Annotated in this window: 44 protein-coding genes, 1 tRNA gene and 2 pseudogenes (1 of these 47 cut by a window edge); 14 read left to right on the top strand and 33 right to left on the bottom strand. The window is 71.4% G+C overall.

What is annotated here, in order from left to right; all coding sequences use genetic code 11:
• A protein-coding gene (locus C6Y14_RS13875) for a creatininase family protein (RefSeq protein ID WP_107016902.1) crosses the window boundary here: on the top strand, positions 1-389 show its 3' portion. The gene continues 430 nt to the left of window position 1, outside the view; the window shows 389 of its 819 coding nt (coding positions 431-819); its start codon lies beyond the left edge, outside the window; the stop codon is at positions 387-389.
• Between the two features lie 176 nt (positions 390-565).
• Here C6Y14_RS13875 and C6Y14_RS44975 read toward each other — a convergent pair.
• From C6Y14_RS44975 to C6Y14_RS13850, 5 genes and pseudogenes are all read right to left on the bottom strand, one after another.
• A pseudogene (locus tag C6Y14_RS44975) lies at positions 566-1561 on the bottom strand (lysylphosphatidylglycerol synthase transmembrane domain-containing protein); the annotation flags it as partial.
• Positions 1561-2508 carry a class I SAM-dependent methyltransferase gene (locus C6Y14_RS13865; protein ID WP_107016978.1) on the bottom strand — a complete coding sequence of 316 codons (948 nt, stop codon included), beginning with the start codon at positions 2506-2508 and terminating at the stop codon, positions 1561-1563. The gene C6Y14_RS13865 and the pseudogene C6Y14_RS44975, both read right to left, overlap by 1 nt.
• A 41-nt stretch (positions 2509-2549) precedes the next feature.
• Positions 2550-3650 (bottom strand): glycosyltransferase family 4 protein, encoded by a 1101-nt coding sequence (locus C6Y14_RS13860; protein WP_107016977.1) that lies wholly within the window; start codon positions 3648-3650, stop codon positions 2550-2552.
• Positions 3651-3673: 23 nt separating this feature from the next.
• A complete protein-coding gene (locus tag C6Y14_RS13855) occupies positions 3674-4072 on the bottom strand; it encodes a 6-pyruvoyl trahydropterin synthase family protein (protein ID WP_107016900.1) in 399 nt (132 codons plus the stop codon).
• Between the two features lie 246 nt (positions 4073-4318).
• Positions 4319-5311, bottom strand: a complete 993-nt coding sequence (locus C6Y14_RS13850) for a zinc-dependent alcohol dehydrogenase (RefSeq protein ID WP_107016899.1) — start codon at positions 5309-5311, stop codon at positions 4319-4321.
• Positions 5312-5455: 144 nt separating this feature from the next.
• Here C6Y14_RS13850 and C6Y14_RS13845 point away from each other — a divergent pair, with 144 nt between their 5' ends.
• Positions 5456-6238 carry a CDP-alcohol phosphatidyltransferase family protein gene (locus tag C6Y14_RS13845; protein ID WP_107016898.1) on the top strand — a complete coding sequence of 261 codons (783 nt, stop codon included), beginning with the start codon at positions 5456-5458 and terminating at the stop codon, positions 6236-6238.
• A gap of 266 nt (positions 6239-6504) precedes the next feature.
• Here C6Y14_RS13845 and C6Y14_RS13840 read toward each other — a convergent pair whose 3' ends face one another.
• Positions 6505-7377, bottom strand: a complete 873-nt coding sequence (locus tag C6Y14_RS13840) for an oxidoreductase (RefSeq protein ID WP_159074237.1) — start codon at positions 7375-7377, stop codon at positions 6505-6507.
• A gap of 175 nt (positions 7378-7552) precedes the next feature.
• Between C6Y14_RS13840 and C6Y14_RS13835 the strand changes: the two genes are divergently transcribed.
• Positions 7553-8470: a helix-turn-helix domain-containing protein gene (locus tag C6Y14_RS13835; protein ID WP_107016897.1), complete on the top strand. Its 918-nt coding sequence runs from the start codon at positions 7553-7555 to the stop codon at positions 8468-8470.
• A gap of 34 nt (positions 8471-8504) precedes the next feature.
• Here C6Y14_RS13835 and C6Y14_RS13830 read toward each other — a convergent pair whose 3' ends face one another.
• On the bottom strand, positions 8505-9992 hold the full coding sequence (locus tag C6Y14_RS13830; RefSeq protein WP_107016896.1) for an MFS transporter: 1488 nt from the start codon (positions 9990-9992) through the stop codon (positions 8505-8507).
• 367 nt (positions 9993-10359) lie between these two features.
• Between C6Y14_RS13830 and C6Y14_RS13825 the strand changes: the two genes are divergently transcribed.
• From C6Y14_RS13825 to C6Y14_RS13815, 3 genes are all read left to right on the top strand, one after another.
• Positions 10360-10938 carry a TetR/AcrR family transcriptional regulator gene (locus C6Y14_RS13825; RefSeq protein WP_107016895.1) on the top strand — a complete coding sequence of 193 codons (579 nt, stop codon included), beginning with the start codon at positions 10360-10362 and terminating at the stop codon, positions 10936-10938.
• A 144-nt stretch (positions 10939-11082) separates the two neighbouring features.
• The gene (locus tag C6Y14_RS13820; RefSeq protein WP_107016894.1) at positions 11083-12462 is read left to right on the top strand and encodes a sensor histidine kinase; all 1380 of its coding nucleotides are present in this window, start codon (positions 11083-11085) and stop codon (positions 12460-12462) included.
• Positions 12431-13102: a response regulator gene (locus C6Y14_RS13815; protein ID WP_107016893.1), complete on the top strand. Its 672-nt coding sequence runs from the start codon at positions 12431-12433 to the stop codon at positions 13100-13102. Before C6Y14_RS13820 ends, C6Y14_RS13815 begins: the two co-directional genes overlap by 32 nt.
• Before the next feature lie 38 nt (positions 13103-13140).
• Here C6Y14_RS13815 and C6Y14_RS13810 read toward each other — a convergent pair whose 3' ends face one another.
• Together C6Y14_RS13810 and C6Y14_RS13805 are read right to left on the bottom strand one after the other, a co-directional pair.
• The gene (locus tag C6Y14_RS13810; protein WP_107016975.1) at positions 13141-14187 is read right to left on the bottom strand and encodes a fatty acid desaturase family protein; all 1047 of its coding nucleotides are present in this window, start codon (positions 14185-14187) and stop codon (positions 13141-13143) included.
• Between the two features lie 191 nt (positions 14188-14378).
• Positions 14379-14582 (bottom strand): cold-shock protein, encoded by a 204-nt coding sequence (locus tag C6Y14_RS13805; protein WP_107016892.1) that lies wholly within the window; start codon positions 14580-14582, stop codon positions 14379-14381.
• 545 nt (positions 14583-15127) lie between these two features.
• Between C6Y14_RS13805 and C6Y14_RS13800 the strand changes: the two genes are divergently transcribed.
• Positions 15128-16390, top strand: coding sequence for a N(5)-(carboxyethyl)ornithine synthase (locus C6Y14_RS13800; RefSeq protein WP_107016891.1), 1263 nt, complete (start codon positions 15128-15130; stop codon positions 16388-16390).
• Here C6Y14_RS13800 and C6Y14_RS13795 read toward each other — a convergent pair.
• The 8 genes from C6Y14_RS13795 to C6Y14_RS13760 form a co-directional block, all read right to left on the bottom strand.
• Positions 16341-17558 carry an LCP family protein gene (locus C6Y14_RS13795; protein WP_107016890.1) on the bottom strand — a complete coding sequence of 406 codons (1218 nt, stop codon included), beginning with the start codon at positions 17556-17558 and terminating at the stop codon, positions 16341-16343. The two genes, C6Y14_RS13800 and C6Y14_RS13795, sit on opposite strands and share 50 nt — an antisense overlap.
• A 45-nt stretch (positions 17559-17603) precedes the next feature.
• Positions 17604-19610 (bottom strand): bifunctional polysaccharide deacetylase/glycosyltransferase family 2 protein, encoded by a 2007-nt coding sequence (locus C6Y14_RS13790; RefSeq protein WP_107016974.1) that lies wholly within the window; start codon positions 19608-19610, stop codon positions 17604-17606.
• A 261-nt stretch (positions 19611-19871) separates the two neighbouring features.
• Complete coding sequence (locus C6Y14_RS13785; protein ID WP_107016889.1) at positions 19872-20672, bottom strand: ABC transporter ATP-binding protein; 801 nt, start codon at positions 20670-20672, stop codon at positions 19872-19874.
• A complete protein-coding gene (locus tag C6Y14_RS13780) occupies positions 20669-21493 on the bottom strand; it encodes an ATP-binding cassette domain-containing protein (RefSeq protein ID WP_107016888.1) in 825 nt (274 codons plus the stop codon). Before C6Y14_RS13780 ends, C6Y14_RS13785 begins: the two co-directional genes overlap by 4 nt.
• Positions 21490-22371, bottom strand: a complete 882-nt coding sequence (locus C6Y14_RS13775) for an ABC transporter permease (RefSeq protein ID WP_107016887.1) — start codon at positions 22369-22371, stop codon at positions 21490-21492. Before C6Y14_RS13775 ends, C6Y14_RS13780 begins: the two co-directional genes overlap by 4 nt.
• Entirely contained in the window at positions 22368-23333 is a 966-nt protein-coding gene (locus C6Y14_RS13770; protein WP_107016886.1) for an ABC transporter permease, read from the bottom strand. The genes C6Y14_RS13775 and C6Y14_RS13770 overlap by 4 nt, the downstream gene beginning before the upstream one ends.
• Positions 23333-24862: an ABC transporter substrate-binding protein gene (locus C6Y14_RS13765; protein ID WP_107016885.1), complete on the bottom strand. Its 1530-nt coding sequence runs from the start codon at positions 24860-24862 to the stop codon at positions 23333-23335. The genes C6Y14_RS13770 and C6Y14_RS13765 overlap by 1 nt, the downstream gene beginning before the upstream one ends.
• A gap of 83 nt (positions 24863-24945) precedes the next feature.
• Positions 24946-25674, bottom strand: coding sequence for a DUF1684 domain-containing protein (locus C6Y14_RS13760; protein WP_107016884.1), 729 nt, complete (start codon positions 25672-25674; stop codon positions 24946-24948).
• Positions 25675-26044: 370 nt separating this feature from the next.
• Between C6Y14_RS13760 and C6Y14_RS13755 the strand changes: the two genes are divergently transcribed.
• Positions 26045-28930 carry a hypothetical protein gene (locus tag C6Y14_RS13755; RefSeq protein WP_107016883.1) on the top strand — a complete coding sequence of 962 codons (2886 nt, stop codon included), beginning with the start codon at positions 26045-26047 and terminating at the stop codon, positions 28928-28930.
• A gap of 520 nt (positions 28931-29450) precedes the next feature.
• On the opposite strand, the pseudogene fusA reads toward C6Y14_RS13755, so the two are convergent.
• The 4 genes and pseudogenes from fusA to C6Y14_RS13735 form a co-directional block, all read right to left on the bottom strand.
• Positions 29451-31602 (bottom strand): annotated as a pseudogene (gene fusA, locus C6Y14_RS13750) (elongation factor G).
• A gap of 363 nt (positions 31603-31965) precedes the next feature.
• The gene (locus C6Y14_RS13745) at positions 31966-32796 is read right to left on the bottom strand and encodes a DUF429 domain-containing protein (RefSeq protein ID WP_107016882.1); all 831 of its coding nucleotides are present in this window, start codon (positions 32794-32796) and stop codon (positions 31966-31968) included.
• 1 nt (position 32797) lies between these two features.
• On the bottom strand, positions 32798-33655 hold the full coding sequence (locus tag C6Y14_RS13740; RefSeq protein WP_107016881.1) for an N-formylglutamate amidohydrolase: 858 nt from the start codon (positions 33653-33655) through the stop codon (positions 32798-32800).
• Positions 33656-35305 (bottom strand): serine/threonine-protein kinase, encoded by a 1650-nt coding sequence (locus C6Y14_RS13735; protein ID WP_159074236.1) that lies wholly within the window; start codon positions 35303-35305, stop codon positions 33656-33658. It abuts the gene before it with no gap.
• 315 nt (positions 35306-35620) lie between these two features.
• On the opposite strand from C6Y14_RS13735, the gene C6Y14_RS45500 reads away from it, so the two are divergent.
• Both C6Y14_RS45500 and C6Y14_RS13730 read left to right on the top strand, forming a co-directional pair.
• Positions 35621-35755, top strand: a complete 135-nt coding sequence (locus tag C6Y14_RS45500; protein ID WP_263973071.1) for a hypothetical protein — start codon at positions 35621-35623, stop codon at positions 35753-35755.
• 42 nt (positions 35756-35797) lie between these two features.
• Positions 35798-37501: an aKG-HExxH-type peptide beta-hydroxylase gene (locus tag C6Y14_RS13730; protein ID WP_107016879.1), complete on the top strand. Its 1704-nt coding sequence runs from the start codon at positions 35798-35800 to the stop codon at positions 37499-37501.
• A gap of 48 nt (positions 37502-37549) precedes the next feature.
• Here C6Y14_RS13730 and C6Y14_RS44505 read toward each other — a convergent pair whose 3' ends face one another.
• The 5 genes from C6Y14_RS44505 to sucC form a co-directional block, all read right to left on the bottom strand.
• Positions 37550-38248, bottom strand: a complete 699-nt coding sequence (locus C6Y14_RS44505; protein ID WP_107016878.1) for a LuxR C-terminal-related transcriptional regulator — start codon at positions 38246-38248, stop codon at positions 37550-37552.
• A gap of 239 nt (positions 38249-38487) precedes the next feature.
• Positions 38488-38572, bottom strand: a tRNA-Leu gene (locus tag C6Y14_RS13720).
• Positions 38573-38789: 217 nt separating this feature from the next.
• On the bottom strand, positions 38790-40367 hold the full coding sequence (locus C6Y14_RS13715; RefSeq protein ID WP_107016877.1) for an aldehyde dehydrogenase family protein: 1578 nt from the start codon (positions 40365-40367) through the stop codon (positions 38790-38792).
• A gap of 262 nt (positions 40368-40629) precedes the next feature.
• Positions 40630-41523: a succinate--CoA ligase subunit alpha gene (sucD, locus tag C6Y14_RS13710; RefSeq protein ID WP_107016876.1), complete on the bottom strand. Its 894-nt coding sequence runs from the start codon at positions 41521-41523 to the stop codon at positions 40630-40632.
• Positions 41524-41534: 11 nt separating this feature from the next.
• Positions 41535-42665, bottom strand: a complete 1131-nt coding sequence (gene sucC, locus C6Y14_RS13705) for an ADP-forming succinate--CoA ligase subunit beta (protein WP_107016875.1) — start codon at positions 42663-42665, stop codon at positions 41535-41537.
• 200 nt (positions 42666-42865) lie between these two features.
• Between sucC and C6Y14_RS13700 the strand changes: the two genes are divergently transcribed.
• The 4 genes from C6Y14_RS13700 (at position 42866) to C6Y14_RS13685 (ending at position 49538) form a co-directional block, all read left to right on the top strand.
• A complete protein-coding gene (locus C6Y14_RS13700; protein ID WP_107016874.1) occupies positions 42866-44551 on the top strand; it encodes a thiamine pyrophosphate-binding protein in 1686 nt (561 codons plus the stop codon).
• Between the two features lies 1 nt (position 44552).
• Complete coding sequence (frc, locus tag C6Y14_RS13695; RefSeq protein WP_404828783.1) at positions 44553-45836, top strand: formyl-CoA transferase; 1284 nt, start codon at positions 44553-44555, stop codon at positions 45834-45836.
• Between the two features lie 3 nt (positions 45837-45839).
• Complete coding sequence (locus C6Y14_RS13690) at positions 45840-47972, top strand: acetate--CoA ligase family protein (RefSeq protein ID WP_107016873.1); 2133 nt, start codon at positions 45840-45842, stop codon at positions 47970-47972.
• 177 nt (positions 47973-48149) lie between these two features.
• Positions 48150-49538: an OFA family MFS transporter gene (locus C6Y14_RS13685; RefSeq protein ID WP_107016872.1), complete on the top strand. Its 1389-nt coding sequence runs from the start codon at positions 48150-48152 to the stop codon at positions 49536-49538.
• A gap of 208 nt (positions 49539-49746) precedes the next feature.
• On the opposite strand, the gene C6Y14_RS13680 is transcribed toward C6Y14_RS13685, so the two are convergent.
• The 7 genes from C6Y14_RS13680 to C6Y14_RS13650 form a co-directional block, all read right to left on the bottom strand.
• A complete protein-coding gene (locus C6Y14_RS13680; protein ID WP_107016871.1) occupies positions 49747-50928 on the bottom strand; it encodes a sugar phosphate isomerase/epimerase family protein in 1182 nt (393 codons plus the stop codon).
• Between the two features lie 187 nt (positions 50929-51115).
• The gene (locus C6Y14_RS13675; protein WP_225891063.1) at positions 51116-52582 is read right to left on the bottom strand and encodes a nucleotide pyrophosphatase/phosphodiesterase family protein; all 1467 of its coding nucleotides are present in this window, start codon (positions 52580-52582) and stop codon (positions 51116-51118) included.
• A 56-nt stretch (positions 52583-52638) separates the two neighbouring features.
• Positions 52639-53808, bottom strand: coding sequence for a metabolite traffic protein EboE (eboE, locus tag C6Y14_RS13670; protein ID WP_107016870.1), 1170 nt, complete (start codon positions 53806-53808; stop codon positions 52639-52641).
• A 3-nt stretch (positions 53809-53811) separates the two neighbouring features.
• Positions 53812-54759 (bottom strand): TatD family hydrolase, encoded by a 948-nt coding sequence (locus C6Y14_RS13665; RefSeq protein ID WP_107016869.1) that lies wholly within the window; start codon positions 54757-54759, stop codon positions 53812-53814.
• Positions 54759-55514, bottom strand: a complete 756-nt coding sequence (locus tag C6Y14_RS13660; protein WP_199854723.1) for an EboA domain-containing protein — start codon at positions 55512-55514, stop codon at positions 54759-54761. The genes C6Y14_RS13665 and C6Y14_RS13660 overlap by 1 nt, the downstream gene beginning before the upstream one ends.
• On the bottom strand, positions 55511-56503 hold the full coding sequence (locus C6Y14_RS13655) for a sugar phosphate isomerase/epimerase family protein (protein ID WP_107016868.1): 993 nt from the start codon (positions 56501-56503) through the stop codon (positions 55511-55513). The genes C6Y14_RS13660 and C6Y14_RS13655 overlap by 4 nt, the downstream gene beginning before the upstream one ends.
• Positions 56500-57639 (bottom strand): SCO3242 family prenyltransferase, encoded by a 1140-nt coding sequence (locus tag C6Y14_RS13650; protein ID WP_450152391.1) that lies wholly within the window; start codon positions 57637-57639, stop codon positions 56500-56502. The genes C6Y14_RS13655 and C6Y14_RS13650 overlap by 4 nt, the downstream gene beginning before the upstream one ends.
• Positions 57640-57671 lie beyond the last annotated feature (32 nt).

The following is a 57671-nucleotide window of genomic DNA, read 5'->3' as shown; positions in this document are numbered from 1 at the left end:
GTCGAATGGCTCTGTTCCCGGCGGTCGAGGACTGGGAAACGGCGCGGGAGGCGGCCGGGGTGGAAACCTCGCTGCTCACGGATATGCATGCGGGGGAAATCGAGACCTCCATTCTGCTGCACACCGATCCCGAATACCTCAGGCCTGGTTACGAGACCTCCGACTTCGTCGCCGACGACCGTCGGCATCTGCTCTCCCTCGGTATGTCGGCCTATACCAAGTCCGGTGTCATCGGGCGTCCTTCGAGGGCGTCCGCCGAGAAGGGGAAGGAACTTCTCGCTTCGCTCGCCGACTCCTTCGGAGCGTACTTCTCGCTACTGACATCCGACTCCGACGTACCGCTGGTGCCGCTCGCACCGCAGGTACCGCCGGCCGTCGATCCGCGCTGAGCGTCGCCTTCCGACCGCGGCCGCGCGTCCGGGGCCGCGCCGGGCGCCGCCTCGCCGCTGTCCCGCGGGCCGCGCAGTCCCACGTACCAGCGCCCCACCAGGACGGCGATGCCGGGCAGGCTCGCGGCGAAGCTGAGGACGCCGTAGACGACGGCGACGGTCAGGCCCTGGGTGGCGCCCAGGCCCGCGGCGCCGAACGCCCAGGCGGTGACGCCCTCCCGGGGGCCCCAGCCGCCGACGTTCAGCGGCAGTCCCATGGCGATCAGGGCCAGCAGTGCCAGGGGCACCAGCTCGGCGGCGGGCGCGTCCGATCCGGCGGCCCGGGCCGCGAGCAGGAACATCAGGACGTGTCCCGCGAGGACCACGACGGACGAGAGCACCACGCCCGGCCAGCTCCCGCGGGCCAGCAGCGCCCCGCGGGCCTCGGTGAGCGCGCCCCGCACGGCCCGGTAGCGGCGGGAGGTGCGCGGCGCCCGGCCCCTGCCGCGGACGGCGCCCACGGTGACGACCCCGCACACCGAGACGACGGCCAGCAGCGCGACGAGGTGCCGGGTCTCCGACAGGACCGGCGAGGGCTGGGTGAGCAGGACGGCCATGCCGACCGCGGCCAGGACGGCCTGTCCCGCGACGCGTTCGAGGACGACCGCGCGCACTCCGCGCCCGACGTCCCCGGCGCTCTGCCCGTGCCGCACCGCCCGGTGCACGTCCCCGAGGACACCGCCGGGCAGTGCCGCGTTGAGGAACAGCGCGCGGTAGTAGTCGGCGACGGCCGCGCCCAGCGGCAGTTCGAGGCGCATGCCCCGGGCCACCACGCACCAGCGCCAGGCGCTGAACACGGTGGTGAGCAGGCCGATGCCGAGGGCCGCGAGGAGGGTGACCCCGTCGATGCGGCGCAGGCCGTCCAGGAAGACTCCGGTGCCCAGCCGCCAGGTCAGCACCGTGAGGATGACGACGCCGGCGATCGTGCCGAAGTGGGTGCGCAGGAACCGGACGCCGGAGCGGGCGCCGCCCGTCCGGCCGCCGCGCGGATCCTCGGCGGGTGCGCCGGAGTCCGCGTCGGCGTGGGTCCGCCGCGTCGCCCGGTCCGGGTCGCCGGCGCGGACCGCCGCCGACAGCTCTTCGTCCAGGGCGGCCAGTGACCGCTCCTCGTGCGCCACGGTTCCCGCGCCCATCACACGCCCCCGGCCGGCCGGGCCAGCGCGAGCAGATCGCTGTGGTGGACCACCACGGTCAGTTCCCCCGCCTCGCAGGCCGCGAGCCGCTCACGCAGATACGTCTCTGCGCGGGCCGCCAGTTCGGGTCGCTGCTCGACGGCCGCGCCGACCCAGCCGCGCAGCCACTCCGCCGTCAGCGCGGACTCGTCCCGGCCGAGGTGCCAGGCGCTGGGGTGCACCCGTACCGTCGCGCCGTGCCCGGAGAAGGCGTCGCAGGCCGCGCTGACCGCGTCGGGGCCGAGGAGGCTCCCGCGCCGCTGGTGGTCGTTGAACGCGTCGGCGATCTCGGTGTCCAGCGGGTCGGCCGGGGTGAGTTCGACCCGGCCCGCCACCGAGAGGGTGAGGAGGGCGGGGCAGCCGGCTCCGGCGCAGGCCGCGGCCAGGGCCTCGATCTCCTCGGCGTCGAGGACGTCGAGGAGTGCGGAGGCCGTCACCAGCGAGGCGCCGGCCAGGGCGTCGGCGGTCAGCCGGCCGACGTCGCCGCGCTGGGTCTCCACCGTCACCCGGCTGCCGTCGGCGGCCGAACGGGGCGAGCCGACGGCCGCGAAGTGCAGCAGATACGGGTCCCGGTCGTGCAGCACCCAGTGCTGGGGGCCGTCGAGCCGGGGCGCGAGCCAGCGTCCCATGGAGCCGGTGCCGCAGCCGAGGTCGTGGATGACGAACCCGCCCGCCCGTCCCGGCAGGTTCGCGAGCCGGATCCGCAGCGGATCGAGCAGCTCGGACGCGCGGGCCGCGGCGTCGACGCCCTCCCGCAGCTGCAGCCACTCGGGCGCGTAGCGGGTGGTGTCGTCGGTGGCCTCACCGCGGGTGCGGTCGCCCAGCCGAATCGTTCCTGTGTCCCGTACGCGCTCCCCCGCCCCCGGGCCCTCCGCCGACGCCGTGCCCGTACCGACGTCCGAACCCATGCTCGTACTGGTACTGGTACTTGTACTCGTGCTGATGCCGCTCATGCCGCCCCCCTCCTTGCCTCGCTCTTCAGTCGCCCCATGACACCCGACAGACTCCGGGCCGTCGCGGCCCAGCCTCCGAGCGATGCCCGGCGGGCCCGCGCGGCGGCCTTGAGGCGCCGGCGGACGTCGGCCTCGCCGAACCAGCCGCGCAGTTCCGCGGCGAGCGCCGCGGGGTTCTCCGGCGGGACGAGCAGACCGGGCACCCCGCCGTCGGGCGCGCGCCCGACCGCTTCGGGAAGACCGCCGACGTCCGTGGCCAGTACGGGGATTCCGCGGGCCAGCGCCTCGGTGACGGCCATGCCGTACGTCTCGGCGTACGAGGTGAGGACCATCAGGTCGGCGGAGGCGTAGCTGGCGTCGAGTGCGGCACCGGACCTGGGTCCGGCGAGCTCCAGCCGGTCGCCGAGTCCGTGCTCCTCGATCAGGGCCCGCAGTCCGGCCACGTACTCGGGGTCGTGGTCGAGGCCGCCGACGAGGGCGCACGTCCAGGGCAGGTCGGTGACGGTGGCGAGGGCCTCGATGAGCCGGTGCTGGCCCTTGCGCGGGGTGACCGAGGCGACGCACAGCAGCCGTGAGACGCCGTCGGTACCGGCGGCGAGGGGCGCGATGTCGGCGCCGGGGGTGGCGACATGGACACGGTCGGGCGCAAGTCCGTGGTGGGCGACGAGCCTGCGGGCCGCCCACTCGCTGGTGGCCACGACGGCCGGTACGGCACGCAGGGTGTGGCGCTCCCGGGCGTCCAGGTCGGCGGCCACCTCGGGCGTGAGCCCGGTCTCGTCGCCGAGCGGCAGATGCACGAGGACGACAAGACGCAGCCGTTCGGCCTCCGGGACGATGATCTCGGGGACCGCGCAGGCCACGATCCCGTCGAGCAGGACGACCGTGCCGTCGGCCAGCTCCGCGAGGGTGCGGGCCAGTTCGTCGCGGGCCGGGGCCGCGGGCCGGGGCCAGCTGCCGTCGATGGCGTGCTTGTGCACCTGCCAGCCGAAGCCGGGCAGATCGAGGCTGACGCGGGCGTCGTAGACGTTGCCGCCGCTCGGCATGGTCGTGTCGTTGACTCCGCCGGGCATCACGAAGTGCATGGCGCGCAGGGACATGGGGATGATGTCGGCGTATGAGCTCACAGGGCACGCTCGTAACTCGCCCAGGCGATGTGCGACTCGTGCAGGGTGACCGTGATGCCGGCCAGTCCGCGGGCTCCTTCGCCCAGTGCTCCCTTTTCCACTCGCTCGGCGAGGCGGTCGGCGACGACCTTCGCCAGGAACTCGGTGGAGGTGTTGGTGTCGGCGAACACCGGCTCGTCGTCGAGGTTCCGGTAGTTCATCTCGGCCACCACCTCCCCGAGTTCCCTGGTGGCCAGTCCGATGTCGACGACGATGTTGTCGTCGTCCAGCTCGGCGCGGCGGAACGTGGCGTCCACGAGGAACGTCGCTCCGTGCAGTCGCTGCGCGGGTCCGAAGACCTCTCCGCGGAAGCTGTGGGCGATCATCAGGTGATCGCGGACGGTGATGCTGAACAACGGACGACCCTCCAGGTGCGGTGCGTCTGACCCCTCTGCCGGGGCGTGCCGTGTAGTACGGCCGGTCCGTTCTCCGTGTTCAGAGGGTTCGGGTCGGAGTTTCGGACACGTTCACCGGGACAGGGGCGTCAGTGGGGCGCATGGTGCGAACTTGATTACCGGCGTTGGATTTTGGCTACTCGGTGTGCGGACGTGACCGCTTGCGAGCGGAGTTGCTGCGAACTGATGGGTGGTCCCGGTCCGGGCCTACGTCGTCCTCGGGTCAGCGTCGTAGCGCACGAGATGACACATCGCGGTCGTCTCGCCCGTACTGAGCCCCGCCATCGCCTCGGGCAGGTCCTCGAAGGCGCACTCACCCGTGATCAGGGTGTCGAACGCGGGATCGGCGAGGAGTTCGAGGGAGAGGGCGAGCCGGTCGGCGTAGGTGCGGCGGGCGCTCCTGGCGGGTGAGACGGAGCCGACCTGGCTGCTGCGGATGGTGAGACGCCGGGAGTGGAACGCCTCGCCGAGCGGCAGGGTGACCTTGCGGTCGCCGTACCAGCTCAGTTCGAGGACCGTGCCCTCCGGGGCGAGGAGTTCGAGCGCGCGGGAGAGCCCGGCCTCGGTGGCACTCGCGTGCACGACCAGGTCACGGTCCCCGGCGGCGTCCTGCGGAAGCGCGAACTCGATGCCCAGTGCGCTCGCGATCTCCGCGCGTGCCGGGTTGGCGTCGACCAACTGGACGCGGGCGGCGGGATACCGGGCCAGCAGTGCGGCGACGCTCGCGCCGACCATGCCCGCGCCGACCACGGAGATCCGGTCGCCGATCAGGGGGGCCGCGTCCCAGAGGGCGTTGACGGCGGTCTCCACGGTGCCGGCCAGCACGGCGCGTGAGGCGGGCACGTTCTCGGGCACGGGGGTGACCGCGCTCGCGGGGACGACGTACCGGCTCTGGTGCGGATAGAGACAGAAGACGGTCCGTCCGAGAAGGTCGGCGGGCCCCGCCTCCACAGTGCCCACATTCAGGTAGCCGTACTTGACGGGCCCGGGGAAGTCGCCCTCCTGGAAGGGCGCGCGCATGGCGGCGTACTGGCTCTCCGGGACCCCGCCGCGGAAGACGAGCGTCTCCGTGCCGCGGCTCACCCCGGAGAAGAGTGCGCGCACCACGACCTCGCCCTCGGCGGGTTCCGGCAGGCGGGTGTCCCGGAGTTCGCCACGGCCGGGAGAGGTGAGCCAGAAGGCGCGGGCGGAGCGGTCCATTCGGCATCCTCCTGAGTAGTTCATGTGAATCGGCTGAGCGAACGGGCTGAACGATCGGGCGACGAGCCACGTACCGACCTTTGCGAAGTCGCGCACAAGGTACGCGGCGATGATCGACTCTGTCACCTGGCCGGAGGATGTGCGGTGGCCCTGAACAACACGTACGACGCGAGGCTCTTGCAGCAGGAGACGGCCGTGGGAGCGGGCGTGCAACTGCTGTTGCTGACCGTGCTCGGCACGGCGATCGGCCTGGGCCCCGCGGGCTGGCTCACCGGGCTGGCGTTCGGACTCGCGACCTGGGCGGTGCTCTCCCGCGCCCTGCACCGCACACGGCCCCGCTCCTTCGGAGCCGCCAACCGTGTGACGCTCGGCCGGGCGACCCTGGTCGGCGGGGTGACCGCCCTGGTCGCCGACTCCTTCCAGAGCCCGCCGCCGGTCACGGTCCTGGTGGCGCTCACCGCGACGGCCCTGATCCTCGACGCGGTCGACGGCAAGGTCGCCCGTCGCACCGGTTCCTCCACGGCGCTGGGGGCGCGCTTCGACATGGAGGTCGACGCGTTCCTCATCCTGGTGCTCAGCGTGTACGTCTCCACGACGGTCGGGGCGTGGGCCCTGCTGATCGGCGGCATGCGGTACGCGTTCGTGGCGGCCGCGCGGTTCCTGCCCTGGCTGAACAACGCGCTTCCGCCGAGCACCGCGCGCAAGACGGTGGCGGCGCTGCAGGGTGTGCTGCTGCTCCTCGCGGGCGCGGGCATCCTCCCGTACGCCCTGACGTTCGGCGTCGTCGCCCTCGCCCTCGCCCTGCTGACCTGGTCGTTCGGCCGGGACATCGGCTGGCTGTGGCACACGCGGGGCCCTGCCGGGCGCGAGGTGGCTCTGCCCGACCTGGACCTCGTCCGAGAGACGGCGACGGCCGGAGCCCCGTAAGGGGCGCGAGGAACTGCGCGGCCAGCCACATGCGACCCGCAGCCGACGTCGTACGTCCACTGCGGGCCGGTGAGGGCTGAGCGCGCAGTTCCCCGCGCCCCTTAGGTGGGAATCCCCAAGCCACCTCGTCCAGCTCAGCAAGCCCCGCAAGGGGCGCGGGGAACTGCGCGGCCGACCCCCACCGGGCCGCAGACAACGTACGACGTCGGCCGCGGGCCGGTGGGGGCTGGGCGCGCCGTTCCTCGCGCTCCTTGCGGGGGAAGGGGTTAAGCGATCTTGTTCAGTTCGGCTGTCTCATCGGCCGGGAGGACAAGATCTGCCGCCGCGATGTTTTCGCGGAGGTGCGTGCGCGACGACGTGCCCGGGATCAGCACGATCGACGGGGAGCGCCGCAGCAGCCAGGCCAGGGCCACCTGTTGGGGTGACGCGTCCAGGCGCGTGGCGACGTCCGTCAGGATCGACGACTGCAGTGGGCTGAACCCGCCCAGCGGGAAGAACGGCGCGAACGCGATCCCCTCCGCCGCACACCGCTCGACGAGCGCGTCGTCCTGGCGGTTGGCCAGGTTGTATAGGTTCTGCACGGTGACGACCGGCGCGATGGCCTGCGCCTCGGTCAGCTGCGCGTCGGACACCGAGCTGACTCCGAGGTGTCGGATCAGCCCCTGCTCCCTCAGCTCCGCCAGCGCGCCGAACTGGTCGCTCAGCGGCTCCTCGTCCGTGCCCTCGGCGGAGCCGACCCGCAGGTTCACCACGTCGAGCGCCTCCACGCCGAGCCGCTGGATGTTCTCCCGGACCTGGGTCTTGAGGTCCTCGGGTTCCCGCGCGAAGATCCACGCGCCGTCGTCACCGCGGCGGGCGCCGACCTTGGTGACGAGGTGCAGATCGTCGGGGTAAGGGTGCAGGGCCTCCCTGATGATCTCGTTGACCACGTACGGCCCGTAGAAGTCGCTCGTGTCGATGTGGGTGATGCCCCGCTCGACGGCCTCCCGCAGCACCGCGACGGCCTCGTCCCGGTCCTTGGGCGGCCCGAACGCGTTGGGCCCCGCCAGCTGCATGGCCCCGTACCCCATGCGGGTGAGGGTCAGGCCGGCGGCCAGGGTGAGGGTGCCGCCGGAGAGTGTGCCGGTCACGTCCGTCATGGTGTGCCTCTCGCTGTGTTTCCCGTGCTTCAGGTGCTTCGTGTGTTTCTTGTGTTTCGTTCTTCGCGCCTTGTCTCCCGACTCTGCGCGGAGCCGGACGGGGGCGGCAGTACCCCGCTGTTCCTGGGAGTGACAGGGACAGTCACCCGCGCCGGGGCGGAACTACGGTGGGGACATGAACGGCACGGACGTCCTCGGAGAGTTCCTGCGCGCCCGCCGGGCCCTGGTCCGGCCGGAGGACGCCGGTATCCGCGGCGGCGGCCTGCGCCGCGTCCCGGGCCTGCGCCGCGAGGAGGTCGCGATGCTCTCGGGCATCAGCGCCGACTACTACCTGCGCCTGGAGCAGGGCCGCGACCGCAATCCGTCGCTCCAGGTCCTCGAAGCGCTGGCCGACGTCCTGCAACTGGACGCCGACGCCACGGAACATCTGATCGGTCTGGCCCAGCTCCGGCCGTCGCAGGCGCACAGGGCGGGTTCCGCGGCCGGCCGCGGACGCGGGGCCGCGCGCAGGGCGGAGACCGTGCCGCCCGACATCCTGCAGCTCATGGAGGCGTGGCCGAACAACCCCGCCTACGTCGAGAACAAGTTCACCGACGTTCTGGCCTCCAACGCCCTGGCCAGGGCCCTCTCCCCGAACCACGCCCCCGGCAGCAACATCATGCGGGCAGTGCTCCTCGACGAGAGCGAACGGGAGCTGCGCCGGGATTGGGACGAGCTGACCGAGGCGGGGGTCGCCGCGCTGCGGGCCAATGTCGGGCCCGACGTCGACGACCCGCGCCTGGTGGAACTCGTGGGCGAGCTGTCCGTCCGCAGCGAACGTTTCCGGCAGCTGTGGAGCCGCCACGACGTGCACCCGAAGCAGTCACGCGTCCTGCGGCTGCGGCACCCGAAGGTCGGCGACTTCGAGCTGTACGCCAGCAAGCTGGGCATCGTCGGAGCGGACGGACTGGTCCTCAAGGTCTTCCAGGCCGCGCCGGGCAGCCGGGACGCCGAACTGCTCGCCATCCTCGGGAGTCTGACGGCGTCCGGCGAGACGGTCCGCGACCGCGACCCGGCCGGCTCCGAGAGCCGCCGGGCCGTCGAGGACCAGTGACGTCAGAGACATCAGTGGCGTAAGGCCGGTGACGTCAGTTGCGTACGGCGGGGGCGACGGTCTCCTGGTTCGTACGCGCCAGGTCGAGCTCCACGCCCAGGTCCGCGTCCGGTCCCTGGTCGCCGGTGGCCCGGGGCGCGCCGGCGATACGGCGTACGTGCTGGACCGGGACGAGCAGCGCGGCCAGTGCCGCGGCCAGGAGCAGCAGTGCCAGCAGCGTGAACCCGTGGGTGTAGCCGGAGGCCTCGGGCAGACCCGAGGGCTGCAGGTGGCCGGTGACCAGGACGCTGGTGACCGCGGCGCCGACGGACCCGCCGATGGTGCGGATGTTGGCGTTCATCCCGGTCGCGGCGCCGGTCTGCTCGGCCGGGACGCTGCCGACGATCAGGTTGGCCATCGAGGCGAACGCCAGACCGATGCCGAGCCCGAACACGCCTGACACGAGCGCCACCTGCCACTGCTCGTCGTGCCACAGGGCGAGGAATCCGCAGGCGACGGCGCCCAGCGCGGCGCCGGTCGTGAGCAGCTTCTTGGCGCCCACCACGGGCTCCAGCCGGCCGCTCAGGATGCCCGAGAAGAACATGGCGACCAGCATCGGCAGCATGAGCAGTCCGGACGCGGTCACGCTCGCGCCGAACCCGTACCCGGCGGAGCTGGGCGTCTGGACGAAGGCGGGCAGGAAGGACCAGATCGAGTACATGCCCGCGCCGAACAGCAGCGCGGCGGTGTTCGTGGTCCACACGGCGGGCAGCCGCATGACCTTCAGGTCGATCAGCGGGGAGCGGGAGCGTGCCTCGGAGAGCAGCCACAGGACGAAGAGGACGACCGCTGCGGCGAAGAGCCCGATCACCCGGGTCGAACCCCAGCCCCATCGGGTCGCCTGGCTGAGCGGCAGGAGCAGCGCCACCAGCCATGCCGACAGCAGGATCGCGCCGAGCCAGTTCACCCGGCCCTCGGCACGCCTGGGCGACTCGGGTACGTAGCGGACGGCGATGAGGACGGTCACCGCGACGACTCCGACGGGCAGCCAGAACAGCCACCGGTAGTCGAGTGCGCTCACGATGGGGCCGGCCGCGACGATGCCGACACCGCCGCCCGCGGCGATCACGGCGGACAGGTTGCTGATGCTGGGGCTCACCCGGGACGCGGCGAACTCGTCGCGGATGATGCCGAAGGACAGCGGGAACAGCGCGCCGCCTATGCCCTGGACGACCCGGGCGACGATCAGTACCCCGATGGTCGGGGCGAGCGCGGCGATCAGACAGCCGGCCATCACGGTCACCAGGACGGCGACCAGGGTGCGCTTCTTGCCGATGAGGTCACCGACGCGGCCGAGGATCGGTGTGAAGACCGAGGCGGACAGCAGGTACGCCGTCATCACCCAGGTCGCGGTGGACTGCGAGGTGTGCAGCTCGTGCTGGACGGTCGGCAGGGCCGGCGCGATCAGCGACTGGAGCATGGAGAACACGCCCGCACCGGTCGCGAGGACCGCGAAGGTGAGGCGGGTGGACTTGCGGGGCATGGAAAGCCTCTCCGAACTGGTTGCGGCCCGCATCCTGTCGGCACGGTCGCGTCGTCGTCCGCGCATGCCGGAGCGGCGCGGGACGCGGCGGGGTCGTGAGGGCGGGCCCCTGTTCGAGCGCGGCCAGGAGCGGCAGCCGGGAGCAGGGGAGGGTCGCGGAAGGTGTCAGGGAGTGTCAGGAGGTCGGGCGGCCGGGCGGTGCGCTCGGCACGGGCCCGGACGAAAGACAGGGGTACGTCGTGCCGGTGGCGCGTGCGGCCGCACGTGTCCCCGGTGGACGTACCCCGCACTGCTAAAGTGGAGGTACCCCTCCACTGTAGCGGAGGCCAACCTCCGCTTCAACCTCGTCCCGCCCGGGAGGCAGCACGTGACCGCCCAGCCGTTCCCCATCAGCGAGATCGTCGCGACCCGGCGGCCCCACCGGAAGGACGCGGCGCGCAACTACGACGCACTGCTCACCGCCGCCCGTGAGGCCTTCGCGGAGCACGGCGCGGAAGCCTCCCTGGAGGACATCGCCCGTCGCGCGGGCGTCGGCATCGGCACGCTGTACCGCAACTTCCCCACCCGCAGGCACCTCTTCGAGAGCCTGTACGCGGACGAGGTCAACTCGCTGTGCGAGGTCGCCCACGAGGTCGCGGACCTGGAACCGTGGGAAGCGCTGACGGCCTGGCTGGACCGGTTCGCCGGCTACATGGTGACCAAGCGGGCCGTGCGCGAGGCCCTGAACGACGAGTCGGCGATCTTCGCCGCCTGCCGCGAGTCGATGTACGCGGCCGGCACCCCGCTGTTCGAGCGGGCCCAGCGGGCCGGCGAGGCCCGTACGGACATGACCTTCGTCGATCTGCTGCGCATGGTCGCGGGCATCACCGCGACCACCTTCGACGACGACAGCCAGCGCGACCGGGTCATGTCCATCGCCCTGGACGGCGTACGCGTCACCCGCTGACCTCTCCCTCCCTGCGACCTCTCCCTCCCTGCGCCCCGGCGGGGCCTCCTCCCTGCGGAGGATGCCTTCACGGAGGAGGCGGCCACCAACCGTTCCTCCCCAGGCCAGAGGGGCGGCCCCGGCGGCCCGTCTACCGTGGGGACCATGACCCTGATGGACTCGTTCGCCGGACGGCGTGTGCCCCCGGCCGTCACGGACGCGGGTCTGGCCCTGCTCTTCACCGCGGGGGCGTTCGTTCCGCTCGTGCCGATGCCCGCCGACGTGCCCGCGCTGCGCACCCCGGACGCCCTGTTCTTCGTACTCGCCCTGCTGTCCGCCCTGCCGCTGGCGATCCACCGGCGGTACCCCCTGCCGGTGCTGCTGGTCATGACGGTGGCGGTGGCCGCGCTCCAGGCACGGCACTACATCCCGCACCTGTCGGGTCCGCAGGGCACCTCCATCGGACCCTCCTACATGGGCGTGGCCACGGCCGTCCTCCTGACCGCCCTGCGGGGCGCGCCCAGGACGGCCACCCTGGTCGTGGCCGCGGTCATCCCGGCCGCGGCCCTCACCGAGGCGGTCCTCGCCCCGGACGGGCACCGCATCGCCACCCTGCTGGCGGACGGCGTGCTGCTGGTCGCGGCGTGGGCGCTCGGCCGGCTGACCAGGGCGCGCGCCGCCATCCGCGACCAGGCACTGGAACGGGCCTCGGCACTGGGCCGCGCCCAGGAGGCCAACGCGCGCGCCGCCGTCATGGAGGAGCGGGCCCGGATCGCCCGCGAACTGCACGACATCGTCGCGCACAACGTCAGCCTCATGGTCGTCCAGACGATCGCCGCCGACCGCATCCAGGACCGCGACGGCGACAAGGCGCACGAACTGCACGGCACGATCGAGGAGACGGGCCGGGCGACCGTCACCGAACTGCGCAGACTCCTCGACGTACTGCGTACGGAGGACGAGGCGGACGCCGATCCCAGCAAGGAGCCGCCGCAGCCCACCGTGGAAGCCCTGCCCGCGCTGGTGGACGCGGTGCGCGCGGCTGGTCTCACCGTGGACTTCACGACGACCGGGACACCCGCCGAACTGCCGGCCGGCTCACATCTGACCGTCTACCGGATCGTGCAGGAGGCGCTCACCAACACGCTCAAGCACGCCGGTCACACCCGCGCCGAACTGACCGTCGCCTGGGAAGCCAGGCATCGGCGGCTCACCGTCCGGCTCTGCGACGACGGGCCCCGGCCGGGCGAGGGGGCGGCGCCTCGCCGGGCCGACCTGCCCGACGGACCCGGTCATGGACTGCTCGGCATGCGGGAGCGCATCGGCGCCGTGGGCGGTTCGCTGCACACCGGCCCGCGTCCGGGCGGCGGCTACTGCGTGCACGCGGTCGTACCGCTGCCGCTGTCGGCACCGGCGCAGGACCAGGAGCGGGCACACCCACCGCTGCCGGCACCGGACGACCCCTCATACGACTCGTACGACATCGCAGGGCACTACGAAGGGCGTCCCCCGTATGCAGACCATCCGCGTCCTGCTGGTCGATGACCAGCCCATGATCCGGACAGGATTCCGGCTCATCCTCGAAGCGGAACCGGACATCACGGTCGTCGGTGAGGCGGCGGACGGGGTCGACGCCGTCGAGAGCGCCCTGTCGCTGAACCCGGACATCGTCCTCATGGACATCCGGATGCCGAACATGGACGGCGTCGAGGCCACGCGCCGTATCGCGGAGACGGGGTCACCGAGCCGCGTGGTCATCCTGACCACGTTCGACCTGGACGCCCATGTGGTGGACGCCCTGCGCGCGGGGGCCAGCGCCTTCCTCGTCAAGGACGGACCGGCCGACTCGCTGGTCGGCGCCATCCGGACCGTGGCCGCCGGTGACGCCGTGCTCTCGCCCCGAGTCACCCACCGGCTGCTCGACCGCTTCGCCCATCTCGGCGCGCCCGCCTCCCCCGACGTACCGTCCCGCCTGGGCGCGCTCACCAGCCGTGAGCTCGACGTCCTGCGGGCGCTGACCCGTGGGCTGTCCAACGCGGAGATCGCGCTGGAACTGGGCGTGGGAGAGACGACGGTCAAGACGCACATCGCGCACATCCTGGAGAAGTACGGGCTCCGCGACCGGGTGCAGGCCGTGATCCTGGCGTACGACTGCGGACTGGTGGTGCCGCGCAGCCCCCGGTGACGGCCGGAGACGACGGGCCGGGATGTCCGCCGGAGTGCTCAGTACTCCAGTTCCGGCCGCAGGCGCAGCGGGCCGCCGACGGTGTGCAGATGCCTCAGCACCTGGGCGTACGAGTCGAGGAGGCCCGTCTCGTGGTACGCGATGCCGTGCCGGGCGCAGAAGGTGCGGACGAGTTCCTGGGCGTGGCGCAGGCTGGGCCGCGGCATGGACGGGAACAGGTGGTGCTCGATCTGGTAGTTCAGTCCGCCGAGGGCCAGGTCGGTGAGCCGGTGGCCGCGGATGTTGCGTGACGTCAGCACCTGCCGGCGCAGGAAGTCGACCTTGTCGTCCCTGCCGAACAGGGCCATGCCCTTGTGGTTGGGGGCGAACGAGCACCCCATGTACAGCCCGAAGAGTCCCTGGTGCACCGCGATGAAGGCCACCGCCTGGAGCGGGGTCAGGACCAGGAACAGGGCGGCGAGATAGCCGCCGATGTGCGCCGCCAGCATGGCCGCCTCGGCGATCCTGGTCGTGCGCCCGGTCCGAGTACGGCCGCGCTCGAAGGTGGCCTGTACGCCGGCGACCTTCAGGGCCAGGCCCTCAAGGAGCAGCATGGGGAAGAACAGCCAGGCCTGGTGGCGGCCCAGCCAGGCGTACGCGCCGCTGCGGACGCGGGCCTGGTCCTCGGTGAAGGCGATCGCGCCGTCGGCGATGTCGGGGTCGCGGTCGACGTGGTTGGGGTGGGAGTGGTGCCGGGTGTGCTTGTTGATCCACCAGCCGTAGCTGAGGCCGACCAGCAGGTCGGCGTGCACGCGGCCGAGCACGTTGTTGACGCGCTTGGAGGCGGCGATCTGGTGGTGTCCGGCGTCGTGCCCGATGAACGCGGTCTGGGTGAACATCACCGCGAGGAACGCGGCGGTCACCAGCTGCCACCAGGACTGGCCGATCAGCGCGAAGGCGGTCCATCCGGCGGCCAGCAGGAGGAGGTTCGCCCCTACCTTGACCGAGTAGTAGACCGGGCGCCGCTTCAGCAGCCCGCTCTGTCTGACCTCGCGGCAGAGCGCGGCGTAGTCGCTGCCGCGGCGGGCGGGGGGAGGCTTGGTCATCCGGGCGGGATCCGCCGGATCGGCGCCCCGGTCGACGGTGTCGGTGGTGCTCACGTGTGTCCTCTCGGCGTGCAGCTCTTGTCGGCCCGGCGCCGGACGCACCACGAGGCAGGCCCGCGTACGGGCCTGCCTCGGGAAGGGCCTGCCTCGGGTGAAGAAGGCTCAGGGACGGGGCGCGGGAAGGCGGCTCCTCAGAGCGCGCGGACCTGGTCCGCCTGCAGTCCCTTGGGACCCTGACTGGCCGTGTACTCCACCTTCTGGTTCTCCTCCAGGGAGCGGAACCCGTCGGAGTCGATGGCCGAGTGGTGCACGAAGATGTCGTCGCCGCCCTCATCGGGGGCGATGAAGCCGAAGCCCTTCTCCGCGTTGAACCACTTCACTGTTCCAAGAGCCATGTGATGTCTCCTTCGAGTCGAGATGCTGGGGGCCAGCTGTCGAAGAAAACCGTCGAAAAGAGTTTCGCGAACTTCAACTACAACCACTCTCTACAACGCCCGGTGTGCCGGATACGTTCCCGATGGGCGAAAAAGCCCAGGAGCCCGGCTTCGGCCCCTTCCCGGCAGGTCGGCGCCCCGTGCGGAAGGGAGTACGGTTGCGGCACCGGGCGCACCTCGTATGCCGTCATCCGTTTCGGCGTCGCACTCGGAGAACGGCAATGGCCGACGCAGCACGATTCCGGCCGGAAATGAGCCGCACGATGCCTTCTGGCTCGTACCGTCCCGCCGTCTCCCGCAGCCCCTTTCTCACCCGCCCTTTCCGCACCCTCCGCTAGCGACTCCCCCCGACTCTGCGGACGCCCCTCGGGCATTCAGGAGCCCCGTGCACGGCCGGTCCGGCGTTGCACACCCCGGACCCAGCACGACGAGCTGACCAGCACAACGATCGAGCCGGCACGACGATCGAACCAGCACCATGACAACGAAATAGAAGGACGACGCGCATGAGTCTGTTGAGTCTCGGAGTACTCGCCTCCTCCCTCAAGGAGAACGAGTTCCGGCTGCCGCTGCACCCCGGTCACCTCGACCGGATCGCTCCCGACGTACGCGCGAAGATCTTCCTTGAGGAGGGGTACGGCGGCCGGTTCGGCGTCGGTGACGACGCGCTGCGGCCCCTGGTGGGCGGACTGCGCTCCCGCGAGCAGCTCCTCGACGAGTGCGATGTGCTCCTGCTGCCCAAGCCGATGCACGAGGACGTGGCCCAGCTGCGCCAGGGCCAGGTCCTGTGGGGCTGGCCGCACTGCGTGCAGGACGAGCGGATGACGCAGCTCGCCATCGACCGGCAGCTCAGCCTCATCGCCTGGGAGGCCATGAACCACTGGACCTCCACCGGCGCCTTCAGCGTCCATGTGTTCCACAAGAACAACGAACTGGCCGGCTACTGCTCGGTGCTGCACGCCCTGCAGCTCGGCGGCCTGACCGGCAGTTACGGCCGCCGGATGCGCGCGGTGGTCATCAGTTTCGGGGCCACCGCACGCGGCGCGGTGACGGGTCTGGGCGCCATGGGGATCTCCGACGTCACGGTGCTGACCCAGCGTGCCGCCGCGGCGGTCGCCTCGCCGATGCCGTCGGTCGTGATGGGCCACTTCGCCGAGCGCGAGGACGACCCGTCCCGCCTTGAGGCGCTCACCGGGCTCGGTCCCGTGCCGCTCGCGGAGTATCTGGCCGGGTTCGACGTGATCGTCAACTGCATAAGGCAGGACACCGACGCGCCGCTCACCTTCGTCACCGACGAGGAACTGGCCCTGTTCGAGCCGGGCACCTTCTTCGTGGACGTCTCCTGCGACGAGGGCATGGGCTTCGAGTGGGCGCGGCCGACCACCTTCGAGGACCCGATGCCCGCGGTGGGCACCGGCTGCCACTACTACGGCGTGGACCACAGCCCGTCGCACCTGTGGAACTCGGCCACCTGGGAGATCAGCGAGGCGCTCCTGCCGTATCTGCGCAAGGTGCTGAGCGGCCCGGCGGCCTGGGACGGTGACGCCACGGTCAAGAACGCCATCGAGATCCGCGACGGTGTCGTCCTGAACCCGAAGATCCTCTCCTTCCAGAAGCGGTCGGCCGTGTACCCGCACGCAGTCGAGATCCCGGCCGCCGCGCTTCCGCCGGCTCCGGTGCTTCCCCCGGCGCCGAAGGACACGGCGGCGGAGAACGTACTCACTTCTCCTTCGGGAGCGTCACCGGGCGGTCGTCCCTCAGCTCGGTGAAGAGGGTCCGCGCGCGGCGGTCGTCCCACTGCACGGCGCTGCCCTTGGAGGTGGCGAGCGCGGGGTCGGACACCGGCACGTTGAGCTGACGGCCGCCGCCCGCCGTGACACCCCGCATCGCGCGGAACAGTGTCATGAGGTCCCGCAGGCCCGTGTCCTTGTCGACCACCAGCGTGTCCAGGCCCGCGTCGAGGGTCGGGAAGGACCGGGCCGGGTTGAGGAGGGTCCCGGGGGTGACCGCCTTCTGCGCGAGGGCGGTCAGGAACTTCTGCTGGTTGCGGGTACGGCCCAGGTCGCCCTGGGCCTCCTGCTTGCGCTGCCGGACGAACGCCAGCGCCTCGGAGCCGTCGAGGGTCTGGCAGCCCTTGTGCAGATCCGCGCCCGAGTTGGGGTCCTTGACGTCCCGGTCCAGGCACATGTCCACGCCGCCGACCGCGTCCACCACGCCGACGAAGCCCGCGAAGCCGATCTCCGCGTAGTGGTCGACGCGCAGCCCGGTGTTGCTCTCCACGGCCCGTACGAGCAGATCGGGGCCGCCGAGGGAGAACGCGGCGTTGAGTTTGTCCGGCTCGGCGCGATAGCTGCGGCCGGTCTCCGGGCGGACGTACGACGGGACGGTCACCCAGGAGTCGCGCGGCAGGCTCAGCATGGTGGTGCCGTGGGCGCCGGTGTGCAGCAGGATCATCGAGTCGGTGCGGCGGCCCTCGGCCGAGCCGGTGCGCAGGTCCTTCCTGGCCTGTTCGGACAGGCCCGCCCGGCTGTCGGAGCCCACGATGAGGTAGTTGGTGCCCTTCCCGGCCGGTGCGCGGTCCGGGAGCGCGCCGAGGTCGACCTCCTGGTCGAGTGTGGTGTCGGCCCACACATAGGTGCCGACGGAGGACACGACCAGCGCGGCGAGCAGCAGGACGGCCAGCCGCACGGCTCTGCGGCGCCGGGTGGGGCGGGGTTTCGGGGATCTGCCGCCCGGTGCGCTCCGGCGGGGCCGGCTCCCGTGGTCCGCACGGCCGTCGCCCGCGCGGCCGTCGTGCGTACGGCCGTCGTGCGTACGGCCCGGGGTGGCCGGTGAGGGCATGCCGGGCAGTGGTGCCGTACGGGTCGAGGTCGGAGCGCCGCTCCCGCGCCCCGACCACGACCCGTGGCCGGTCCCGTGGTCGGTCCGGTCGTTCATCCGCCTGTCCAGTCCTTCGACTCCTGGGGGCACCCCGTCGCGGGGTCATCTCATGGGCACGCTCTTATACGGGGCGGGGTCGCCGATCTGTTCAGCGGCGGTGCCGGAACGCTTCATGATCTGCCACTTCAGCCGGCTGCCGAGCAGCACGGCGACCACGGACTGGATGACGACGAGATACATCAGCTGCCGGTAGACGACGAGTTGGAACGGCATCCACCACAGGGTCCGTACGCGCTCCCCGTCGAGCCTCAACGCGTAACCGGCGCAGAGCAGTTGGACGCCCATGAAGGCGAACCACACCGCGGCCGAGCCGAACGGGTCGAGGAACAGCACGCCGTACAGGGCGAACACGTCGATGACCGGGGCGAGGAGCGGGAGGGCGACCTGGAAGATCGCGAGGTAGGTGAGTCCGCGCCGGCCGAAGCGTCCGGCCACGCCCGTCTCCAGGACGGCGCCGCGGTGCTTCCACATGGCCTGGATCGTGCCGAAGCACCAGCGGTAGCGCTGGCGCCACAACTGCCGCAGAGAGGTGGGTACTTCGGTCCAGGCGACGGCGGACTCCTCGTAGAGGACGCGCCAGCCGGCCCGCCACAGGGCCATCGTGAGGTCGGTGTCCTCGGCGAGGGTGTCGTCGCTGACTCCGCCGACGCCGGCCAGTGCGTCCCGGCGGAAGGCACCGATGGCGCCGGGCACGGTGGTCATGCACTCCAGCACCTCGAACATCCGGCGGTCGAGGTTGAAGCCGAAGCAGTACTCCAGGTGCTGCCACTTGGCGAGCAGGCCCCGCCGGTTGCCGACCTTGGTGTTGCCGCTGACCGCGCCGACGGCCGGGTGGGCGAGCGGCTGGACGAGGTGGTGGACGGCGTCCGGTTCGAAGACGGTGTCGGCGTCCACCATCACGAGGATGTCGTGACTGGCGTACTCCAGGCCGGTGTTGAGGGCGGCGGCCTTGCCCGCGTTGGTCTTGCGGATCACCAGCACCCGGGGGTCACCGACGCCTTCGGCGAGTTCGGCCGTGCGGTCGGTGGAGCCGTCGTCGATCACGACGATCTGGAGCCGTGGGTAGTCGGAGGCGAGCAGGGAGCGCAGGGTGGCCTCGATGCCGGCCTCCTCGTTGTAGGCGGGGACGAGCACGGTGACCGGTTCCGTCACCTCCCGCAGCCAGGGCGCGCCGGGCCGGGAGCGTTCGAGGCGGCGCACATGGGCGCGGGCGAAGTGGACGAGCAGGAGCAGCCGCAGCACGCCGAGGGCCCCGGCGATGCCGAGCGTCCAGGTCATCGCCTGCGAGAAGGCGCGCCCCAGCCAGGCGGTCCTGATCAGGGCCGTGCCGCTCCAGCGCTCGACGGTCGACACCTCTTGGTACGGGACCAGTCGGGCCCCGGCCGACACGGTGGTGAAGCGGTCGACACCGGGGTTGCGGAGCAGCTTCTCGGTCTCCCGGTACGCGGTCGCCGTCTGGCTGAACTGGCGGACCATGCCCTGTGCCGGCTTGCGGGACGCCTTGTCGGCGGCGACCAGCACATAGCCCTGGGCGGTGGCGCGCCGGGCCGCCGCCCATTCACGGCCGCACAGGGTGTCGGGCGAGGTGGTCCGCGGCATCCGCAGCAGATTGGTGCGCAGGTCGGCGGTGCCCGCCAACACGCTCTGCGTCAGGTCGAGTTCGGCGGTGAAGCGGAGGGCGGACGTCTCGCCAAGGACGGCTCCGGTGTAGGTGTTGGAGCCGATCTCGTGGCCCTCGGCGCGGATCCGCCGTACGAGGTCCGGATGGCGGGCCGCCTGGGATCCCAGGAGGAAGAAGGTGGCGCGGGCCCGGTGCTTCTTCAGCAGGCCGAGCAGGCGCGGGGTCCAGACGGGGTCGGGGCCGCCGTCGAAGGTGAGCGCGACGGTACGGGCGGGCATGGAGGCGCTCTGTACGCCGTTGCGGTTGATGCCGATGACGGGGCCGCCGCGGGCCACGGCGTCGGGTACGGGCGAGGTGCAGGGAGACCGCGTGTCGGCGGCGTCGACCTCGTGGTCGGTCCAGCCCTCGAAGAGGAGGGCCGCGAACATCGCGGGCAGGACGAGTATCAGCAGCAGCCAGTGCCCTCGCGGATCGCGGGACTGTTTGTGCCGGGCCCTCACCCGGCGCCGCCCCTCCCCCCGGCCGCCCTTCTGCCCTCCCCGGCGTCGGTGGCCGTCGCGCCGGAAGGGGGCTGCTGCCACGGGTTGGTGGGGCCGGAGTCACGCATGGGGCTAAGCATGGGGCGCGAGTCTAGCCACACCCTCGTGCTCGCACGGGCCCGACGCCGAGGCTCACAGGAAGGGCGCCCTTCAGACCGGCAGCCGCGGCACGCTGTCGATGAGGCGCCGGGTGTACGGGTGGGCCGGGTCACCCAACACCTGCGCGGTGTCGCCCTGTTCGACGAGTCGGCCGCTCTCCAGTACCGCCGTGCGCTCGCACAGGGAGGCCACGACCGACAGGTCGTGGGAGACCATGACAAGAGTCAGCCGCCGTTCCTCCTTCAGCTCGGCCAGCAGGTCGACGACCTTGACCCGGGTGGTGACGTCGAGCGCGCTCACGGGTTCGTCGGCGAGCAGCACGCGCGGGTCGCACACGATGGCGCGGGCGATCGCGATGCGCTGTCGCTGGCCGCCGGAGAACTCGTGCGGGTAGCGGGAGGCCGCGTCGGCCGGCAGCCCGACCCGTTCCAGCGCGGCGGCCACCTTCGGCGCGGCGGTCGTGCGGGAGTCGAGCCCCAGGGAGCGCAGTGGTTCGGCGACGATCGCGGCGACGCGGCGGCTGGGGTCGAGGGAGGAGTACGGGTCCTGGAACACGCACTGGACACCCCGCCGGAAGCGGCGCATCTGCCGCCGGTCGCGCGGGGCGAGCGGCTCGCCGTCGAAGCGGACGGTACCCGCGGTGGGACGGGCGAGTCCAAGCAGGATCCGCAGCAGCGTCGTCTTGCCGGCGCCGGACTCCCCCACCAGGGCCAGCGACTGCCCCGGCTCGACGGCCAGGGACACACCCTGTACGACGTCGGCGGCGGCGCCCCGGTAGCGTACGGCCACGTCCGCGAGCTCCAGCACGGGTGTCGCCCGCGCCCCGTCCGTCGGCTTCGGCTCGGGGGTCATCGCGGGCTCCTCAGGTCCAGGGCGGACTCCAGTTTCCGGGCGCCTGCGACCAGCGCCCGGGTGTACCCGGCCTTCGGCGCGGTGACGACGTCCAGGACGGGGCCCTCCTCGACGGCCCGCCCGTCCTTCAGCACCAGCACCCGGTCGGTCACCTTGGCGACCACGGCGAGGTCGTGGCTGACGAACAGCACGGCCATCTCGCGTTCGCGGACGAGGGTGTCGAGCAGGTCCAGCATCTCGGCCTGGACGGAGACGTCGAGCGCGGTGGTGGGTTCGTCGGCGATGAGCAGGCTCGGTTCGCAGGCCAGCGCCATGGCGAGGGCGACCCGCTGGCGCTGTCCGCCGGAGATCTCGTGCGGGAAGGCGTGGGCGATGCGGTCGGGTTCGGGCAGCCTCACCCGTACGAGCGCGTCGGTGACGGCGGTGCGCAGGTCACGGCCTTTGAGGCCGGTCCTGCGGGCCAGCGGCTCGGCGATCTGGCGGCCCATCCGCATCAGCGGGTCGAGGGCGGTCAGGGGCTCCTGGAAGACCACGGCCGCGTCCCGGCCGCGTACGGCGGTGAGGCGCTTCTCGGGGGCGCCGACGATCTGCGTACCGGCCAGTTCGACGCTGCCGGTGGCGGTCATGCCGTCGGGCAGCAGCCCCAGCAGGGCGAGGGTGGTCAGGGACTTGCCGGAACCGGACTCGCCGATCAGACCGAGTCGTTCGCCGCCGCCGACGGTGAAGGAGAGGTCGTCGACGAGGGTGCGCCCGTCGTCGGTGCGCACGGTCAGACCGCGTACGTCGAGGAGGGGACCGGGGGGAGTGTCTCGGGGGGTCATGTGCGCCTCCGGCGGGTCGCCGGGTCGAGGGTGTCGCGCAGTCCGTCGGCGACGAGGTTGACGCCGACGACGAGCACGACCAGCAGGATGCCGGGGGCCAGCGCGCCCGCGGGTGCGGTGGTGAAGGTGGCCTGTGCTTCCTGCAGCATGCGGCCCCAGGAGGCGTTGGGCGGCGGGGCGCCGAGGCCGAGGTAGGACAGTCCGGCCTCGGCGAGCACGGCCAGGCCGAACTGGAGGGCCAGGTTGACCACGAGGGTGGGCCAGATGTTCGGCAGGATGTGCGCCGCGACCGTACGCGGCCAGGAGGTGCCCGAGGTCCGGGCGGCGGTGATGTAGTCCCGCGCCAGGACCCGCTTGACGAGGATCCGCACGAGCCGGGCGACCACCGCGCTCTGGGCCAGGCCGATGGCGAGGATCGCGGAGCCGAGGGTCGCCGAGCGGGCGGCCACGACGAGCATCGCGAGCAGCAGCGTCGGGAAAGCGATGAGGATGTCGAGGAACGCGGCGAGGGTGTCGTCGAGCCAGCCCTGCGCGAACGCGGCGAGCACCCCGAGGGTGACTCCGACGAGCGCGGCGATGGCGACCGAGCCGAGTCCCGCCTGCACGGCGATACGGGCGCCGGTCATCAGCTGGGTGAGCAGGTCCCGGCCCAGCTTGTCCGTACCGAGGAGGTGTCCGTCGCCGGGGCCGGCGAGCCGGCCGCCGGAGGTGTCGTCGGTGTCGAAGGGCAGCCAGACGAGCGAGACGAGGGCGAGCAGCGCGATCAGGGCGGTCAGCGAGCAGCCCGCGAGCAGCGTGGCGGAACGGCGTCGGCGCGAGACCGGCGTCGTCTCCTTCGAAGGCTCCGTCTCCTTGAGCGGAGCGGCCGGCAGGGTCATCGGGCACCTCCGGAGAGCCGTCCGCGCAGTCGCGGGTCGATGATCCGCTGGACCAGGTCGGCGGCGAAGCCGATCAGGAGGACGGCGAGGGTCGAGACGAAGAGGACGCCCTGGACGACCGGGTAGTCGTGCTGGGCGATACCGGTGGCGAGCAGCGAGCCGAGACCGGGCAGCGCGTACACCGACTCGACGACGACCGCGCCGAGCAGGGTCGAGGCGAGTTCGATCCCGAGGATGGAGATCACGGGGACGGAGGCGTTCCGCAGCCCGTGCCGCCACATGGCCCGCGGGAAGGACGCGCCCAGAGCCCGCGCGGTGCGCAGATAGTCGCTGCCGAGGACGTCGAGGGTGGCGGAACGGACGTACCGGATCAGGGAGGCGCCCATCACGAGCGCGATGGTGACCACCGGCAGAACGAGCGAGCGGACGGCTTCGGCGGGTGCGTCCCAGCCGTCCTGCGGGAAGCCGCCGGAGGGGAGCCAGCCCGCGTTCAGCGCGAACACGGCGATGAGGATCATGCCGAGCCAGAACACCGGCACGGCGATGCCCAGCTGGGAGATCCCGCTGAGCACCGCCCCGTACCAGGTGCGGCGCTTGTACGCGGCCACGAAGCCGACCGGTACGGCGACGAGGACGGCCAGGACGAACGCGGCCAGGGTCAGCGGCACCGTGACGTTCAGGCGGGCGGTGACCTCGGGGCCGACCGGCAGCGAGCTGACGAAGGACGTGCCGAGGTCACCGCTCGTCAGCTGCCCGAGCCAGTGGGTGAACTGTTCGGGCAGCGGACGGTCGGAGCCGATGGAGTGGCGGGCCGCGGCGATCTGTTCCGGACTGGCGCCCACCGAGGTGAGCGCGTTGGCCGGGTCGCCGGGGAGCAGGCGCAGCAGTACGAAGAGCACCACGCTCGCCAGGGCCAGCGACACCAGGAGGAACGCGAGGCGGCGCAGGAGATAGCGCCCCATCAGCCCTTCTTCTTGATGTCGTAGGCGTAGAACTGCGAGTTCAGGCCGTTGAGCGGGTAGCCCGAGAGCTTGCTGCTCGCGACGACGATCTGCGGGTAGAGGTAGAGCCAGTCGCTGGCCGCGTCCTCGGCCGTCTTCCGGTTGACCTTCTTCAGCAGCTCGGTCTGCTCCTCGGTCGTGGAGGCCTCTTCGGCCTGCTCGACCCACTGGGTGACCTGCTTGTCGTCGTAGCCCCAGTAGAAGTCGGGGTTGCCGTACCAGACCAGGTCGCGGTCGTTGACGTGCTCCTGGAGCGTGGCCGTGAAGTCGCGGTTCTTGTAGACCTTCGTGTACCACTCGTCCGGCGTGATCGTGTTGATCTTGACGGTGATGCCGACCTTGGCGAGCTGCGACTTGATGAAGGTCGCGGCGGTGGGGTGCGGGTCGTAGTTCGGCGTGTCGAGGGTGAAGGAGAAGCCCTTGGCGTAGCCGGCCTCGTCGAGCAGTTTCTTGGCCTTGGTGACGTCGTAGGCGTTGACGTCGGTGAGGTCCTCGTACCAGGGGTCGGTCGGCGGCACCATCGAGCCGATGAGCTTGCCGTAGCCGCCCCAGACGGATTCGAGCAGCTTCTTGTCGTCGATGGCGGCGGAGACGGCCTGACGGACCTTGACGTCCGTGAAGGGCTTGGCCTTGTCGTTGAAGGCGAGCAGCAGCTTGGTGGTGGAGTCGCCGTCGTTGACCTTGTAGTTCTTGTTGCTCTTGAACTGCTCCAGGGCGTCGGGCGACTGCTCGCTGGTGACCACGTCGACGGCGTTGGTCAGCAGCGCGTTGTTCAGCGCGGAGGCGTCCTTGTAGTAGTGGTAGACGGCCTTCTTGTTGGCGGCGGCGTCGCCCCAGTAGCCGGCGAAGCGGTCGAGGCTCAGCGCGGAGCCGCGGGTCCACTTGGCGAGCTTGTACGGGCCGGTGCCGTCCTCGGTCGTCTTGAGGTTCTCGGCCTCGGAGTTGATGATCCAGACGTAGGACAGGTTGTAGACGAAGGAGATCGACTTCTTCGACAGGGTGACCTTGACGGTCTTCGCGTCGGGGGTGGCGATGTCCTTGACGACTTCGAGGTTGCTCTTGCGGGCGGACTGCGAGTCCTTCGCGAGCACCTTCTCCAGGCTGTACTTGACGTCCGCGCTGGTCAGTTCCTTGCCGCTGTGGAACTTCACACCGTCACGCAGGGTGAAGGTGTAGGTCAGGCCGTCCTTGCTGACCTCGTGGTTCTGGGCGAGGAGCTTCTCGACCTTGCCGTCGTCCGTGAGTTTGAACAGACCCTCGTAGACGTTGCCGTTCAGGGCCTCGGTGACGCCCTGGCCGCCGCCCGCGGTGTTGTCGAGGTTCTGCGGCTCGTAGAGCGAGCCGATGTTCACGGTGGCGTTCTTGTCCCAGGTGCCGGCGGAGGCGCTGCCGCCGTCCGAGCCGCCGCCGCAGGCGGTGAGGCCGAGGGCGAGGGTGGCCACGGTGGCGGTGCCGTAGAGGGACGCTCTGGTCCTGCTGTTCTTGCTCATGGGTTCAGATGCCTTCGGTACGAGGAGCCGCGGGATGCTGCCGGGAACTGCCCGGTGCTACGGGATTCAGTGTGGAGGGGCGATCAGTGATCGGCCGGGAAGCCGTCGCGGAAGAGGGGAAGCTTCTCACCGGCCCGGACGGCCAGGTGGAAGCGGTTCTGCCGCGGCGGCATCGGACAGTTGTACTGATCGGAGAACCCGCAGGGCGGCACGAAGGCCCGGTTGAAGTCGAGGATCACCCGGTTGTCGTCCTCGGTACGCCGTACGAACAGGAAACGGCCGGCGCCGTAGGTGGTGTCCCCGTTGGTCGGGTCGCCGAAGACGAGGAGCAGGGTGCCGTCGTCGTCGAATGCGCTGAGGGTGTACTCACGGCCGTCGACGGTGAGCGTGATGTCGCCCGGGACGACCAGCTCACGGGTGCCGCCGTTGTCCCTCAGATGCTCGAACGCGACGCGGCGGGCGCCGGGCACGGGGGTGTAGGTCGCTTCCAGGACCCACGCCGGGTCGTACGCGAAGGCGCTGACACCGTCGAAGTGCCGGACGGCGGGCGAGTCCGCGTCCCACAGGCGCAGGCCGTGCTCGGGTTCACCGGTGACGAGGTCGGTGCGCCGGAGCGTGGTGACCGTCACGCTGTCCGGCTGCCCGGCGCGGGCGGCCTCGGCGTCGGGCTCCTCGCCGGCGGGCAGCCAGCGGGTCTCGACGAGGGCGAGGTTCCCGGTCGGCGAGGTGAGCGAGCGGTGGCGCTCGGCACGCCAGACCTTCCACTCCTCCCCGGGGTCGACGGAGGCCGGGGAGGCGGTGGGCTGTGACACGGCGGACTCATTCGACTAGGAGGTGGCGGCGATCCCGGATCTCCGGATCTCCGGATCACCGGTAGGGCGAACACGGATCGTTAATAGATGGTCAAAGCATGTCCTTTATCGTTCATAAGGTCACCTAATGTCAAACATGCGTCTCAGGTGGCGAGACGACGAGTCTCATGCCGGGGTGGCTGCGCGCGGGGGCACCGCCCCGGGCGGCCACTCCGCCCGGATCTCGACCGTCGGCGTCTCAACCACCTCGATCGTTGCCGTCTGAACGTTTTCTTCGTCCTGTCGGTGCGCGGCTCTAGCGTGTCCCGCGTGGCTCAACTCACCACTCTCTGGGCCTACTTACCTATACGTAAAGGACGAAGGCGGCACGATGAAGCTGGTCGAACTTGTAGAGGCCGGCGACGTCGCCGGAGTGGTCCGGGAGCTGGGCACCCTGCGGCCGGAGCAGCGCGGGGCGTGCGCGGCCGGGCTGACGGCCCACCGCGAGGCGATCTCCCGGCGGGCGAACACCGCGGAGGTGAGGGCCGCCCTGTTCGCCGCCGAGCTGGGCTGCCAGGTCACCCCCGAGGCCGCCGCGGCCTGGCTGCTGACCTACCGGTACTTCAAGGTGGACACCTGGACGGTGGACGTCCTGGACCTGCACCCCGTCGCCTGGCGCGCCGAGCTGGCCGCACGGCTCGGCGAGAGCGCGACGGCCTCGGACACGGTGTACACGGTCACCGAACACCTCGTCCACGACACCGGCTGCCCGCTGCCGGCCTCCCGGAAATTCGTCCTGGCCTGGCTCTCCAACCGCGCGAACGACCGGGAGCGGCCTCCGCGCGTACGGGGCGGAGTACCGGGGGCCGACCTCCTGGAGCGGCTGCGCGCGGACCCCTTCACCCCGAAACTCGTGCCCCTGGCCGTGCGGAGACCGGGGCGTCTCGTCTTCGGACCCCCGGTGTGGCTGCTGGAAGCCCTCGTCACCCTCACCGCCGAGGGTTTCGCCGACCGTGACGAGCTGGTCGACAACCTCTTCGCGGACCTCGTCGGCGATCCCCCCGGAGGGGCGCAGGCGGCGGCCGTTCTGGAGACACTCACACTCACCCCGGCCGAACACGCCCGGGTGGCCCCCGCACGGGCCGCGCTGGCCGAGTACCTGCTCGGGCGCCTGTCGGCCGACGGCACGCGCATGGAGACCGCGCCTTTCCTGGAGTTCCTGCGGGCCCTGAAGTGCACACCGGCCGAGAACGCGCTCCTGGCAAGGGCCCATCTGGAGCTGCTGGAACGGTCGTTGCCGGTGGCCGCCCACGCCCAGGAGGTCCTGACCGGCCTGGACGAAACGGGGCTGCTGGAACCTGCCGCACTCACCGAGGCATGCGAACGGGTCCTGCTCCGCCCCGAGAAGAAACTGGTCCGCGCCCAACTGTCCTTCCTGGAAAGGTCGATCCGGCGGGACCCGGCACGCGCGGACAGGCTGCTCGTCGACCTGGCCATCGCCTTCGAGCACCGGGAACTGTCGCTGCAGGAGCGCGCACTGGACCTGACGGCTCATCACGTTCGCTATGCCGGGGCGGCGGCACTGCGGGAGTTACGGACGGCCGCGGAACGGCTCAGCCCTGGACTCGCGGCTCGGGCGGGCGAAGTGTTCGGCGGACAGGCGGACTTGGGCGGCGCAGGGGGGTCGGGCGGCACGGCGGACTTGGGCGGCGCAGGAGGGTCGGGCGGCACGGCGGACCTGGGCGGCGCAGGAGGGTCGGGCGGCACGGCGGACCTGGGCGGCGCAGGAGGGTCGAGCGGCACGGCGGTTCCGGGCGGCGCACGGGGATCGGGCGGCACGGCGGACTTGGGTAGTGCGCAGGACTCGGGTGGTGCGGCGGAGGCCGCCGTCACCACGGCGTACGCGGACACGCTGCCCCCCGTGCCGGTTCCGAGCCCGGTGCCGGGGCCCGTCCCGACGGCCACCGAGCTCGCGCAGGAGGTCGCGGCGGTCGTCGCGGGCGACCAGGACGTGGTGGCCTTCGAGCGTGCCCTCGACGGACTGGTCCGCCACGCCCACGTGGACCGGGCCGCGCTGTCCGAGGCGCTGGAGCCGGTCATGCGTATCCGGCCGAAGGAGACCTACGACTGGGTGCAGGCGGACCTCTACGACGTGGCGGCCGCTGTGCGGGGCGACGAACCGAGGGCACGGGTCGGACTGCTGCACCGGGTCGTCCACCTCGGCCGGACCCGCCCGAGCAGCAGCTTCTCCCTGGCCGGTTCGCTGCTCGCCGCGCGCCTCGCCGAGGCGATGGAGATCGTCGAGTCCGGCACCCAGCCGTTCCTGCTGGCCGTACCGACCCTCTCCACCGGCGCACTGGACGCCGCCGTCCTGCTGGAACGGATCTCGGCGCTCGACGCACTCGGTGTCGAGCCCGCGCCGGTCGACCTGGCCCAGGCGCTGCTCCGGGTCACCCCGACGTCGGACGACGAGGTGCTCCGCGCGGCCGGAGCCCTCGACTCCCCCGCAGGCCGGCGGCTGGCGCACTGGCTGCGCGAGGGCGGGCTTCCGCACCAGGACTCGGAGCCGAAGGGCTGGCCGCACTGCAAGCCGCCGAAGCCCGCGTCGCAGGGGTGGTGGACCCCCGTGCGCCCGGGGGCGGCCATCGACCCCGAGTTCCCGTTGGCCGCGGCGGCGCTGGTCGGGCCGTACGTCGGCAACAACGGCCTCGCCGACCCGATCCGGCCCTTCTGGGTGGCCCAGCTGCCGCACCACCGCGAGGAGTTGATGGCACGCGACTACTTCGAGCCGCGCGTGTCCCAGACGGGGTGGCCGCGCGTACTGCCACTCGTCGCGGAGTCCGGCGGCCCGGCGGGCTGGTCGGTACACCTGGCCGTGGCGTTCGGCCTGCTCTGGCGCATGGACACCATCGCGGTGGTGGACGCCCTGCTGGTCCTGGCCGCGCGGGAGCAGTTGGACGGCGGGCTGCTCGGACGGCAGCTGGAGGCGCTGCTGAACTACGAGTGGCCCGGCGCGGGCAGGGCGGCCGAGTCGCTGCGAACCGCCGCGGAGACAGGTGCGTACGCGACCGTGTGGGCCGTCCTGGCCGCCGCCCTGCCCGGCCTGCTGCGCGACACCCCGGTCCGGGGCCTGGCCGAACTGCTGGCACTCGCGGTGGAATGCGCGTCGCGCTGCGGGGCGAGGGGGGAGATCACCGAGGTGACGGCAACGGCGGCCCGCAAGGGTTCGAGCCTGCTGGTGAAAAACGCCCGATTGCTACGGGACACGCTCGGCTGAGCCCGCCCGGTGAACGGCGGCCCCGCCCTCCGGGGGGGGGGCGGGACCGCCGTCCGGGGCGGCCTGTGCGTGAGCGAGCCAACTGTCCGGGCCCACCCGCGCGTCAACGGGGCCGCCGTCCCGGCCTACCCGCGTGTGGACGGCCCGCCGTCCCGGCCCACCCGTCCGTGAGCGGACCCACCGTCCGGGACGGCGGGACGGGGCCCGACGCCCCTCCCCCGTTTAGCCAACGCCCTCACGCCGGAGCCCGTCCGGACCGCCGGGGCGCGGGCACCTCCCCCACCCAGCACCGGCCCCGGGGCGCACCCTTGGGACACGCCCCACTCCGGGACGGGTTCGGGCTGTGCGCACCGGCGTTCCCTCGCCCGCCCCGCCGCTGGGACGCACCCCGGGGGACACGCCCCGGTTCGGGAACTCGTCCGGGCTGCCGCGCACCGGCGTCCCCACGCCCGTCCCCGCCGCCGGAACGCACCCCGTGGGGCACGCCCGCACGCCCCGCCCCGGGGCCCGTCCCGCCGGGCTACCGGGGCGGCGTGGATGGCCCCGGCGTCGGCGCCGGGGCGTACCCCGTGGGGCGGGTGGTGAAAACCCCCCGACCCTGCGTGCGGCTGCGCAACCGCGTCGCGTAGCCGAACAGTTCGGCCAGCGGCACCGTGGCGGTGACGATCGCCGCACCCGCCCGCGTGGTCGATCCGGTGACCCGGCCGCGCCGTGCCGCCAGGTCGCCGAGGACCCCGCCCACGGCCTCGTCGGGAGCGGTGACCGTGACCTCGACCACCGGCTCCAGCACCGCCATCGCGCTCGTCCGCAACGCCTCGCGCAGGGCGAGCCGTCCGGCCGTCCGGAACGCCATCTCCGACGAGTCCTTCGCGTGGGTCGCCCCGTCCCGCAGGACGACCCGCAGCCCGGTCACGGGATGACCGCCGAGCGGACCCTCGCCCAGCGCGTCCCGGCAGCCGGCCTCGACGGCCCGTACGTACTCCTGCGGGCACCCGACCGCCCACGACGGCCGACCGGAACTCGAACCCGGTCACGCTGCCTCCGCCTCCGCCTCCGCCTCCGTCCTCCCGTTCGGCGTCGGCCTCCAACGGCTCCACGTCCAGTACGACATGGGCGAACTGGCCCGCCCCGCCGTCCTGTTTGACATGCCGGAAGACGAACCCGGCGACCCCGCGTACGACCGTCTCCCGGTACGCGACCCGCGGCCGGCCGACCCGGACGTCCAGCCCCTGGGCGCGGCGGATCTTCTCCACCGCCACCTCCAGATGCAGTTCGCCCATGCCGGACAGCACGGTCTGCCCGGTCTCGTCGTCGGTCCGCACCACCAGTGACGGATCCTCCTCCACGAGCCGTGCCAGCGCGGCCACCAGACGGTCCGTGTCCGTGCTCGTCCGTGCCTCGACCGCGACCGAGACGACGGGCTCGGCGGTGACCGGCGGTTCGAGGACCAGCGGGGCACCGGGCGCGCACAGGGTCGATCCCGCGCGGGCGGACTTCAGTCCGACCACCGCGACGATGTCCCCGGCGACGGCCCGGTCCAACTGGGTGTGCCGGTCGGCCTGGACCCGCAGGATCCGGCCGATCCGTTCGGTGCGCGTCGCACCCGCGTCCCGCACGGCCACCACTTCTCCTTTCCGGATCGTCCCCGAGTACAGCCGCAGACAAGTCAGCCGCCCGGTGGCGGTGGAGTGGACCTTGAACGCCAGCGCGGCGAACGGCGCGTCCGGATCGGCGGCCCGCACCTGTTCGGCACCGTCCAGCGTGCCGCGTACGGCGGGAACGTCCGACGGCGAGGGCAGATACGCGACCACGGCGTCCAGCAACGGCTCGATGCCCCGGTTGCGGTAGGCCGAGCCGCAGAGCACGACCACACCGTCACCGGTACGGGTCAGGTCGCGCAGCGCGCCCGCGAGGGTCCGCGCGGAGAGGCCGGCCGGCGTACAGAACTCCTCCAGCGCGCCGGGATGGAGCTCCGCGACGGCCTCCTCCAGCAGTCGTCGTCGCCGGCCCGCCTCCTCGGACAGCGCTTCGGGTACGGGCCCTTCCTCGACCCCGCCGATCCCCTCCCCGCTTTCGGTCCAGACCAGCGCCCGCATACGCAGCAGGTCGACGACTCCGCGGAACCCGTCCTCCGAGCCGATGGGCAACTGCACGACCAGCGGCGCCGGATGCAGCCGTTCCCGGATGGACGCGACCGCCGAGTCGAGGTCGGCCCCGGCCCGGTCCAGCTTGTTGACGAAGGCGATGCGCGGCACGCCGAACCGGTCGGCCTGCCGCCACACCGACTCGCTCTGCGGTTCGACCCCCGCGACGGCGTCGAACACCGCCACCGCTCCGTCCAGCACACGCAGCGACCGTACGACCTCGTCGGAGAAGTCGACGTGCCCCGGGGTGTCGATCAGGTTGATGCGGTGCCCGTCCCAGTCACAACTGACGGCGGCGGCGAAGATGGTGATGCCACGGTCGCGCTCCTGGGGGTCGAAGTCGGTGACGGTCGTGCCGTCATGCACCTCACCACGCTTGTGCGTGGTCCCGGTGACATACAGGATCCGCTCGGTGACGGTGGTCTTGCCCGCGTCGACATGGGCGAGGATGCCGAGATTGCGGACGGCACCCAGCGGGGTGTCGAGAGGTGAGAAGCGGTGGTCAAGAGGGTGGAGTTCGGTACGCACGGCCCAAGGCCTTCCAGGACTACTGATCCGGATGGGGTCGGCGCGATTCCCGTACGAAGCGTCAGGTGACGTGCTGACCCGCGGAAAGGCGTGCGCAGGTCGACGTGCGCAGGTCAGGGTCAGACGTTCGAAACGGGTGTCCGGTGCGGGCCGCGCAGCCCGCACCGGCTCCGCGAGGACACGAGGATCACCTCGTACCGCGACAGAGGAACGACGACAGCGGTGCGGTACCGCATGGCCGGGCTCCTCTCGGTGGTCACGGGACGCGCGTCGCGGTGGTGTGCGATGCGCGTGCTGGGGCGAGTGTAGGAAGCCGAACTGCCCTGGCGCACCGGGTTATTCGCGCCCGGGCTCCACGGCGGCTCAGGGAGCCCCGTCCCGACGCTGCTCGGCGCGGGCCGGAGCGATGATCGTGGGAGCGTGCCCCTGCGGGGCGGGGCTGCCCGCGCCGAGCACCTGGCAGCGGGTGAGCCCGTGCCGGGACCACAGCGCGGCCGTCCACGCGCAGAGCAGCGCGTCGACGAGGTCCTCCCGGTGCTTGTAGTCGGCCGCCCGCCGGGGCGAGGGCTCCTCGGTCAGCCGGCGGGAGACCGGATGCGAGGCGAGCAGCAGGGGCGGGTCGGCGGTGGCGAGGCCCGCCACCCGGCCGATCAACTCGTCGCACGCCTGCGCCCGTACCGCGCGCCAGTCGGCCGACGGTACGCGCGCCGGGCGTCGTTTGTAGGTGGGGCGCTCCAGGTCGTACCCCAGCTCGGCCGCTCCGACGAGCGTTGTGTAGGGGTAGCACTCGGACAGGACGAGGCCGCTCGTCGGCGGGCCTTCCCTGCCGTCGTCGTAGGACCAGCCGGCCTTCCGGAGCCGTTCCAGCAGGAGCACGCCGGCCTTGCGCGGGGAACCCGTGTTGGTGCTGTTCGCGCTCACCTTCCAGCGGCCGTACCGCTGGCCCACCTCCCGCTCGCACCCGCGCTGGCCCGCCGCGTTGTCGACGACCAGCGGCGCGTCGACGAAGACCAGGGTTGATCCGTCGACGGCTGCCCCGGCCAGCCATTCCACCGTCTCGTCGAGCCCGCGGGTCCAGCCGCAGTCGACGACCGTGCCGGAGCCGTCGACTGCGGCCACACCCGTCTCGTTGGGCCTGCGGGTTCCGCCGTGCGCCCAGGCCAGGTCGATGCCGATGAACCGCTCGACCGCCATCTCAGGACTCGGACATTCCGGTGACCGTCCCGACCAGTTCCGCCAGTGCGGCAGCCACGCGGGCGAGGCCCGGCCCCGCGGGTCCACCCGGCTCGGTCATGTAGACGTCCCGGCGGATCTCGATCATCAGGGCGCTGACCCGCCGGTCGGTGCCGTGGTACTTCAGCGGTACGTACGTTCCGGCGAAGGGGCTGTCGGTGCCCGTACCGCCGAAGCCGGTGAATGCCTTCTCGGCGTGGACGAGGAGGTCGGGCGGGGTGTGGAAGGCGTCGGTTCCGAGGCAGACGGGTGGGCGGGGGCCGTCGCCGTGGAGTTCGTACGGCAGCCGGTCCGTGGGATAGGAGTGCACGTCGATGATCACCACTCGCCCGGCCGCTGCCAGCCGCTGTGTCACGGCGTCGGTCATGGCGGCGGCGTACGGGTGGAAGTAGCGGTCCAACAGCCGTTGTTCGAGCGCGGGGCTCAGGTCGGCGTCCGGGATACGGTCGGCGTCCGGGACGCGGTCGGCGTCCGGCCGGAGTGGCTCGCCGTGCGTGGTGCGGGTGTAGACGGCGCCCATGCCCACCGCCCGCATCTCCTCCCGCTCGTCGGGGAAGCGTTCGGGATCGACGACCAGTCGGGACAACCGGTTGACGAACTGCCAGGGCGGGGCGGCACGCCGGGCGGCGGCCTCCGCGGCGATCCGCGCGGTGTGCGCGTCGGTGATGTGGTCCAACTCCCGCTCCAGCGCGGCGTCGTCGAGCACGATGCCGTTCCGTACGTCCGCGGGGACGGTCCGCGAGGAGTGCGGTACGTGCAGGAGTACGGGCGAGTCGGGGGCGCCGGGTAGGAGAGCGTACGGATCCGAAGTGCCTTTCACCTAGGCGCCCTTGGCGACGGTCACCGTCACCGAGAGGTCGCCCGAGTTGTCGGCGATGCAGCCGTTGTCGCCGTCGTTGATGCGCAGTTCGAGCATGCCCCCGGCCGCCGCCTCGAAGGTCCACTGCTTCCCCACGATATGGCTCTCCTCGCCCTCCCCGGCCTCGGTGAAACGTCCGAGGAGCGCGCCGAAGGGGGCCGAGTCGTTGACCTTGCAGTCCGCCGCGGCGAAGTCGAGCGCCTTGTCGGTCTCGGCGTCGTAGCCTTCCGGCCCCGTCAGTGGCATCTCGGGGTCGTCCACGGTCCATTGACCCGAGGTGAAGCGGACGGTGACCGTGTCGCCGGACTGGATGGGTGTGTCGGTGACCCGCTGCCAGCCCTCGGCGCCGTGGACCACCGATTCGTTGACGACGGGCGTGGCCGGCAGGGGCGTACCGGCTGGCAGGGAGATGCCGGCTTCGCTTCCCGGTTCCTTGCCGTCCGAGGCGTCGGCCTGCGCGGACCGTTCGAACGGCGGCACCCCGGCGAGGAAGAGGCCGAGGCCGGTCCCCGCGAAGACGAGGGCGACCGAGGAGACCACGAGCCCCATGACCCGTCTGTCACGCCGGCTCTCGTCCCTGCGCATCAACGCGGCCGCGGTCGCGGCGTCGTACCGCGAAGTGGGTGCGGCGGTGGGCGCCGTGTGGTCCGTCCACGGGACGTGCTGACGGGTCCGGGTCTCCGCGTCCGCGAGGGAGACCCCGGCCGGGATCGCGATCCGGACGGTGGCCGACGGCAGCGACCTCGGGTCCGCCGCGAGCCCCTCGGCGGCGTGCCGCAGGGCGGTCGTCGCGTCGGGGATGGAGGGCCGCTCCTCGGGAGCTTTGCGCAGCAGTGCCTCGACGGCCGGGAGCAGCGGGCCCAACCGCGCCGGAAGATTGGGCTGTTCGTATGCCACGGCGTGCAGGGTGGCCGCGTGTGCGGGGCGCCGGAAGGGGGACGCCCCGGTGGCGGCGGTGACGAGTGTCGCGGCCAGCGACCACAGGTCCGAGGCGGGCCCGACCTCACCGCCGTTGACGCGTTCGGGCGCCATGTACTCGACGGAGCCCGCGAACTCACCCGAGTTGGTGAGCGCCTCGCCGTCGTCGACGACGGCGATACCGAAGTCCGTCAGGACCGCGCTGCCGTCGCGGCGCAGCAGGACGTTGGCCGGTTTGACGTCCCGGTGCAGAGCTCCTGCGGCGTGCACGGCGTCGAGCGCGCCGAGCAGTTGGGCACCCAGTTCGGCGACCTTCGTGGGCTCCAACGGGCCGTTACGTGCGATGAGTTGGGCGAGCGAGGGGCCGTCGATGAGTTCCATGACGATCCACAGGCGGTCCTCGTACTCGACGAGGTCGTGCACTCCGACCACATGCGGGTGCGGCACCCTGGCCACCACCCGCGCCTCCCGTACGGCCCGGCGCAGCCACACGCGGCGGTCCTCGTCGCCCTGGGTGAAGACATGCAGCTCCTTGGCGGCGACGTCCCGCGCGAGCAGTTGGTCGTGGGCCCGCCAGACGGTGCCCATGCCGCCCCGGCCGAGCTGGTCGGTCAGCCGGTACCGACCCGCGATCAGACGCCCGGCACCCCGTGCCGCGTGCGCCGCACCCTGCTGATCATCACTGCCGGACAACACGCCCGCCTCACGCCCCTCCCGATGGCTTCCTCGCCACCGGCCCCATGTATCACTCGAACACCGGCGAGCATAGCGCCGGGAACTGACGTCGGAACTACGGCTGAGGGAAGTGGGGCGCGGGGAGACCGGACCGGAGCCGGACCGCCTCGCGGGGCGGGCCGGAGGGCCACCGTGCGTGCCGCACCTACGGGACAGGTTCCGGGACAACGCTCCCCTCGGTGTGGGACGTGCGGTAGCGGAAGATGATGTTCCTGGTGGGGTGATCCCCCGCCGGGAACATTCCGTCCGCACACGACCGAAGGGACTGAAGACATGCTGGTGGACCTCATCGAGACCCCCGAGCTGGCTCCGCAGACGTACCTCGACGACGAGTCGCCGCTGGTGGCCGTCGACGCACCGGAGGAGCGCGCCTGGCTCCCGTCGTACCAGGCGGTCCGCGCCGCCTGACGTACGACGCGTTCGGTCGGCATCGGACCCGTGGAGGGTCCGGTGCCGGTCGTCCCAGGTCTCACGTCCGTCATCTCGCCCGCGCCCCCGAAGGACGGTCCGTCGTTGTCCTCCTCGCTCTCCGCCGCCCAGCCGGCCTCACCTTCCACCGACCGGCCGGGTTCGCCGGGCATCACCGGACCGGGCATCACCGGGCCGGTCGACGCCGGACCGACCGCCGACCGGGTGGCGCAGGCCGACACCCTGCTCTGCGCCGATCGGCAGTTCGGCGACTCCCCCGCCATCGGCGAGCGCAATCTCGCCCGGTTCCGCCTGGGCCTGACCATGCTGGCGCGGCATGACGGCGAGGCCGCGGACGTCCTGCGGGAGACGGCCGCCGCATCCGACGAACGTCTGCGCCCCCTGCTGTACGACCCCGTGCTGCGCAACTGCTTCGAGGTCGACCTCGCCCTGTTGGACGGCGGCCGGTTCGAACGCAGCTCGTTCGGCACGTACGTACGCGGTCACCTGGCCGCGGGTGCGGCGGCGGACGCACCGGCCACGGGTACTCCGACCACGGGCACGGCGCCCTCTGACGCGGCTCCCGCCCCAGGTCCCTCCGAAGCTCTTATGCGCCCCCATCGGCCCGCCTGGCCCGGTCTCGGGGACGCCTGGGTGCTGGCCGAGCCCGCACCGCGGGAGGACGCGCAGAAGCTGCTGGCCGAGCGCCTCATGGAGCTGTACCGGGACGCGCTCGGCGACGGCCGGGCGGCGGGTCCCGTCGATCCGACGGACGGAACTCTCGCCGTTCTACGGGACGGCGCGGAACTTCTCGCCACGCTGCTGCCCGCCGCCGGAGCCGGCGTGCTCGGGCACGTCAGCGTGGTCGGCTTCACCAGCCGGGAGAGCGAAGAGGGTCCCCTGCAGTCCATGTCGGGCGGCGATCCGCTTCCCTCGACCGTGCTGCTCGCGCCCGAACGCTGCACGTCCCCGTGGCTTGCCGCCGAGAGCCTGCTGCACGAGGGCGCCCACCTGAAGCTCTTCGACGCGCTCCGGACGGGTTCCGTGGTCAGGAACGCCACCGAGCAGGTTCCCATCCCGTGGCGGATCGGCTCCTGGACGGTCATCCGGGTGTTCGTCGCCCTGCACTTCTATGTGCACCTGCTGGTCTTCCGGGCCGCGGCCGACACGGCGGGTGAAGCGGTCCGTGAACGGTTCGGTCCGCCCCCGCCCGCCGAGGACCTCGACGAGCCGAGCCCGGGTACCCCCGCCGCCCTGAACGGCGAGTACCGCACCAGTGCGGAAAGGGCCCGCTACCTCGCCGAGTGCGTACTGTCGCTGCCGGACGAGGCCCTCACCGAACACGGGCACCGGTTCGCCCGCTGGCTCCTCACCGCCCTGCGCCTGGTGGACGAGGACGCGCCGCGGCCTCGTGAGCGGGCGGTCACGACTCGGCCCGCCGAACCGGGTCCCTCTCAGCAGGGCGGTCCCACCGGCACCCTCCAGCGCGTCACTCCGGTGGACGCGTGCGCCCTGCCCGGCCTCGGGCAACTAGTCGTCAGCCCCGCCCGGTCGGCTCGGATGCACTGGCTGAACGCGCGCTCCTGGACCGTCTACTCCCTGTGCGACGGACGTGACCTCGGCTCGCTGCACACCGCCTACGCGCAGGCGGCGGGTCTCACTCCCGGCTCGGAGGAGGTCGGCCGGCAGGTCGGCGACAGCCTGCGCCTGCTCGTGACCTCCGGCCTGGTCACGCAGGACGGGTGACACTACCCGGTGCCGGTTCCGGGGAGCGGTGCTCTGCGCGGGGCGTACCTACGCACCCGCTGAACCCGTGTCCGGATAGGTCGTCTCCAGGCCGGTCAGCCGGGCGGACACGATGGCCTCCAGTCGGTTCGACACGTTGATCTTCGGCAGGATGGCGGAGACGTAGTTGCGTACGGTCTTCTCCGATATGAACAGCTCCTGGGCTATCCGGCGGTTTCCGTGGCCGAGGGAGACCAGCCGCAGCACTTCCCGTTCCCGGTTCGTCAGAGCCGGGAACGGGAGCGGCTCGTCGGCCTCCGCCAGGCGCTGCAGCAGGGCGAAGAGCTCGCTGCCGGGCCGGGGGCCCAATGTCACGTACCCGCGTCGCACGGCTCGTACGGTACGCAGCAGGTCTGCCGTCTCCGTGTTCTTGAGCAGGTAGCCCGTGGCCCCGGCCATCAGCGCGGTCAGCAGCAGCTTGTCGTCGTCATGGTCCGGGGAGACCATCGCGACCAGCCGCGGGGACGGGCCCTGCCGACGCAGCTGCTGAAGCAGCCCGATTCCCGCGTGGGCCGGCAGGTCGAGGTCGACGAGGACCACGTTGGGCTTCCCCTCCCGGACCGCCCGGACGCCGGCGTGCGGATCGTGGGTTCCCGCGACAACGCCGATCCCGCCGTCCTCAAGCGCGGAACGCAAGCCGCTCAGGACCAGGGGAATGCTCTCTATCAACACCACGGACGTATCGGCGTCGTGGACCTCTTCGGCCATTCTCGTTCTTCCTCACACCCGGACTGGCGTGAGGCGTTACAGAGCGCTACCTCACGCCGTCATGATCAGCGTCCGGTTGCAGCGTAGAACTCCTGTAGCGCGACGGGCCGTTGCGCCGCGAAGGCAGCTGTGAGGACTCCGGGAAATCACGCGGTCCGGGAGGTTCGCCGTGGCGGCGGCATGCGAAAAGGGCCACGACCCTCAGGTCGTGGCCCTCATCCGCGTACAGCTGTAGCGAGTGTCCGAGGGGGGACTTGAACCCCCACGCCCGATAAAGGGCACTAGCACCTCAAGCTAGCGCGTCTGCCATTCCGCCACCCGGACCAGGTGTCTGCCGCCTGGACGGGGGTGTTCCCCGTGGCGACATGGACAACAATACCAAGCTTTCGGAGTGGCTTTCACCTGCGTTTCCGCGCCCCGGCGGGGTACCGCTCGGGGCGCGGACGACGCTCTACGACGTCACTCTGGTGTCACTTTGCGTGACCGAAAGCTACGGGTCGGGCGGGGATGGTTCCGACACCGCGGGGCACGGCATCAGAGGTCACGGCATCAGGTGGTACTCCGGGAAGTTCCCCGGCAGCCGCTCCCCCGCCGGCCCGTGCGTGACCGCGCGCACCAGCAGTTCGCCGCCCACGAACGCGCCGCGCCAGGACGCGCCGAAGCCGCCGAACAGCTCGTCGCGGTCGCCCCGGGAGCGGGGTTTCCCGTGGCCGACCTTGAAGGCGCGGATCTGCGGCGCCAGCCGCTGGTACGTGGCCTCGTCGTCGGTGGACAGCGTCGCCACCAGCGCGCCGTTCGACGCGTTCATCGCGGCCAGCAGTTCCGCCTCCGTGTCGACCAGGACGATCGTGTCGACCGGGCCGAAGGGTTCCGCGTGGTGGAGCGGGGAGGAGGGCGGCGGATTCAGGATCGTGACCGGCTGGACGTACGCCGACGTGTCCTGGCCGGGGAGGAAGCGGGCGTCGGCGAGCTTGCCGCGGTGCAGGGGTACGGCGCCGCGGTCGATGGCCTCGGCGACCTGGTCGTGCAGTTCCTTCGCCTTGGCCGCGTTGATCACCGGCCCGAAGTCCAGTTGCGGGTACGGGTCGTCGGGGTGCTCGACGGCCAGGGGGTGGCCGACGCGGAGGGTGTCGACCGCCGGGAGGTACGCCGCGAGGAACTCGTCGAACAGCTCACGCTGGACGACGAAGCGCGGATACGCCGTGCAGCGCTGCTTGCCGTAGTCGAAGAGCTTCGGGATGACGGCCGTCAGCGCGTCCCAGTCGGTGTGGTTCCAGATGCCCCAGGTGTTCAGCCCTTCCTGTTCGAGTACGTGTCGCTTGCCGAGGTCGGCGACGGCCGTGGCCACCGCGGCGCCCGTGTCCCGGCCGCCGACGAAGGAGACGCAGCCGATCTCGGGCGCGCGCACGAGCGCCTGGGACAGTTCGCCTCCGCTGCCGCTGACGAGGGTGACGGGTATCCCCTCGCGGGCGGCGAGCGCGCAGGCCAGGGTGAGGCATGCGACGCCGCCGTCGGTCGGGGTCTTGGCGATGACCGCGTTGCCTGCCAGTGCCTGTACCAGCATTGCGTGAACGAGCACGCTCATCGGGTAGTTCCAGCTCGCGATGTTGGACACGGGTCCGTCCAGCGGGGTCCGGTCCACGAGCATGGGCTCGATTCCGTCGACGTACCAGCGCACGCCGTCGATGGCGCGGTCGACGTCGGCCTGCGCGAGCCGCCAGGGCTTGCCGATCTCCCAGACGAGGAGGAGGGCGAGCAGTTCCCGGTGCTGGGTGAGGGCGTCGAGGGTGGCCGCGACGCGGGCCCGGCGTTCTTCGAGGGGTACGTGGCGCCAGGCACGGTGGTGGTCGAGGGCGGCGCGGACGGCCTGCTGGGCCGTGTCGCCGTCCAGTCGCGGCGGTCCGGCGATGGGGCTGCCGTCGACGGGGCTGGTGGCGGGCAGCGCCCGGCCGTCCGCCTGCCAGGCGGCGCCCCAGAGGTTGCGGACGCGGTCGTCCTGGAAGGCCTCGGGCGCCACGGCGACACAGCGCTGCCAGGCGTCGGTCCACGAGGTGCGGGCTTTGAGGGTGAGGGTGGGTGTTCGGGTGGTCTTGAGGTTGGGTGTGAGGGTGGGTGCCATTCGGTTGCTCCGCTCTCGGTGCACAGTCGGGGGCGGTCGTTCATGGCTGGTCCCGCGTGCGCGAGCACCGGCGGTGCGCGCCCGGCACGGGGACGGCGTGCGTCGTGCGTTCTGCGTTCTGCGTCGTGCGTCCTGCGTTCTTCGATCTGCCTTCTGCAGCGTCCGGCGTCCGGCGTCCGGCGTCCGGCGGGAACTTCGTACCGGCGACGCTAGCGACGCGGCGTGGCGTCCGTAAGTGACGTCAGGTCAACTATGAGTGACATCACGTTCCGCTTCGAGATGCTTCGAGGCGGGCCAGCACCAGCCGGGCCGTCTCGGTCGGGGTGTCACCCACCTGGACACCGGCCGCCTCCAGGGCCTCCTTCTTCGCCCGGGCCGTGCCGGAGGAGCCGGACACGATGGCGCCCGCGTGGCCCATCGTCTTGCCCTCGGGGGCGGTGAAGCCGGCGATGTAGCCGATGACGGGTTTGGTGACGTGGTCGCGGACGTACGCGGCCGCGCGTTCCTCGGCGTCGCCGCCGATCTCCCCTATGAGGACGATGAGTTCGGTGTCGGGGTCGTCCTGGAAGGCGGCCAGGCAGTCGATGTGGGTGGTGCCGACGACGGGGTCGCCGCCGATGCCGACACAGGTGGAGAAGCCGATGTCCCGCAGCTCGTACATGAGTTGGTAGGTGAGCGTGCCGGACTTGGAGACCAGGCCGATACGGCCGGGCTTGGTGATGTCGGCGGGGATGATGCCCGCGTTGGCCTGGCCCGGGGTGATCAGGCCGGGGCAGTTGGGGCCGACGATCCGCGTGCCCTTCGACTTCGCGTACGTCGTGAAGGCGACCGAGTCGTGGACCGGGATGCCCTCCGTGATGACGACGGCGAGGCCGATACCGGCGTCGGCGGCTTCGACGACTGCCGCCTTGGCGAAGGCCGGTGGGACGAAGACGACGCTGACGTCGGCGCCGGTCGCCTCGATGCCTTCGCGTACGGAGCCGAAGACCGGGACGGCACGGTCGTCGAAGTCGACGCTCTGCCCCGCCTTGCGCGGGTTGACGCCGCCGACGACGTCGGTGCCGGCGGCGAGCATGCGCCGGGTGTGCTTCATGCCCTCGCCACCGGTCATTCCCTGGACGAGGACCTTGCTCTCCTTGGTGAGGTAGATGGCCATGTCCCGCTCCTTCAGGTCGCGTCGGCGAGTTGGGCGGCGCGGCGCGCGGCGCCGTCCATGGTGGTGGCCTGCTGGACCAGGGGGTGCGCGCGGTCGTCGAGGATCGCGCGGCCCCGTACGGCGTTGTTGCCGTCGAGGCGGACGACCAGCGGCTTGGTCAACTGGACGGTGTCCAGGGCCTGCACGATGCCGTCGGCGACCGCGTCACAGGCGGTGATACCGCCGAAGACGTTGACGAAGACCGACTTGACGGCGGGGTCGGAGAGGATGACGGAGAGGCCGTCGGCCATGATCTGGGCGGAGGCGCCGCCGCCGATGTCGAGGAAGTTGGCGGGGCGTGCGCCGCAGCCGGCGACCACGTCGAGGGTCGACATGACGAGACCGGCGCCGTTGCCGATGATGCCGACCTCGCCGTCCAGCTTCACGTAGTTGAGGCCCTTGGCGGCGGCGGCCGCCTCCAGCGGGTCGTCGTGCGCCGCCCCCTGGCCTCCCCATCGTGCCTGCCGGAAGCGGGCGTTGTCGTCGAGGGTGACCTTGCCGTCGAGGGCGAGGATCTGGCCCTGCGCCGTACGGACGAGGGGATTGACCTCGACGAGTACGGCGTCCTCGCGGGTGAGTACGTCCCAGAGCCTGACCAGGACGTCGACGGTCTGCGGGGGCAGGCCCGCGGCTTCGGCGATCTCGGCGGCCTTCGCCGAGGTGACGCCCTCGGCCGGATCGATGTGGATCCGCGCCACGGCGTCGGGGCGGGTGGCGGCGACCTCCTCGATGTCCATGCCGCCCTCGGCCGAGGCGATCGCGAGGAACCGGCCGGCCGCACGGTCGAGTACGTAACTGACGTAGAACTCGGCTTCGATGTCGACCGGTTGGGCCAGCATCACCTTGCCGACCGTGTGGCCCTTGATGTCCATGCCGAGGATCTGGCGTGCCGTCAGTTCGGCGGCGGCCGGGTCGGCGGCGAGTTTCACGCCGCCCGCCTTGCCCCGTCCGCCGGTCTTCACCTGCGCCTTGACGACGACGCGGCCGCCCAGCCTGCGGGCGATCTCGCGTGCCTCTTTGGGTGAGTCGGTGACCTCCGCCCTCGGCACCAAGATGCCGTGTTCTTCGAAGAGTTCCCTTGCCTGGTGCTCGAACAGGTCCATCTCGGCTCCCTCTGAAAAGTGCCGCACGCCCCCTGGACACCACCCACTGGATGCGGGATAACAAGCTTCATACAGTATTCGTCGACTGTATGCAATGTACCGCGACGGCATCCACGAACAGTGCGCGCACCACGTATGAGCTGCACGGATGAGCTGCGTCTCCGCGCGCCCAATCCCCTACGAAGGGACAGGACTTCGCCATGCCCGACGACAACAGCCAGAACCTCATCTCCGGTGGTCACCTGGTCGCCAAGGCACTCAAAGCGGAGGGTGTGGAGGTCATCTACACCCTCTGCGGCGGCCACATCATCGACATCTACGACGGCTGCGTGGACGAGGGCATCGAGGTCGTCGACGTACGCCACGAGCAGGTCGCCGCCCACGCCGCCGACGGTTACGCGCGCATCACCGGTAAGCCCGGCTGCGCCGTCGTCACCGCCGGCCCCGGCACGACCGACGCCGTGACGGGTGTCGCCAACGCCTTCCGCGCGGAGTCCCCCATGCTGCTGATCGGCGGCCAGGGGGCCCACACCCAGCACAAGATGGGGTCCCTGCAGGACCTGCCGCACGTCGACATGATGACGCCGATCACCAAGTTCGCCGCGACCGTGCCGGACACCGCGCGGGCCGCCGACATGGTGTCCATGGCGTTCCGCGAGTGCTACCACGGGGCGCCAGGACCGTCCTTCCTGGAGATCCCGCGCGATGTCCTGGACGCCAAGGTTCCGGTGGACAAGGCCCGGGTGCCCGCCGCCGGGCAGTACCGGGCCTCGACCCGCTCGGCCGGTGACCCCGAGGCCATCGAGAAGCTCGCCGACCTCCTCGTGCACGCCGAGAAGCCGGCGATCCTGCTGGGCAGCCAGGTGTGGACGACTCGCGGCACCGCGTCCGCCATCGATCTCGTACGCACCCTCAACATCCCCGCCTACATGAACGGCGCCGGACGCGGCACGCTGCCTCCCGGCGACCCGCACCACTTCCAGCTCTCGCGCCGGTACGCCTTCTCCAACGCCGACGTCATCGTGATCGTCGGTACGCCCTTCGACTTCCGCATGGGCTACGGCAAGCGTCTGTCGCAGGACGCGACCGTCGTGCAGATCGACCTCGACTACCGGACCGTCGGCAAGAACCGGGACATCGACCTAGGCATCGTCGGGGACCCGGGGCTCGTCCTGAAGTCGGTCGCGGAGGCCGCCTCGGGACGCCTCAACGGAGGCGCGTCCAAGCGCAAGGAGTGGCTCGACGAGCTGCGCGCCGCCGAGCAGACCGCCATCGAGAAGCGGCTGCCGAGCCTGAAGTCCGACGCCTCGCCCATCCACCCGTACCGGCTGGTCAGCGAGATCAACGACTTCCTGACCGAGGACTCCATCTACATCGGGGACGGCGGCGACATCGTCACCTTCTCCGGGCAGGTCGTGCAGCCCAAGTCACCCGGGCACTGGATGGACCCGGGCCCCCTCGGCACGCTCGGCGTCGGCATCCCGTTCGTGCTGGCCGCCAAGAAGGCGCGGCCCGACAAGGAGGTCGTCGCCCTCTTCGGGGACGGCGCGTTCTCCCTCACCGGCTGGGACTTCGAGACCCTCGTCCGCTACGACCTCCCCTTCGTCGGCATCGTCGGCAACAACTCCTCCATGAACCAGATCCGCTACGGCCAGGCCGCCAAGTACGGCCTGGAGCGCGAGCGCGTCGGCAACACCCTCGGCGACGTCCACTACGACAAGTTCGCGCAGATGCTGGGCGGTTACGGCGAGGAGGTCCGCGACCCCGCCGACATCGGTCCAGCCCTGCAGCGCGCCCGTGAGTCGGGCAAGCCGTCGCTCATCAACGTCTGGGTCGACCCGGACGCGTACGCCCCCGGAACCATGAACCAGACGATGTACAAGTGAGGTGGAACCGTTGACCACAACGACAGCGACGACCCCCACGGCGTCGACGCCGGCCTCGGCCAAGGCCCTCGAAGGCGTCCGTGTTCTCGACATGACGCACGTCCAGTCCGGTCCCTCCGCCACCCAGCTGCTCGCCTGGCTCGGCGCGGACGTCGTGAAGCTGGAGGCGCCGACCGGGGACATCACACGCAAGCAGCTGCGCGACCTTCCCGACGTCGACTCCCTCTACTTCACGATGCTCAACTGCAACAAGCGGAGCATCACCCTCAACACCAAGACCGAGCGCGGCAAGGAGATCCTCACCGAGCTGATCCGGCGCTCGGACGTCATGGTCGAGAACTTCGGACCGGGCGCGGTCGACCGCATGGGCTTCACCTGGGACCGTATCCAGGAGATCAATCCGCGGATCGTCTATGCCTCCATCAAGGGGTTCGGGGACGGCCCGTACACCAACTTCAAGGCGTACGAGGTCGTCGCTCAGGCCATGGGCGGGTCGATGTCGACCACCGGTTTCGAGGACGGGCCGCCGCTGGCGACGGGCGCCCAGATCGGTGACTCGGGCACGGGCATCCACGCGGTGGCAGCGATCCTCGCCGCCCTGTTCCAGCGGGAGAACACGGGGCGCGGGCAGCGGGTGAACGTGGCGATGCAGCACGCCGTACTGAATCTGTGCCGGGTGAAACTGCGGGACCAGCAGCGCCTCGGGCATGGGCCGCTGGCTGAATATCCCAACGACGACTTCGGCGACGAAGTTCCCAGGTCCGGAAACGCGTCCGGCGGCGGCCAGCCTGGCTGGGCCGTCAAGTGCGCGCCGGGCGGCCCCAACGACTACGTGTACGTCATCGTGCAGCCCGTCGGCTGGAAGCCGCTCTCCGAGCTGATCGGGCGGCCGGAGCTGGCGGACGACCCCGAGTGGGCGACGCCCGAGGCCCGCCTGCCGCAGCTCACCAAGATGTTCCAGCTGATCGAGGAGTGGTCGTCCACGCTCCCCAAGTGGCAGGTGCTGGAGAAGCTCAACGCCCACAACATCCCGTGCGGCCCGATCCTCTCCACCAAGGAGATCATCGAGGACGAGTCGCTGGTCGCCAACGAGATGGTCGTGACGGTGCCGCACCCCGAGCGGGGCGACTTCGTGACCGTGGGCAGTCCGCTGAAGCTCTCCGACTCCCCCGTGGACGTGACCAGTTCGCCGCTGCTCGGCGAGCACAACGAAGAGGTGTACGTCGGCGAGCTCGGGCTCGGCGACGAGGAGCTGCGCCTGCTCAAGTCGAACGGAGTGATCTGATTGATGGCCGAAGACCGGGTGCTGAGGGTACGCAGGCTCCTCGACGCCGTGCGGGCTTCAGGACGGACGGCGCTGACCGCACCCGAGGGCAAGGTGGTCGCCGATGCCTACGCGATCGCCGTTCCGGGTGAGGAGCTGGCGACCGACGTCGACGAGGCGGTCGCCCACGCGGCGCGCTTCGGCGGTCCCGTCGTGATGAAGATCGTCTCTCCGGACATCCTCCACAAGACCGACGCGGGCGGCGTGATCGTCGGCGTGGAGGGTGCGGCGGACATACGCGCCGCCTTCCACAAGATCGTCGAGAACGCCAGGGCGTACAACCCCCAGGCCCGCATCGAGGGCGTACAGGTGCAGGAACTGCTGCCCCAGGGGCAGGAGGTGATCGTCGGCGCGGTGACCGACCCGACGTTCGGCAAGGTCGTGGCGTTCGGGCTCGGCGGTGTGCTGGTCGAGGTCCTGAAGGACGTCACGTTCCGCTTGGCGCCCGTCGACCCGGACGAGGCGCTGTCGATGCTGGACTCGATCCGGGCCGCGGAGATCCTGCGCGGGGTACGGGGCGCCCCCGCCGTGGACCGGTGGGCGGTCGCCGAGCAGATCCGCCGGGTCTCCGAACTGGTCTCGGACTTCCCAGAGATCGCCGAGGTGGACCTGAACCCGGTGATCGCCACCCCGGAGGGCGCGATGGCCGCGGACATCCGGGTGATCCTCGCCGAGTCGGTGCCGAAACCCCGCCGCACGTACGGCCGCGACGAGATCCTCACCTCGATGCGCCGGCTGATGCAGCCGTCGTCGGTGGCCGTGATCGGCGCCTCCAACGAACAGGGAAAGATCGGCAATTCGGTCATGCGCAACCTCATCGACGGCGGTTTCTCCGGGGAGATCCATCCGGTGAACCCCAAGGCCGATGACATTCTCGGCCGCAAGGCGTACAAGAGTGTCACCGACGTTCCCGGTGAGGTGGATGTGGCGGTCTTCGCTATCCCCGCCAAGTTCGTGGCTGCGGCCCTGGAGGAGGTGGGACGCAAGGGGATCGCCAACGCCGTACTGATCCCCTCGGGGTTCGCGGAGACCGGTGAGCAGGGACTCCAGGACGAGATCGTGGCCATCGGCGAGCGGTACGGCGTCCGGCTGCTCGGGCCGAACATCTACGGCTACTACTCGACGTGGCAGGACCTGTGCGCCACGTTCTGCACGCCGTACGACGTGAAGGGCGGTGTCGCCCTCACCTCGCAGTCCGGTGGCATAGGGATGGCCATCCTGGGCTTCGCGCGCACTACGAAGACGGGTGTTTCCGCGATCGTGGGGCTCGGCAACAAGTCGGACCTCGACGAGGACGACCTGCTGACCTGGTTCGGCGAGGACCCCAACACCAAGTGCATCGCCATGCACCTGGAGGACCTCAAGGACGGGCGGGCCTTCGTGGAGGCCGCGCGGGCGACCGTCCCCAAGAAGCCGGTGGTCGTCCTGAAGGCGGGCCGCACCGCGGCCGGGGCGAAGGCCGCGGGCTCGCACACGGGCGCTCTGGCGGGCGACGACGCCGTGTACGAGGACATCCTGAAGCAGGCCGGTGTCATCAGGGCGCCCGGCCTGAACGAAATGCTGGAGTACGCGCGCGCGTTGCCGGTGCTGCCCGCTCCCCAGGGCGACAACATCGTGATCATCACCGGCGCCGGCGGCAGCGGCGTACTGCTGTCCGACGCGGTGACCGACAACGGCCTCTCCCTCATGGAGATCCCGCCCGACCTGGACGCTTCCTTCAGGAAGTTCATCCCGCCCTTCGGGGCCGCCGGCAACCCGGTGGACATCACGGGCGGCGAACCCCCGTCGACCTACGAGGCGACGATCAGGCTCGGTCTGGAGGACCCGAGGATCCACTCACTGGTCCTCGGCTACTGGCACACCATCGTGACCCCTCCCATGGTCTTCGCCGAGCTCACCGCGCGCGTGGTGGCCGAATTCAGGGAGCGCGGGATCGAGAAGCCCGTGGTGGCGTCGCTCGCGGGCGACGTCGAGGTCGAGGAGGCCTGCCAGTACCTGTACGAGCACGGGGTCGTGGCCTACCCGTACACCACCGAGAAGCCGGTGGCGGTGCTCGGAGCCAAGTACCGCTGGGCGCGGGCGGCGGGGCTGTTGTGACGCGGCGGCGGGCAGCGACCCGGCCGGCGGGGCTGTTGAGGGGGCGGTTCATGACCTGACCCGGCGAAGGGGCGGGCCGACGGTGCGCGTCGGCCCGCCCCGGGACCCGTGCGCACACGAAAGGCATTGGACAGGGGGCGCTGGCCAGATCTTTCGACGCAAGGGGTGCAACGAGACATGACAACCACCGACATCACGACACCCGTCCCCTACAGGGAGGTGACGGACCGCAACGGCCGCCTGTACCGGATCGGCGAGACCGACCGGGACATCATGGGGCGACCACGCTGGACCATGGTGCTCTTCCCCTGGATGGGCATGCTCGGCATCAGCTCCTCGGAGTACGCGTTCACCTCCGCCGAGGACACCCTGCATGAGGCCCACCTCTGGAACAGTGGGCACATCTTCTGGCTGATGGGCGTCTGGGTGTTCTTCCAGGCGGCCGTGGCCTTCCCGGCCGGCCAGCTGCGCGAGAGCGGACGGCTCCCCGCGCGGTACGCCATGATGCTCGGCGCGTGCGGCACACTCCTGGGCTATCTCTCACTGGCGTACGCGCCACATGTGATCGTCGCCTACATAGGCTTCGGCATGTTCAGCGGCATCGGCGCCGGACTCGTCTACGCGACCTGCGTGAACATGGTCGGCAAGTGGTATCCGGAGCGCAAGGGCGGCAAGACCGGCATGGTCAACGGCGGTTTCGCCTACGGTTCCGTGCCCTTCGTGTTCCTGTTCACCTCGTACATGGACCTGTCCAACTACGAGACGGTGCTGGTCTTCGTAGGCGTGATCTGCTGCACGGTCGTCGCGTTCGCCGGCTGGTTCTTCAAGGACCCGCCGAAGAACTGGTGGCCCGCGCACGTGGACCCGCTGAAGACCTCGACCGACCCGCGGGTCGTGCGGGCGCTGGCGAAGAACCCGCCGGCGGTCAAGCAGTACACACCGCGCGAGGCGGCCAGGACGCCCGTGCTGTGGATGATGTGGTTCTGCCTGCTGTGCACGGCCGGCATCAACATCTTCGGTATCGCCATGCAGGTCCCCTTCGGGAAGGAGATGGGATTCGCCGGCGGCATCGTGGCCACCGCCATGTCGCTCAAGGCCATCGTGAACGGCACCGGACGAGGTGTCATCGGCTGGATCTCGGACCGGTACGGCCGCCGGAACACCCTCGTCATCGTCTGTATCGTGCTCGGCTGCTCCCAGTTCGGTGTGTTCTTCTCCGGGAACCTGGGCTCGATGCCGTTCTTCCTGGTCTGCTCGATGATCTCCGGCTTCGGCGGCGGCGCGATCTTCCCGCTGTTCGCGGCGATGACCGCGGACTACTTCGGTGAGAACAACAACGCCTCCAACTACGGCATGGTCTACAGCTCCAAGCTCATCTCCGGTCTCGTCGGCTCCGGTGTGGGAGCGATCGTCGTGAGCGCCTGGGGCTACGGAGGAGCCTTCGCACTGGCCGGCAGCATCGGCCTCGGCTCCGCGGTCCTGGCGCTCTTCCTCCGGGCTCCCGGCAGGCCCAGCACCAAGAACGTCGTACCCAACCCGCACCCCATCGGTGAGGAGATGGCCTGACCGGTGTTCCCCACGCCGCATCCGTCCCCGACGTCCTGGAACCCCAAGATCCGCTTCGGTCCTTGAGAACGACGGCGGTCCTCCCCACGACAGTGCGTGGGAAGGACCGCCTGTTGTACGTCCGCCTTTTGTACGTCCGAACGTTGTACGTCCGGCTGTTGTACGTCCGGACTGCGCCGTGCCGGGTGCTTGCGCGAGGCGCCCCGGCTCAGTGCTTCTTGGAGCGCAGGGCCGCGAGGTTGTCGTAACTGATCTTGGCCTCGCGCAGCGACTGCGCGGGGTCGGTGGCACTGGGCGAGTTGTCGTCCTCGACCATCGGGTTGTGGTAGTTCCGCTCCCCGACCCGAGAGAAGAACGTGGTGTAGTCGATGACGCCCGTTCCGAAGGGCACCATGTCGTAGCCCATGCCGTTGGTGGTGCTCACGACACCGTCCTTGGCGTGGAACAGCGGGTAGCGCTTGTTGTGACGGGCGACGAGCCCCGCCGGGTCGAAGACCTTCTCGCGGGTGGAGCCGTCGTGGGCGGTGTAGGTGTGGAACTTGTACTGGGCCACGTGCGCCCAGAAGATGTCCATCTCCAGCCAGACCAGCTTCGGGTCGGTGACCTTCAGGAAGTACTCCAGCTTGCGGATGCCGGAGCTGCGGGTGGGCCGGCCCTGTGCGTCCAGCGGGCCCCCGTCGAGCAGGAAGCCGTACGCCGCGTCGTGGTTGTGCGTGTACAGCTTGATGCCCTCGCGGCGGGCGACCTTGCCCAGCGCGTTCCACTTCTCGGCCGCCACGTCCCAGTCGGCCCGGTAGGAGCTGCCGGTGGGGTCGCCACCGGTGCCCATGTGGTCCATGCCGAGGATGTTGGCGATCTCCAGGTGCTTCTTGAAGGTGTCCAGGTCGGCGGTGGTCAGCGGCCAGGAGGGCGGTATGAAGCCGTGGTTGCCCTGGGCGCGCAGCCCGTAGTCGTCGAGCCAGGAGCGCAGCAGCCTCGCGCCCGCGACGGACTCCAGGCTGGCGCCGCCCGGCGCGTTGGCGTGCTGGTTGTATCCGGCGAACTCCACCTGGCGGTATCCGTGGCGGGCCAGCTGCTTGAACACCTCACGGAAGCCGGAGGGCAGGTCCGAGGCGAGCGGGTCGCGGGCCGTGGCGTCACGGACGGTGTAGAGGATGATGCCGCGCTTGCCCGGCGGGACGAGGACGTGTCCGCGGCCGTGACCGTGGTCATGGCCGTGGCCGTGGCCTCTGTCCCGGTCCTGGGCCAGGGCGGGTGAGGCGCCCAGCACCGGAGCGGCGACCGCCCCGGCGGCGACGGCGGTGCAGGTGCTGAGGAAGCGGCGGCGGTTGACGCCGAGCGTGCGACGCAGGGCGTCGCCGGATCCGGATTCGTCGTTGAACGCGGTCACGGTGTCTCTCTCTCGGTTGGTGCACGACCGTGTACGGCCGTGTGCGGGATCGGCGCCCGGCTGGGGCGATATGCCTTCGACCAGCAAAAATGGCGAGGCGTACGGGAGTTATCCACAGGCCGGGCACGGTGTCGGTGCCGTGTGTTTCACTTTTCGTGTTCGCCCGTCCGGTCGTTCCCGGGTGCTGTCACCCGAGGCCGGCCAGGTCGAGCAGCAGGGATTTCACATCGGTGGCCGCGACGCGGTCGCCGACAGCGCGGGGGGTGGAGCAGATGATGAGCGGACCTTCGTCGTCGCTCAGGGGGAGGCGGCCGTGGCTGCCTCGAATAGGTGAGGGGTCGAGGGGCACGACCGCCATGCGGTAGCGCATGCCGAGCTTCTTGCGGGCCAGCGCGCCCGCGGCCTTGACCTTGACGTACGGGTCGAGCGGATCCATGAAGAGCTCGACCGGGTCGTAGCCGGGTTTGCGATGGATCTCGACGAGCTGCGCGAAGTCGGGCGCGCGGGCGTCGTCGAGCCAGTAGTAGTACGTGAACCAGGCGTCCGGCTCCGCGACGGCGACCAGCTCGCCGGAGCGGGGATGGTCGAGGTGATGGGTCTTCTTGCCCTCGTCGTCGAGGAGTTGCTCGATGCCGGGCAGGTCGGCGAGCGCCGCCTTGGTGGCTTCCATGTCCTCGGGGCGTCGGACGTAGACATGGGCGATCTGGTGGTCGGCGACGGCGAAGGCCCGTGAGGTCATCGGGTCGAGGTACTCCATGCCGTCCTGGGTGTGCACCTCAAGGAGTCCGGCGCGGCGCAGCGCTCGGTTGATGTCGACGGGGCGGTCCGCGCGGGTGATGCCGTACTCGGACAGGGCGACGACGGTACGGCCTTCCGCGCGGGCGTCGTCGAGCAGTGGGGCCAGGGCCGCGTCCAGGTCGGCGGCCGCTTTCAGGGAGCGCGGGTCGTCGGGGCCGAAGCGCTGTAGGTCGTAGTCGAGATGAGGGAGGTAGCAGAGGGTCAGGTCCGGCCGGCGGGTGGCGATGACGTGACGGGTGGCGTCGATGATCCACTGGCTGGAGACGAGGTCGGCGCCTGGGCCCCAGAAGTGGAAGAGCGGGAACGTGCCGAATTTCTCGGTGAGTTCATCGTGCAGGGCCGGGGGCCGGGTGTAGCAGTCGGGTTCCTTGCGGCCGTCGGCGTAGTAGACCGGACGGGGGGTGATGGTGATGTCGGTGTCGGCGCCCATGGCGTACCACCAGCAGATGTTGGCGACCGTGTAGCCGGGGTGGACGCGCCGGGCGGCGTCCCAGATCTTGTCGCCGGACACCAGGCCGTTGTGCTGGCGCCACAGAAGGACGTCGCCGAGGTCGCGGAAGTACCAGCCGTTGCCGACGATGCCGTGCTCGGAGGGATGGGTGCCGGTCAGGAACGTGGACTGGGCGGCGCAGGTGACGGCGGGCAGCACGGTGCCGAGGTGGGCCTTGGAGCCGGACTGGGCCAGGGACTTGAGGCGCGGCATGTGGTCGAGGAGCCGGGGGGTGAGGCCGACGACGTCCAGGACGAGGAGAGGAGTGGGGGAAGACGGGCCGGCGGCGGTGGCCGGCTCGGCCAGGAACTCGGCCGACGTCTCGGGCGGTGCTCCGGCTGGGGCCACGGTCTCGCGCTCGGTCATGGGCAGTGGCTCGGGTACGGGCACGGGCACTGACTCGGCCGGGGTTTCGGGGGTGCTCACGGCAGCTCCTTCAGGCCGAGGTCCGTCAACAGGTCGCGGGCGAGCATGAGTTCGGCGGCGATGCCGTCGGCGAGCTGGGCCCGGCCGCGGGGGCGCAGTTCCGGCGGGAGTGCCTGCCAGGTGTAGGTCTCGACCTCAAGGTGGTGGGTGAGCGGCTGCGGGCCGCCGACCAGCCGGGTCAGCGTGTCCTTGAGCACGGGCAGCGTGGAGGTGAGAGGTGCGGCGGGAGCCGCGTGCAACGGCACATGGAAGTGGGCGCGCCACGGGGAGGCGTCGGGCAGCGCGTCCTCCTTGATGGCCTCGCCGAGGTCGTCGGTGCCGCGGAGCCCGGCGGCGGTGAGGGTGCGGGTCTGGTGCAGGAAGCGGGGTTCGTCGAAGGCGGCGAGGGCCTCGCGCACTTCGGGGAGGTGGGGGTGTTCGGCGTGCAGGGCGGCCGACAGCTGGGACTTGACGACGGGGACGCCGGCGGCGGCCAGCCGGTCCAGGGCGGTGTGCGGATCTTCGAAGGAGGTGGCGAGGTGACAGGTGTCGACGCAGATGCCGATGCGGTCGCGGCCGATGGCGGCGAGCGGGGCGATGGCGTCGGCCGTGGTCTCGACGGTGCAGCCCGGTTCGGGTTCCAGGCCGATGCGGATGGAGCGGCCGGTCAGCTCCTCCAGCGCGTCGAGGCGTTCGGCGAGTGTGCGCAGGGCCGTGTGTGCCAGGGCCGCGCGGTCGTCGTCGTACACGGTGCGCCAGGCGAGCGGGAGGGTGGAGATGGTGCCCTCGGTGACGTCGTCGGGGAGGAGTCCGGCGAGCAGGCGGGCGAGGGCCGTCGTGTGGTCGAGGCGCTCGGGGTCGGCCCAGTCCGGCTTGTAGACGCGGTACTTGACCTCCTCGGCCCCGAATCCCTCATAGGGGAAGCCGTTGAGGGTGACGACTTCGAGACCCCGGCTGTCGAGTTCCGCGCGCAGGCCGCGCAGGGCGGACGGGTCGGTGACGAGGGCTCGGGCCGCGTCCTTGGCGAGCCACAGGCCGATGCCGAGCCGGTCGCGGCCGAGCCGCCTGCGCACGGGTTCGCAGTGGTCGCGGAGCTGGGCGCGGACTCCGGCGAGGGTTTCGGCGGGGTGGACGTTGGTGCAGTAGGCGAGGTGGACGGTGGAGCCGTCGGGGTGGCGGAAGCGCATCGGTCACGCCTCCGTGGTCGCGGTCTGAGTCCGGGTCTCGCTCGCGGTCCCGGTCCCGGACGCGGCCCCGGGTTCGGTCCCGGTCCCGGGCTCCGGTGCGGTTTTCGGGACTCCTCGGAGGATGGAGTTGCCCTCGTGGGTGGCGTCCGTGCCGGCGATGTCGAGGTCGAGGCGCCCGCTGAGGCCGTAGAAGGCGACGGGGTTGCGCCACAGCACCTGGTCGACGTCGTCCTCGGTGAACCCGGCCTTCAACAGGGCGTCGGCGACCTTGCGGGTCTTCAGCGGATCGCTCTTGCCCCAGTCGGCCGCGGAGTTGACCAGCACCTTCTCCGGTCCGTACTCCTGCAGGACCGCGACCATCCGTTCCTCGTCCATCTTGGTGTCCGGATAGACGGAGAAGCCGAGCCAGCAGCCGCCGTCCTTGGCCTCCTTGACGGTCGTTTCGTTGAGGTGGTCGATCAGGACGTGGTCCAGGGGCAGTGCGGACTCCCGGACGACGTCGAGGGTGCGGCGCAGGCCCGCCAGCTTGTCGCGGTGGGGCGTGTGGACCAGTGCGGGGAGCGCGTACTCGGCGGCGAGCTGGAGCTGAGCGGCCAGCGCGGTGTCCTCGGCGGGCGTCATCGAGTCGTAGCCGATCTCGCCGACGGCCACCACGTGGTCCTTGACGAGATACCGGGGCAGTTCGTCGAGGACGGGCACGCAGCGCGGGTCGTTGGCCTCCTTGGGGTTCAGGGCGATGGTGCAGTGGTGCGCGATGCCGTACTTGGCCGCGCGGAAGGGCTCCCAGCCGAGGAGGGCGTCGAAGTAGTCGAAGAAGGAGGCGGGTGACGTGCGTGGCTGCCCCAGCCAGAAGGCGGGTTCGACGACGGCACGGACGCCGGAGTCGTACATGGCCTCGTAGTCGTCGGTGGTCCGAGACGTCATGTGGATGTGGGGGTCGAAGATGCGCATCAGGACTCCTTGCCGTCGGGACCGCGCGTGCCGTCCGTGCCGTCCGTACCGTCGGGGGCGGTCGGATCGTCCGGTACGTCGGTTCCGGTGGGGGTGGCCGGGTGCCCGGTGAGGGCCAGGACGCGGTGCAGGTCGTGGGGGACGGGGCGGTCGGCGGCGGTGCGTTCGGCGGCGTAGTCGCCGAGCATGCGGGCGAGTTCGGCGTCGTCGCGGGCCCGGTCGGGAAGGTCGGCCACGGCGTCCACGGGCACGCCGGTGAACAGGCACTTCAGGACGGCGTGCCGCCAGTTGTGGGCGTCCAGGTGCCGGGCGGCGTACGGGCCGACGGCCGCGGCCACCAGCCGGGTGTCGTTGGTGCGCAGGGCGTCCTCGACGACCGGCAGGGCCTCGGGTCCATCCACGAGGTGGGGCAGGGCCTCCAGGACGGCGCGTCGTTCGTCGGCGGTGCCCTGGCGGTAGACCCGGGCGAGGGTGGGGGCGTCGGCCCGGGCCGCGTACAGGAGGAGTACACGGGCCGCTTCCGCGTAGTCGGGTCCGCAGCGCCGGCCCGCCTCGGCGATCCGCAGCTCCCATACGGAGATGGGGCCGTGGGTGCCCGGGTGGGCGGCCGCCTCGTCGAGGGCCTGGTCGAGCCAGGCCCGGGCGGCGCCGCCGAGGAGGGAGTTCAGGCGGGCGTGCAGGGTGGTCAGGGCGGGCGGGGTCTTGGCCGGGAAGGGGGTGCGGGCGGCGCCGGGGGCGTCGTGGAGGTCGTTCACGGGGTTCTCCCTTCGAGGACGCCTTCGGCGGCCGGCCGGGGGTGGTCGGGGTTGCCCTCGGGGACGGAGGACGAGGCCGCGTGCTGGAGGAACGGGAGGGACTGTTCGGCGAAGTGAGGGCCGGCGTGGGAGTGGCGGGGCAGTTCGACGGAGACCAGGCCCCGATAGGCCACGGCGGCGAGGGCTTCGAGTACGGGCGGGAAGTCGATCTCGCCGTCGCCGAAAGGGAGGTGTTCGTGGACGCCGCGGCGCATGTCCTCGATCTGGACGTGCTTCAGCCAGGGCGCGGCGGCGTGTACGCAGTCGGCGGGTGACTGCGGTTCGAGGCACTGGCAGTGGCCGATGTCGAGGGTGAGCCCGAGGGCGTCCGGACTGCCGAGGGTGGTGCGCAGCCGGTGGAAGTCGTCGAGGGTGGCGAGGAGGTGACCGGGTTCCGGTTCGACGGCCAGGGGTATTCGGGCGTCGGTGGCCACGTCGAGGACGGGGCTGAGTGCTTCGGCGAGGCGCTTCCAGGCGATGTCCTCGGCGACCGCTCCGGACTCGTCCTTCGGGAGGATGCCGCTGAAGCAGTGCACCGCGTGGGCGCCGAGGTCGCCCGCGATCCGGACGGCACGGACGAGAAGGTCGACGCGCCGGGCCCGCTCGTCCGGGTCCGGGTCGAGCAGGGACGGGCCGTGCTTGCGCCTCGGGTCGAGCACGTAGCGGGCGCCGGTCTCCAGGGTGACGCCCAGGCCCAGTTCGTCCAGTCTGCGGGCGATCCCCCGGGTGCGGGCGGCGAGGCCGGGAGCGAACGGGTCGAGGTGCATGTGGTCGAGGGTCAGTCCCACGCCGTCGTAACCGAGGTCGGCGAGGAGGGAGAGGGCGTCGTCCAGGCGCAGGTCGGTCAGACCGTTGGTGCCGTAGGAGAAGCGGAGGGGGTGGGGGGCCGACCGGGCGGCGGGGTCAGGGCTCGGCGGAGAGCTCGGCACAGGGCTCGGCGGAGGGGTCATGTCACGCTCACCTTTCGGCTGAACCTGCGGGCGGCCGGGGCGAGGGCTGCCGTCAGCAGGGCCGTGACGGGGGCTCCGGAGCGGGCGGCGAGGGCCGCCTGGAGCGGGATCATGGCCCGGATGCCGCCGCCGACGGCTCTCTGCGTGAGTGGGGGTGACGGGTTGAGGGCGGCGTGAAGGAGGGGGCGGGCGGAGGTCACGGCGTAGAGGGTGGTGAGCGCTCCGCTCAGGGAGGCGATGTTCAGGGTGACTCCCCTGGGCCTGGGAGGGGGGTGCCTGAGGCTGAGCGGGCCAGGCGGTGCGTGCTCCGGTGACCGGCCGCCCGTACCGATGGCGCCCGTACCGGTGGCGCTCGTACCGGTGGTGCTCCTTCGGTCGTCACCCGTCAGGTCGGCGCGTGACAGGTCGGCGCGTGACACGTCGGCGCGTGACACGTCGGCGCCCGTCCGGGTGTCGCCCCTCCGGGTGTCGCGTGTCAGGGACCAGGTCAGGGCTGTCGTGGTGGCCAGGGCGGTCAGCGGGGCCCAGGGGGAGCCGCCCTGGGTCTCGTGGCGGGAGACCGTGGTGACGGCCAGGGTGTGGGTGGCCAACGTCAGGGCGGACGGCACCGCCTTGCGGGTGTCGCCGCCCGAGGCCACTCCGCCGAGGAGGAGGTCCAGGCCCCGGGCCGCGGCCATCGCCACGGGGCCGGCGGGCGTGCGCTTGAGGACCAGGTCGTACGACCAGACCGTGGCCGCAAGGGCGCCGGCGACCGCGAGCGGCCGGCGGCCCGCGCGGGACGCGAGGGCCAGGCCCGCCAGGGTCAGGCCCCCGGCTGCCGCGAGGGCGGCGGCCGGCTTCACCCGGCCGGAGGGCAGGGGGCGGTGCGGGCGGTCGACGGCGTCCTCGGCTCGGTCGGCCCAGTCGTTGAGGGCCATACCGGCCTCGTACAGACAGAGGGAGGAACCGATGGCGAGCAGGGTTCGGGGGTTCGGGCGGACCCCTGCGGCGGCGGCGCCCGCGAGCGCGTCGCCGGGGACGGTGAACAGGGCGGGCAGGCGCAGGAGTTCCACCCAGGCGCGCAGTCCCGCACCCGCCGGGCGCGGCTTCGGCCGCTGCCCGGGCTGCTGCGCCTGTGCCCGCAGGCGCTGCGGCACCCGTTCCCAGGCCGACGCCCGTTCCGGCTCCG

It is taken from the genome of Streptomyces dioscori (genome assembly GCF_003024195.1).
Classification (GTDB): Bacteria; Actinomycetota; Actinomycetes; order Streptomycetales; family Streptomycetaceae; genus Streptomyces; species Streptomyces dioscori.
Note: the sequence above shows the minus strand (reverse complement) of the source record. Positions and strands in the feature narration are given on the sequence as shown.

Bases quoted from the DNA above. Each gene is read 5' to 3' on its own strand.
- C6Y14_RS13865 (WP_107016978.1), bottom strand. From the start codon at position 2,508: ATGGGTTCGGACGTCGGTACGGGCACGGCGTCGGCGGAGGGCCCGGGG.
- C6Y14_RS13860 (WP_107016977.1), bottom strand. From the start codon at position 3,650: ATGTCCCTGCGCGCCATGCACTTCGTGATGCCCGGCGGAGTCAACGAC.
- C6Y14_RS13850 (WP_107016899.1), bottom strand. From the start codon at position 5,311: ATGGACCGCTCCGCCCGCGCCTTCTGGCTCACCTCTCCCGGCCGTGGC.
- C6Y14_RS13840 (WP_159074237.1), bottom strand. From the start codon at position 7,377: ATGACGGACGTGACCGGCACACTCTCCGGCGGCACCCTCACCCTGGCC.
- C6Y14_RS13835 (WP_107016897.1), top strand. From the start codon at position 7,553: ATGAACGGCACGGACGTCCTCGGAGAGTTCCTGCGCGCCCGCCGGGCC.
- C6Y14_RS13830 (WP_107016896.1), bottom strand. From the start codon at position 9,992: ATGCCCCGCAAGTCCACCCGCCTCACCTTCGCGGTCCTCGCGACCGGT.
- C6Y14_RS13820 (WP_107016894.1), top strand. From the start codon at position 11,083: ATGACCCTGATGGACTCGTTCGCCGGACGGCGTGTGCCCCCGGCCGTC.
- C6Y14_RS13815 (WP_107016893.1), top strand. From the start codon at position 12,431: ATGCAGACCATCCGCGTCCTGCTGGTCGATGACCAGCCCATGATCCGG.
- C6Y14_RS13810 (WP_107016975.1), bottom strand. From the start codon at position 14,187: ATGACCAAGCCTCCCCCCGCCCGCCGCGGCAGCGACTACGCCGCGCTC.
- C6Y14_RS13805 (WP_107016892.1), bottom strand. From the start codon at position 14,582: ATGGCTCTTGGAACAGTGAAGTGGTTCAACGCGGAGAAGGGCTTCGGC.
- C6Y14_RS13800 (WP_107016891.1), top strand. From the start codon at position 15,128: ATGAGTCTGTTGAGTCTCGGAGTACTCGCCTCCTCCCTCAAGGAGAAC.
- C6Y14_RS13795 (WP_107016890.1), bottom strand. From the start codon at position 17,558: ATGAACGACCGGACCGACCACGGGACCGGCCACGGGTCGTGGTCGGGG.
- C6Y14_RS13790 (WP_107016974.1), bottom strand. From the start codon at position 19,610: ATGTTCGCGGCCCTCCTCTTCGAGGGCTGGACCGACCACGAGGTCGAC.
- C6Y14_RS13785 (WP_107016889.1), bottom strand. From the start codon at position 20,672: ATGACCCCCGAGCCGAAGCCGACGGACGGGGCGCGGGCGACACCCGTG.
- C6Y14_RS13780 (WP_107016888.1), bottom strand. From the start codon at position 21,493: ATGACCCCCCGAGACACTCCCCCCGGTCCCCTCCTCGACGTACGCGGT.
- C6Y14_RS13775 (WP_107016887.1), bottom strand. From the start codon at position 22,371: ATGACCCTGCCGGCCGCTCCGCTCAAGGAGACGGAGCCTTCGAAGGAG.
- C6Y14_RS13770 (WP_107016886.1), bottom strand. From the start codon at position 23,333: ATGGGGCGCTATCTCCTGCGCCGCCTCGCGTTCCTCCTGGTGTCGCTG.
- C6Y14_RS13765 (WP_107016885.1), bottom strand. From the start codon at position 24,862: ATGAGCAAGAACAGCAGGACCAGAGCGTCCCTCTACGGCACCGCCACC.
- C6Y14_RS13755 (WP_107016883.1), top strand. From the start codon at position 26,045: ATGAAGCTGGTCGAACTTGTAGAGGCCGGCGACGTCGCCGGAGTGGTC.
- C6Y14_RS13745 (WP_107016882.1), bottom strand. From the start codon at position 32,796: ATGGCGGTCGAGCGGTTCATCGGCATCGACCTGGCCTGGGCGCACGGC.
- C6Y14_RS45500 (WP_263973071.1), top strand. From the start codon at position 35,621: ATGCTGGTGGACCTCATCGAGACCCCCGAGCTGGCTCCGCAGACGTAC.
- C6Y14_RS44505 (WP_107016878.1), bottom strand. From the start codon at position 38,248: ATGGCCGAAGAGGTCCACGACGCCGATACGTCCGTGGTGTTGATAGAG.
- C6Y14_RS13715 (WP_107016877.1), bottom strand. From the start codon at position 40,367: ATGGCACCCACCCTCACACCCAACCTCAAGACCACCCGAACACCCACC.
- sucD (WP_107016876.1), bottom strand. From the start codon at position 41,523: ATGGCCATCTACCTCACCAAGGAGAGCAAGGTCCTCGTCCAGGGAATG.
- sucC (WP_107016875.1), bottom strand. From the start codon at position 42,665: ATGGACCTGTTCGAGCACCAGGCAAGGGAACTCTTCGAAGAACACGGC.
- C6Y14_RS13700 (WP_107016874.1), top strand. From the start codon at position 42,866: ATGCCCGACGACAACAGCCAGAACCTCATCTCCGGTGGTCACCTGGTC.
- C6Y14_RS13690 (WP_107016873.1), top strand. From the start codon at position 45,840: ATGGCCGAAGACCGGGTGCTGAGGGTACGCAGGCTCCTCGACGCCGTG.
- C6Y14_RS13685 (WP_107016872.1), top strand. From the start codon at position 48,150: ATGACAACCACCGACATCACGACACCCGTCCCCTACAGGGAGGTGACG.
- C6Y14_RS13675 (WP_225891063.1), bottom strand. From the start codon at position 52,582: ATGACCGAGCGCGAGACCGTGGCCCCAGCCGGAGCACCGCCCGAGACG.
- eboE (WP_107016870.1), bottom strand. From the start codon at position 53,808: ATGCGCTTCCGCCACCCCGACGGCTCCACCGTCCACCTCGCCTACTGC.
- C6Y14_RS13665 (WP_107016869.1), bottom strand. From the start codon at position 54,759: ATGCGCATCTTCGACCCCCACATCCACATGACGTCTCGGACCACCGAC.
- C6Y14_RS13655 (WP_107016868.1), bottom strand. From the start codon at position 56,503: ATGACCCCTCCGCCGAGCCCTGTGCCGAGCTCTCCGCCGAGCCCTGAC.